Here is a 57671-nt window from a genome sequence, read left to right as displayed (position 1 = left end):
TGCGCTCGACCGCAATTGCGCACGCTGCCATCAGGTTGGTAAGCTGGATACCGGCAAGGCGAAGAACGGACCAAAGAAGGGCTTTGGTTTTGTACTCGACCTGGATCAGTTGTCGCGGACACTCAACAAAGTAGTCCCGGGCAAGCCGGATCAATCCGATCTGCTCAAACGTGCAAAAGCAGAATGCGGCGACGACGGCAAGATGCCGGATGATTGCCTCGACACGAAGACCGGCACGGATCTCACAAAGCAGGAAATACGTGCGATCGAGGAATGGATCAGGAGCCGGGCAGGAGCAACTATAGCAAAATGCGACGCTAACCATTTGATATCCAATGGACAGCTCGCTGAGCTGCTCCTCCGAGATCTCGAGGGCCTTCAAAGTACCCGCCGTCGTGATACTCGGTACCTCAGCCTGGTCAATTTTTACAACCTTTGTGCGAGCGACGCCGATCTTGAGGCAATTCGCCAAGCATCGGCTAAGTTATTGAACAGCCTAAGTCGTTCGCCTGACGTGGTCAGGCCGGACGTCATGGGTCCCGACAAAACCATTCTGAGATTCAATCTTGCAGACCTTGGATGGAGTTCTGTCGAGTGGGACACGATCGCTAGAAGCTATCCCTATCGCAATCGCCCGGACTCGCCGGCTGTGAAGGGTGTTGAGAGTGCAACCGGCACTGCACTCCCACTCGTACGTGCCGACTGGTTTGCGGAGAATGCCTCTAGGCCACCTCTGTACGATCGCCTATTGCAGCTTCCTGCAACGTTTAAGGAGCTTCAAAAGAAGTTCGCGCTCGACGTCGATCAGGACATTAGAAGTCTGAATGTCCTTAGAGCAGGGTTCCAGCGATCCGGCGTGAGCGTGAACAATCGCTTAATTGAGCGCCATCGGATTTCTTCAGGATATTTTTGGACCTCGTATGACTTCGCAACCACTCAGGGCCGTAAGAGCCTCTTCACATTCCCTCTAGGTCCTGGCGGGGATGCTGGCTTTCAGCATGATGGTGGCGAAACCATCTTCAGCCTGCCGAACGGATTTCAAGCCTATTACCTAAATAAGGCCGACGGGACTCAGCTCGCACAAGCTCCAACGACCATCGTTCGGGATCCGGACAGGAAAGACGGCACCGTCACCAACGGTATCTCTTGTATGGGCTGCCACGACAAGGGGATTAAGGAAAAGGCAGACGAAATCGGGCCATTCGTGTCATCTAGTCGTACGTTCAGCAAACAGGTCCGCGACACTGTTGCTGCGATCTATCCTCCCGAAGATCGTATGACGCAGCAGCTCAAGCGCGACATGGAGCGTTTTCTGAGTGCTGAGCGACTGGCAGGACTGAATCCTGATCTGAAGCTCGACTTCGTCGAATTGATTAACGGTTTGGCCAGACGTTACGAAAGCGACGTCGACGCGCGTCTCGCTGCCGCTGAGCTCGGCTTGAGCCAAACAAAATTCGATAACGCTATTGACCAAGCTAAAGACGATGTGCGCCTCGTCGCGCGTAGGTTGCAGCGCAGCGTTCTTCACCGCGATGAGTTCGAAAGCGTCTTCGCAAGCCTCGCAGCGGGTCTGGCCGATGAAGAAAGTATTTTGGATCCGGCGGCTTTTGTCCGGAAGGGGGATGCTATCTTTGAGAGCAATCCGGCCGCAGCATTCGCCGAGTACGACCGAGCAGTTCGAATAGACCCCACTAATGCCGAGGCGCTTACAGGAAGAGGGCGAGCTACGCTTCGAAAAAGCTCGACATCAAGCGACACCGATGCGGCATTTAGTGATTGCAATCGCGCCATCGAAATCGATCCTACCATTGCAATGGCTTACAATTGTCGAGGTGTTGCGTTAGGCGCAAAGAAGCAGCCTGACAGAGCTGTACCCGACTTCGAGAGGGCAATCGCGCTCGCTCCCCAAATCAGCCTTCCGCACAGAAACAAGGCCTACTATCTCCAGTCGCAGGGGAAAGATGACGTGGCGATCTTAGAGTATAATGAGGCAATCAGGCTCAATCCACGTGACGGCATCAGTTGGGCGCTTCGCGGACAACTTTATTTTCAGTTGACCAAATTCGAGTTGGCTCTTCCCGATCTGAGCGAAGCCATTAGATTGGACCCCTCCAACTGGCTATTGTTTAGCAAGCGTGGCATCATCCAATATCGAAATAAGGACTTTGATCGTGCTTTCTCCGATTTCTCAGAGGCGATCCGTCTGAACCCTAGCAACTACGCCAACTATTTTAATCGGGCTCTAGTCTACGAAGAAAAAAATCAGCCCTCGAATGCTATCCAAGAATATTCACAGGCTATCAAAGCCAACCCGCGCCTCGCGTCAGCCTTTGCAGGTCGGGGCGCAATGCAGCAGACATTGCGCAATCATGAGGCGGCGATTGCCGATTATAAGTCGGCGCTCGCAATTGATCCCTCAGAACAGCGCGCTCGGCAGGGGCTTCGGTCGTTAGAGTGGCAACCACCTCCGATTGAGCGTGTTCGATAATTACATGGTGGGTGCACTATCGCGACTCAGCCTGCGATTATCCACAAAATGCCTCTAAAACGCGCCCGGTCTTTTTTGAATAGATGACGGTCAGACGCGACAGTCTTACGTCCGCTGTCATGGTGCAATCTTCCCTGCAGGCGATACGAGCGTTTGGAAGGCTCATTTTCTGTATCTCAGCGACTGGTTGTCCAACATATAGACGAACGTCCCGTGTTGTGCATGAACCTAGGTCGCGTAGTGAGGACTGAGATGTCGCAGCCACAGGCGTGAGGACATACAGAGCTGCTAAGGCCCTAAGGATCTTCAACGTTGTATCTCCCGACTGCTCAGGTGATCCCATACCGCCCATCTATTTAGCCATGAACAGCAGGAAAAGCGCGTAGCCGAACAAGAAAAAGATTACACACCAAGCTAAGGGCTTGAGCCATTTCGGCTGCTTTGGCTGCGGGCGCTGGCCGGTCATGAATTCGTGCAAATAGTTTCGCCCGTCTTCGTTCACGATCGGGTCCCCTAGCGTTGGTGTAGCTGGCGGCGGTTCACTGCGTTCACCGGCACGATGCGGGCAGGTCAGCTGGCGATAGCCGGAAGGCTGACGGTTGGATCATCGCTTAAGGGCGGAATGGTTTCCAGTGTCATGTAACGGGCACGCTGGACAACCCATTCATCTTTTCTGTTCGAGCAGTATCGCGCCGATGAGGCGGACGATAGCGCCTTCGTGGGGGAGGATGCCGGCCACCTAGGGCAGCGCTTGATCTTGCCGTTGAGGGGCTCGATCGCTCGATCGGGCTGGTCGAGCGCAGCTTCGTCCGATGTTGTGGCGCTAAGGTGTGGGAGAGCATGTCGGTCTCCGCTTCGTCGAGTGGCCGGTGAGATTCGGCAGCTTGGGCGAAGCTGGTCGACAACCTTCCGCCACTGCGCTCGCGGGGCCTCGGCATCATCCTGCACGAACGCGGTAGCAATGAAGGCGGAGACGACGCATCGCCCCCTTTCACCGGGACCCGTTTTGCCGCTTCCGCTTGTCCAATATCGCGGCGCCTACAGTCACGTTCGGTTCGCAATTTGCTACCCAACTGGGTGGGGGAATGAAAACGGGCAAGGACGAACGGCTGCTGAGCTCCAATATCGGAAGCCTGCGTCCGCCAGTTTGAATGGCGGGTGAAGCGCAAGGCCGAGCGTGAAGAGGAGCTGCGGCACCGTCAGCTCGAACTCGAGAGGCAGGAGCGGGAGTGCAGCAGCTCAGAGCGCCAGCAAAGGCTCGAGCAGGCGCGCATTGACCGCCTCCTAGACGAGGCCGCGACGCTGCGGCGGGCCACCGAGATCCGCATGCGGTCAAACAAGCGAAAGGGCGGATTGGTGCGCCCACGGAGAAGGTCGAGCGCTGGGCGCAGTGGGCCCTTGCCGGAGCCGATCGCCAGGGAAAAGCTACGGTCAGGCGTCTCAAGAAACCGGCCGTTCCTGACTGGAGCGATGCGGGTTCGGAGGACGGATTTCATCGAAGCGAGAACGACAGTGACGAATAGTCGTGGGGTAAAATGTGGGGCTTCGTGCATCGCGATCGAAATAGTATTATATAATCAAGTGATTATGTGGTTTCGCGGCGGACACCCCTATAGCTGGATTGCCTGCCGATCGGGATCTCCTTTTCGCAGGTAGGTAGTGTCCGAATAGGTCATTTGGGATTTCAAAGTAGGCCACCGAATAATCCCGTAGTTGTACTGACTCCAACTACCATTGCGCGAACCTATCTCTGGACTCCATCAGAATGGAGGTAGGGAATATGTCCCGAGTTACCGAGGCTGAAGTTGCCGAAGCTGCCATCAAGGTTCTCACTGATCGACCGTCAGGTCGTGCGACTATCAAAGAGTTAGTTGAAGAAATTCCGAACTACCTGACGCTATCTGCCGAAGACCTCGCGCCGTCACCAACGCGGCCGGGTGAAGCGTTGTGGGAACAGCAGGTGCGCAACATCACCTCGCATAAAGCATCGCCCGGAAACGCAATCTTCGAAGGCCAGCTGGTTGCCATCCCGGGCGGCCTTGCGCTGCCTGGGCACGAGGTTGCCGCGTAGCTAAGCGAACCTAGCTTTGTAACCGGGCTTGAACCACTTCAATTCGGTTTGGCCTGGCGCATCTTTGTCCCAAACAAACCAAGCATAGGCGGTTGTCCCGCTCCCTTTCGGCTCGACACCGCTTGGGTAAAACGTGATGCGTTCGCTGAAAACCCAAACGCGGGCGGGTGGTATCTTTGCGAAGATCGTATTCGCCCTATTCGCACCTTCTAGGAATGCTAAACGCAAGAGCAGGGCAAACTTTCGATTTGAATGCTTGACGCCGCTCGCCACAAAACCCTCAGCGCAATTGTAAGGTGGGTTCGTTACGATGTTATCGGCAGACGATCGCGGTGTCAGGAAATCAATTCCAGCATCGCCAAAGCCGCGCTCATAAAGGTCCGAGCTGCGAACCGGTTGGCCAGTCTCGGCAAGAACGCGCGACATCGTTCCATCGCCGCAGGCGCTCTCCCAAATCTCTCCATTGAACTTTTCGTTGTCGATCAGCGCGAATGTTGCCCAACGAGGAGTTGGGAAAAAATCCGGTCCATTCAGGTCGGCAAACCGCTTCATGGTTGGCTTGAAGCCGCCGTTCAAGTTGTAGGTAGCGTCTGACATTGCGAATCTCCGTTACCTAAAAAAGTAACAGAATCAGCAACTTATGAAAGAACTATTAAGTGGGTGAGTCGAGAAGACTCACCCCTGCTTGCCTCCCTGAATTACCACCAACTTCCGGCGCCGATCTGGCGGGGTGTCGGTGGGTGGCGCAGGGGCAACGGCGAGCGCAGCGTCCGCAAGCTGCGCAATTGTCCACCTCAGCTCAGCGAACCCTAGCGCCTTCGCTGGCGTCGTGCGGAGGGCTTCATGGTGCGCAATGCACAGCGCGACGTGGTTAGGAGCCGAACAGGCCACTCTTTGGTGGTGCTTTTTGTGCTTTCCTTGGTCGCAAAGGTGCATCCGCGCGGCTCGCGAGTCGCTCCCGCAGGCTTGTCGGCTTGTAGAAGGAAAGCAGAGCCTGACCGCGGTCATCAGTGCTGGTTGTTGACCGCGGCAAGGTCCGCCGTTCGCATCCAGGTATAACCATCTGTACTCCGGCGGCTGTGCGCTCGACTTCAGACATTTTGCTCCCTTTCGACCTCGTTATCTGGAAGTAGAACCTGATCTCCAACGCCCGTTCCGCCGCCTACCGCTTGTTTACTATCATCGGCGTTGAGGGTGCTCGAAGCGGCCACGTTCAATCTTGCTACCTAAATTGCTACCCAACTAGATAGCACCAACGAAAACGGGCAGGGACGAACAGATATCTCCTCCCCAACATTCGCGCCGAATTAGCAAATGCCTGAGGTGGCAAGGTACTAGCTGGTATGAAAGTTCGAGAACTGCAAAACCGTTTACTCGGGTTCGAGTCCCGACGTGGCCTCCATCACAAGCTCCTGATATCTCAGTAATATTCGATCGCATCGCGGCTGCCATCGGCCCGCGCGGGCGATACGCGCTGTCCGTGCACACCGGGTTTGCCCGGGGCCCGGCGGAAACCCGCCATTCAGCCCGCTGGCATAGTCTTCGCATCTGCGAAGTGATGCATCCCAACGATCGAGCGCTGGAGAGCACGTGAGCGAAATCGTCCGATTTGTCCCGAAATCCGAGCTGGAGCGGGCCCGCCTCATTCGCGAGGCCCGCGCGATCTATGACAGCATCTTTCCGCCGGCCGCACCCGGCCAGGCGCCACAGGACGGCGGTGAGCGCGTCAAGACCTGATCGCGGGGCACGCCGAATCTCGCGGCGTGGGGCCCATAGCAAAACGCCCGCGGAACGCGGGCGCATCGGCTCACGGTGAGATTGGCTTCAGCAGGCCGCGTACCAGCCGTCCGGGAACGGCAGCAGGGGCCACGCGCCCTCGTTATCATTGGCGGCCTTGGGCTTCGCGGAGGCGTTGGGCTTCGCGTAATAGGTCCACGAGCGCGGCACGAAATCCTCCCCCGGCACGAACGCCAGATCTTCATGGACCATGGCGTCCTGGACGGCATCCAGCAGCAAGTTGAATTCGGCTTCGCTCATCACACCCTCCGGACCGCGGATGGCGCAATGTCGCAAAGCCGGTTTGTTTCCCGGTTGAGCCGATCGTTCGCATTTTAACGATCCGCCAATCGGGTCCCGATTGGTTAGCGAGTCATGAAAATCCCCTTGGGGATATTAGGTTCCTGCCGGGTGCCTGCAGTGTGAAGGAGGTCACATCTTCCGCTGTTTAATTCTCCTACCCCGTTGCTTACCGGCCAATACGAGCCGGGCGGGCAGGGCAGAACGGGAGACTGGTCATGAAGGCGAGGTTCTTGCGGTTTGCGGGTGTGAAAAGCCGGGCGCGTCGCGCCTCGACGGTCGGGCTGTTCCTGACGCTGTTTGCCTCCGCCGCCCATGCGCAGCAGGGCACGCCCGAGCAGCGCCGGGCCTGCACCGCCGACGTCTACCGGCTCTGTGCCGGCGAAATCCCCAACGTTCGCGCGATCACAGCCTGCCTGCGCCGTAACAGGCCAAGCTTGAGTGAGGCTTGCCGCACCGTGTTCGATCAGGCCGGCGGCTGACATACCGGCCCTGTGGGTTTGTGCGCAGCAAGTGGCTCACGCGGGCTCGCGAATCCGGCATAGTCGGCCTGTGGATATAGCTGTGGGTATGCTGCGGACAGGCTGTGGACGGCAGTGATGTGCTTCGGATGTCGGCCGCAGATCTGTCCTTCGATCGTCATATCTCTGTCAAACGACCACACCGAATGATTCCCTGATCGTGCAGATCGCGGCGTCACGCAAGATCATATGGTTCCCCGAATTCGGAATTGCGCGCTGCGGCGTCCGCATTCACGAATAGTTTTTGGGCAGCCGCCTGCCCAAATGGCGGGCTCCTTCCATCCAATTTTTTGTACGCCCGCGGACAAGCTTTCCGGTTCGCTCTCCTCCTAGGCTCGCTTCCGAGATCTGGAACATGGCCATTGCCATGACAATTCGAAGGAGCTGGAGATGGAGAGACCGGTATTGCCCCAGGCGCGGGGGAACGCGCGTGCATCGCTGTCTTGGCGCAAGGCCGCGCTCGGCGCCGCGGTCAGTTTCGGCACGCTGGCAGCCGCGCCCCTGAGCGCGCAGGCTGCGGCGCCTGCGGCCTGCGCCGCGCTCCAGGACAAATATCCGGACTGGAAGGGCAAGACCCTCGTCAACGCCATCAACCCGCACACGCCGGGCTATGAGACCATCGATCCGAAGGATCCGAGCAAATATATCGGCTTCGACATCGATCTCGGCGAAGCCATCGGCGAATGCCTCGGCTTCAAGCTAACCTACAAGCCGGTGACGTTCGCGGCGCTCCTGACCACGCTCGCCGCGGGACAAGCCGACATCGTGATTTCCGACATCTACGCCACCAAGGAGCGCGCCAAAGCCGCCGACTTCATCACCTATTCGAAAGTGTTCGACGGCGTGCTGGTGGCCAAAGGCAACCCCAAGGGCATCAACGGCATCAACATGTCGATGTGCGGCGCCGCTGCCGCCGAGAACACCGGCTATGTCGAGGTGCCCCTGATTCAGGCCCTGATGCCGGAGTGCAAGAAGGCCGGCAAGCCCGAGCCGACCGTCCAGCTCTACGACAACAACGCCAACTGCATCCAGGCGATCCTCGCCGGCCGCGCCGACACCTATGTCAACGACGTCAACACCGTCGACAGCGCGGTCAAGGCCTATCCGGACAAGCTGGAGAAGGCGACCGCGGTGACGATCCCGTATTCGGTCGGCATCGCCGTCCCGAAGGACAAGCCGAAATTCCGCGACGCCGTGCTCGCAGCCCTGATCGAGGTGCAGAAGGCCGGCACGCATATGGAGCTTCTGAAGAAGCATGGGCTCGACGTGAACAACTTCAAGGAGCCTGACATTCTGACGGCCGACTGATGTCGCTGTTCCTCCATTACCTGAGCATGCCGTATCTGCTCGAGGGCATCGAGCTCACCCTCGAGGTGACTGCCCTCGGGCTCGGCGGCGGATTGGTCCTTGGATTGATCCTCGCCGGCATGCAGCTCTCCCGCTTCTGGCTGCTGGCGGCGATCGCCAGGGCCTACACCGTGATCTTCCGCGGCACGCCGCTGATCCTGCAAATGGTGTTCGCCTACGACGCGCTGCCGCATATCGGTATCAAGCTGCCGGCGGTGCTGGCCGCCGGGCTTGCGCTGGCCTGCAACGAGGCGCCGTTCATCGCCGAGATGCTGCGCGCCGGTGTGCTCGGCGTCGATCGCGGGCAGGTAACGGCCGGCCAGGCGCTCGGCATGACGCCGCGGATCCTGATGTGGCGGGTGATCGCGCCGCAGGCGATCAGGACCATGATCCCGGCCTTCGGCAACGAGGCCGTGAGTGCGCTGAAGAATTCGTCGCTCGCCTCCGTGGTCGCGGTCCAGGAGCTGACCTTGCGCTCGACCCAGCTTGCGTCCTCGACCTTCGACTTCTTCTCGATCTTCTTCGCCTCGGGCTTGCTGTATCTGGTGCTGACCTTTGCCATCAGCATCATCCAGCTTTTCGTCGAATGGCTGCTCGATCTCGACCGCGCCAAAGGTCGCCAGCGCAAGCTCGCCGATTATCTGCCTTGGCGCCGCGTCGATCTCGCCACCAAGCTCGAACTTGCCGCAGCGCCCGTCGACGTCCAAGTGCCTGCACAGGCTGAGCTCACCCACACGCCGCCGCTGGCCTTGACCCGCGAGGAACGCACCCGGCGTGCGGCAACGATCTCGCGCAACAACATCGCGGTCGAGACCAAGGACCTCACCAAGAGCTACGGCGCGCAAAAGGTGCTTGGCGGCCTCGATTTTACGGTGCGCGTCGGCGAGGTCGTCGCACTGCTCGGGCCAAGCGGCTCCGGCAAGAGCACGCTGCTCCGCTGCATCAATCATCTCGAAAGCTGGGACGGGGGCACGGTGCGCGTGGGGGGACGCCGTCTCGGTTTCGACGACAACGGCAAGCTGCTGCCGCCCCGCGCGATCGCCAATGAGCGGGCAAGCGTGGGCGTCGGGATGGTGTTCCAGCAATTCAACCTGTTCGCCCATCTCTCGGCGAAGGAGAACATTGCCGGTCCCTTGCGCTGGGTGCACGGCATGACCCGCATCGATGCCGATCGCCGCGCCGCCGAGCTGCTCGATCGGGTCGGGCTGTCGCACCGCGCCGACGCGCTGCCGCGGCATCTCTCCGGTGGCCAGCAGCAGCGCGTCGCGATCGCCCGAGCGCTCGCACCGAACCCCAGCGTGCTGCTCCTGGACGAGCCGACCTCGGCACTCGATCCCGAGCTCGTCAGCGAGGTCCTGGAGGTGATCCGGCGGCTCGCCATCGATGATGGCCTCACCATGATCATCTCGACGCACCAGATCCGCTTCGCCGACGAGGTCGCCGACCGCGTCGCGTTCCTGAGCGGCGGCACGATCATCGAGGAGGGGCCCGCGCACGACGTGCTCTCCAACCCCCGCAATCCGCTGACCGCGCGTTTCCTCAGCGTGATGGAAGCCGACAAGACTCCGGAGGCGGTGCGATGAGAGCCGCACCCACGACGTTCAAGACCGCGTTTCCAGAAGAGGCCACCTCATGAAGCATCTCACGCTGCCGGTTTCGCCGAAGACCGTCCACTGGGGCTATTTCTCCAAGAAGGTCGCGCCGGCCCTGACGCTGCGCTCGGGCGATCGCGCCACCATCGAGACCCTGACCCACCACGCCAACGACGATTACGAGCGCATGATCCAGGGCGATCCCGGCGCCGAGAGCGTGTTCCAGTGGACGCGCGAGCACAAGGCAGTCGCGCGGCGCGGCTCCGGTCCTGTCGAGGGCCCCTTCATTCGCGGCGCAGGCGAGGGGATCGGCGTGCATCTCCTCACTGGTCCAGTGGCGATCGAAGGCGCCGAGCCCGGCGACATCCTCGAAGTGCGCATCCTCGATATCAGGCCGCGGCCGAGCTGCAGCGCCTGTCATGCCGGGCGCTGCTTCGGCTCCAACGTCGCCGCCAACTGGGGCTTTCACTATCACGATCTGATCGAGGAGCCGAAGCCGCGCGAGGTCGTCACCATCTTCGAGCTCGACACGTCAGGCGAGCCCTGCGCGAAGGCGGTCTACAACTACGTCTGGACGCCGCAGACCGATCCTGACGGCATCGTGCATCCGACCATCGATTATCCCGGCGTGCGCGTCGATCACGCCACCATCAAGAAGCGCGAGAACATCCTCGCAAACGTCAAGGTGCCGGCACGGCTGCATTTCGGCACTATGGGGCTCGCGCCGTCGGAGGCCGATTTCGTCAGCTCGATCCCGCCGAGCTATACCGGCGGCAACATCGACGACTGGCGCATCGGCAAGGGCGCGCGGATGTTCTATCCGGTCGCGGTCCCCGGCGCCTTTTTCTCGGTCGGCGATCCCCACGCCGCGCAAGGCGACAGCGAGCTTGGCGGCACCGCGATCGAAACCTCACTGACCGGCGATTTCGAGTTCGTCCTGCACAAGAAGGCCGATCTCGCCGGCACCAGCCTCGAGGGTCTCGACCATCCGATGCTGGAGACCGATCAGGCCTGGTCGTTCTACGGCTTCACCTATCCGAACTACCTCGCTGCGCTCGGCGCTGACGCACAAACCGAGATTGCCAATCACTCGAGTCTCGACCGTGCGATGCGCGACGCGTTCCGCAAGCTCAGGAGGTTCCTGATGACCGTGCACGGTTTGAGCGAGGACGAGGCGATCTCGCTGCTGTCGGTCGGCGCCGATTTCGGCGTCACCCAGGTGGTCGATGCCAATTGGGGCGTCCACGGCACGATCCGCAAGAACATCTTCCGGTGCGACTGATGGGCCGTAGCCCGGACGGAGCGAAGCGCAATCCGGGTTTGTCACAGCGAACTCAAAAGGCCCCGGATTACGCTTCGCCCCATCCAGCCCACACATCGTACTCGACGTTGACATCCCGCTCCAACACTTTGAAGAACAGATCGTTTCCAGGATGAGGACGTGACCAAAGACCGTCATTTGCAGCCCGTCGCGGCGACGGACGACCAATTGCGTCTGGCACAGAGGTTGCTTCGATCCACTGCAATCTGGGTCGATCCGATGAGCTTCCGTCCCTTCACGAGCGAGTCCTACGCGCAAGACGACCGCCCCGAAGCCTGGCGGGACGTGCTGGCAGCGGTCGGCCTGCAGCCGGCGGCAGGCCATTCCTTCCTGGATGGGCACGCAACGGCGTCACATCGCCACGCCGCAGGCGTTGCGCTGACGCGCATGGCGGCCGGCGCCCAGACCATCGGTCCGCGTTCGCAGGCCAACGAAGACCTGCCGATAGCGCTGATGCCGGTCGAAGACGGCATGGTGCTCAAGAGCGCCGGCGGCCATCGCATCGTTCCGGTGGGCCATCTCGTGCTGCTGCCGCGGAGCGGGGACTGGAGCATCGTGTTCCAGCGCGACATGCGCGCCATCGTGCTGTCGGTGACGTCGGAGGCGCTGCACGGCCGCCTCTCGGGCAGGCCGCGGCTGGGCCGACCCAGGGTCGTTCCGCCCAGCGGCTTTGCCGACGTCTTCGCGCGCTTGCTGGACGCGACCGCGCGCACGCTCGACACGCTGAGCGATGCCGAATGGAATACGGTCACGCAGTCGCTCGTCGATCTTCTGCTGACGCTCGCCCATCAATTGGCGGCTTCGACGTCGGACGCCGGATCGAGCGCGACGCAGTCGGCACTCCTGCACCGGATCTGCCAGACCATCGAACGCCGCCTCGACGATCCCGAACTGGTGCCGGCGCGCGTCGCGCAGGCCGAAGGAATCTCCGAGCGCTATCTGCAAAAGCTGTTCGAGACGGTCGGCGACAACTTTACTCACTACGTGCGCGAGCGGCGGCTGCAGCGCGCCTGGGCCGATCTGTCCAATCCGTCCGAGGCGCATCGTTCGATCTCGGAGATCTCCTATGCCTATGGTTTTGGTGATTCCGCGCATTTCAGCCGCGCCTTCCGCCATCGCTTCGGGCTGCCGCCGCGCGAGTTTCGCCAGCAGGAAGCGGAGCGGGCGACGACGCAGCACGGGACAATTGGTCAGCGCGGCTGGCCACAGGATGCGCTGGCGCAGCTTCGCGTCCACCAGGCGAGCGCCGAGGCGCGCGGCAATCTCGCCCGCACCGACATCGATGAGCCGAGAACGGCCGAACGCAAGCATCATCATCTTCCGATCGAAGCCAACCGTGTTCATTGGGGATATTTCAGTCGAGCGTTACAGCCGCAGATGGAGATCAATTCGGGCGATACCATCACGATCGAAACGCTGACACAGCACGCCTCCGACGATCCAGAGCTGATGATCGCGGGCGATGCGGCCGCCGAAAGCGTATTCGGCTGGACCAAGGCGAGGAAGAACGTTGATCGCCGTGGCGCAGGCCCGATGGATGCCAGCATATTCGGGCGCGGCGCCGGCGAAGGCTTTGGCGTGCACATCTGCACGGGGCCCGTGTCGGTGAAGGACGCGCAGCCCGGCGACGTGCTGGAAGTGCGGATCCTCGACATCGTACCGCGCGCAAGTCGTCATCGGGAACATTCAGGGCGCGTGTTCGGCTCCTCGGTTGCTGCCTGGTGGGGCTATCATTACGACGAATTTCTTTCGGGGCCGAAGCCGCGCGAGGTCGTAACGATCTACGAAATCTTCGACGACACCGACGCGCCGCATGCCCGCGCGCTGTATTCCTACCGTTGGGAGCCGCAGACCGACCCGTTTGGCGTGGTGCACGCCACTTATGACTATCCCGGCGTTCCGGTCTTGCCCGGCACGGTGAAGCGCCGCCACGCCGTGCTCGACGGCGTCCGCATTCCCTTGCGCCCGCATTTCGGCGTGATCGCGGTGGCGCCGCGCGAGGTCGATTTCATCGACTCCGTGCCGCCGTCCTATTTCGGCGGCAATCTCGACAATTGGCGCTTGGGGAAGGGGGCGACCGTCTATCTTCCGGTCTCCGTTCCCGGCGCATTGCTGTCGGTCGGCGATCCCCATGCCACGCAAGGTGACGGCGAATTGAGCGGCACCGCGATCGAATGCTCGATGACCGGAACGTTCGAGGTGATCCTGCACAAGAAGGCCGACCTTGCAGGTCAGCCCTTCGCCGATCTGTCTTATCCCCTGATCGAGACCGAGTCCGACTGGGTCCTGACCGGATTCAGCCATCCCAACTACCTTGCCGAGTTCGGCGCGCAGGGCCAGAGCGAGGTCTACGCAAAGTCCTCGCTCGACCTCGCCATGAAAGATGCGTTTCGCAAGATGCGACGCTTCCTGATGAACGTGAAGGGGCTGAGCGAGGACGAGGCGATCGCGCTGATGTCGGCCGCCGTCGATTTCGGCGTTACGCAGGTGGTCGACGGCAATTGGGGCGTGCACGCGATCATCAGCAAGCGCCTGTTTCAAACCTTCCCTTAAGAGACGCGCCGGTACAAGGAACCCCAGTGAAATTCCACATGATCAGCGGCGGACCGAAGCCGGTCGCGCCCTTCAGCCACGCGGTGGAGACCGACGCTTTTGTCTTCGTCACCGGCCAGATGCCGGACACGCCGCAAACACCGGGCGTATTGCCTTACGGCATCGTCGCGCAGACGAGGGCGGTGATGGAGAATTTGAAGGTGGTCCTGGCGGGCGTCGATCTCGGTCTCGAACACGTCGTGATGACACGCATCTATCTCACGCGTTTCAAGGAAGACTACACCGCGATGAACGAGACTTATCGCGGGTTCTTTCCGCCGGACCGCCTGCCGGCCCGCACCTGCGTCGGTGTCACCGGACTGGCTTACGACGCACTGATCGAGATCGATCTGGTGTGCGGGAGGCCGTAAGGCGACAGCCCGTAGCCGGGATGGAGCGAAGCGCAATCCGGGATTCGTTCCGCGGATCCAGGGCCCCGGATTACGCTTCGCTCCATCTGGACTACAATCCCTTGTGCTGCCCGACGGGCAAAACACCCAAACTGCGGGGCAATCCTTCCGCGCGAAAATATTCGCCTTTACAGAAATTCTGATTTATCGCATCTTGTCGCCACCTCATCCCGGTCAGAGGGCGTATCGCGATCGTCACGAAACGTGGGGTGAGCTACGGTGGACGCTAGTCACATCGGCGCGAAGGGCTTCGCAGGGCGGCAAAACCGTGAGCGAAAGCGTCGCGCACACGACCGGTGTTATTAGCGTACGGCAAAACCGTGTCGTCCTGACGCCCGGGGTCTGTGCGTCAAGTCTTGTGGTGATGTGGGCTGCCCGACCGGGCAGGCGCATCAGCCATCCGCAAGGCGACGGGGGCAATAGTGCATCGCTCCCCGGGGAGAGCTCGGCATAAGCCGTCAAACCACTGCGCAGGGAAGGCCGTGTGTTGGGCTTCACCTGTATGCCGCTGTGCAGCCTCTTGTAGCGCAACCTTCGCACAGTGGACCGTGGGTGCCAGCCGGCACCCGGTCTTCCCTGCGCCCTCTGACGAGGAGGGTGTACGAGACGAAGCAAAGCTCGGGCGAGATGCGTCGCGAGGGTGTGAAGCTGTGCCTGCAACGAAAATCACATTCCGCACTGTGCCGGCGCCGGAGACAACAAGACGCCGATCTATGAATGTCGGTTCATTGCTGCGGAGAATTCGAATCGGTAAGAAGTCGTTCGTTGCGCGTCTCGCGTCGTGCAACGAGGCGGAGGCGGATCGATCGTGTCTTGAACCTTTCGATTGCGCCTCCGACGAATCCTTCGAGGCAACGCCACTGGTTGCCGCGGCGCCTGCGCCGATCGACGTCAGGCACCGAAAGCCCGTTTCGATCGGGGGAATTTCATATGAAGTATTTTCTGTCTGCACTGATCGCGGTCGGTCTATCGATTGCCGCCGCGCCGTCGTTCGCGGCTGACGCCCGCAACGTCACTGTCGTCAACGAGACCGGCTATGCCATCAAATTCCTGGGCTTCAACGCCCCGGACGATGGCATGGACGAATGGGACAACGAGCTGGACAAGGTTTTGCAGAACCAGGCGAGCACCTATGTCGAGTTCGACGATGACGACGAAGGATGCGTCTGGAACGTCCGCGTCGACTGGCAGAACTATGACGAGACCGTGCTCTGGAAGAACGTCAACCTCTGCAAGTTCACCGCGCTTCGGCTGCGCTACGATTCCGGCACCAAGACCACTTCGTTCGTCGCCGAGTAACTTGACCTGAGGCCGGGCGGAGGAGGGGCCGCGTGCCCTTCCTCCCCGCAATGTGCCAGATAGCGAATTCGTCCTTTGCAAGCGCAAGCGGCTTTGTTATACGCAGCCGCGCGCGAACGACGGGTTCGCCCTTTTCCTCGGTAGCTCAGCGGTAGAGCATCCGACTGTTAATCGGATGGTCGCTGGTTCGAATCCAGCCCGGGGAGCCAAATTCCGCTTTATTGTCAACGGCTTGCGTCCAGACTCTGATCTGGCGTGCGACCTCGTTGCGGCAAATCCTCAACTAGATGTGTACCGTGGCGAGCCTGCATCCTCCGCGGCGACGCCAAAACGACTCAATTGAAATCGAGCTTCCAGAGGCCGGTCCTTTACGGAGCTGATTCCCATGCGAGACATCCAGGTCGACCGTTCCCCGCTGGCTCCCTCCATTCTGCCGGCGGATATCCCCGAACTCAGCGACGACGAATGCCTCGCCTGTCTGGCGCGCGCGGTCGAGACCCACGATTCGGCACGGCTTGATGAAGTCGCCGCATTGATCGGCCGCCTCGCGGTCACGATCGAGTAGGCCGGCTCACCCTCGACGTTGCGAGTTGCGGAAGGGCCCGGTTCGCGGGCCAAAGCCATGTTGCGTTTTCGCAGGGCCTGTTCCAAAGATGCCGCCAACTTTCGTCCGCGGCATCGTCCGCCTTGCAGGGTCCGCAAATGTCCGTTTTCTCGACGGCGCGCCTAAAAATGGTCGATGGCCAGGTGCGCACCAGTGACGTCACCGACCGTCGTGTTCTCGACGCCATGCTCACGGTTCCGCGCGAGGCCTTCGTGCCAGCCAGCCGGCAGGCATTGGCGTATCTCGACCTCGATCTCGACGTCAGCGAGGGCGGCGCCAAGCGGTTCCTGATCAAGCCGCAGCTGACCGGCAAGCTGCTCCAGGCCGCCGAGATCGGTGAGGAGGACAACGTGCTGGTCGTCGGCTGCGCCACGGGCTATCTCGCCGCGCTGACCGCCAAGCTTGCGCGTCAGGTCATCGCGACAGAATGCGATTCGGCCTTGGCCAAGAAGGCAAGCGACGCCATCGCCGCCCTCGGGCTCGCCAACGTGGCCTGCAAGGCCGCGGTCTGCACCGAGGGTGATCCCGCTGCTGGCCCCTATGATGTGATCGTCCTCAACGGCGCCACCGAGGTGACGCCGGCAGGGCTGCTCGGGCAGCTCAAGGAGGGTGGGCGCCTGGTGGGGGTCTCGGCCGAATCCAGGCCGCCGCGAGCCATGATCGTGACCCATACTCACGGCGAATTCGGCCATCGGGCGCTGTTCGATGCCGCGGCCCCGGTCCTTCCCGGGCTGGAACGGGCCGCCGCTTTCGTCTTCTGACGGCCCGATAGCGGCTTTAGCCCGGTAAAATCCCGTTCTGAATCAGAAGTGTGGCCGGGATGCTGCACGTGAAGAGTTTCCACCGAGAACACCCCTCAGGTAGTTCCGTCGCGCTTGACCGCGTCCTATGTTGCGGCGGGGCAGCGACTCCACTCGTAGACGGTAACCCAGCTCGCGGGCACGAGCCGGGCGTTAGAATGAACGGAATTTTTGGATGCATGGGGTGAAGCTCTTCACCGGAGCAGCGGTTTCGGTCCTGCTGCTGGCGCTCGCCGCGCCGACGCCTGCCTTGGCGGATACGATCGAGGCTGCGCTGGTGCGCGCCTATCAGAACAATCCGCAGCTCAACGCGCAGCGCGCCCAGGTGCGCTCGACTGACGAGAACGTGCCACAGGCTCTCTCGGGCTATCGCCCTAAGGTCGGGATCAACCTCAGCACCGGCTATCAGTATCAGGATATTCAGCAGACGCAGAAGGCTGTGCCGATCCATAGCGACCCGCCCCTTCAGCCCAATAGCGCCAGCCTGACCATCAACCAGACGCTCTACAACGGCAATCAGACCGCCAACAGGACGCGCGTGGCGGAGAGTCAGGTCTCGGGATCTCGCGAGGCGTTGCGTGTGCTCGAGCAGACGGTCCTGTTGCAGGCTGCCACCAGCTACATGGATTATCTTCGAGACTCCGCCACCCTGGAAGTTCAGCGCAGCAACGTGCGCGTGCTCGAACAGACGCTCAAGCAAACCCGCGATCGCTTCAATGTCGGCGAGGTGACGCGCACGGACGTGGCGCAATCCGAAGCGCAGCTCGCGGCCGGCAGGACCCAGGCCCTGACCGCCGAATCGAATCTCACGACGACGCGCGCGAATTTCCGCCGGATCATCGGCAACGAGCCGACGAACCTTGCGCCGGGCTCGCCGGTCGATCGTTTCCTGCCCGGGACGCTCGCCTCCGCCGTCGGTCTCAGCCTGGTGGAGAACCCCAATGTCACGGCCTCGATGTTCGGCATCGATGTCAATTATCTCCAGGTCAAGATCAACGAAGGCGCGCTGCTGCCGACCCTCACGGTTCAGGCTGGCATCACCCAGTCGTACCAGCAGACCCTGACGGTCTTCCGAACGACGACCGCTTCCGCCATCGCGACCGCCTCGGTGCCGATCTATCAGGGCGGCGCTGAATATGCGCTCATCCGGCAATCGAAAGAGAACCTGGCGCAGCAGCGTCTGAATCTCGAAACCACACGCGATCAGACCCGCGCCAACGTCGTGCAGGCCTGGGGCCAGTTGGAAGCTGGCAAGGCGCAGGTGCAGTCCGCACAGGCGCAGGTCACGGCCTCCGAGATCGCGCTGAACGGCGTGCGCGAGGAAGCCAAGGCCGGCCAGCGCACCACGCTGGACGTGCTCAACGCGCAGCAGGCGCTGGTCAACGCGCGCGTGGCGCTCGTCACTGCCCAGCATGACCGCGTGGTGGCGTCCTATTCAGTGCTCAACGCGGTCGGCCGTCTCGCGCCGCAGGTCCTCGGCCTCAACACCACGGTCTATGATCCCAGCGTTCATTACCAGCAGGTTCGCGACAGCTGGGCCGGCGTACGCACGCCAGACGGACGCTAGAGTCCCGTAGTCATCCGGTCGGCATCGTAAATAGCCGAGGCCGACCGGTGCTTTGCTTGCAATCATCAAAATCCCTGACATAGCCTTGCCAAGAAGATGCAGGTCGATTCGCTCTGCATCCGATGCCGTGTGCGTAAAGCATGAATGCCGAGGGCAGGGGCGCACCGCTGCACGTTGAGCCGTCATCTGGGGACAAGTCGGGCTGCCGTGACGAAAATGGCGGGCCGTCCATCCGGAACCGGCCAATCCTGTCGTGCTTGGTGTAAAACAACGCATGCGAGGGCGTTGATGATGTGGAGTCGGAGATGACGCAGCCTGCAAAGGTCACAGAACCCTCGATGGAGGAGATTCTGGCCTCGATCCGGCGCATCATTGCCGACGATGAGGCCAAGCCGCCGCCGGCGGATGCCGCCAAGCCCGAGAAAGCTGCCGCCCCCGCCTCGCCGGCAAAGCCGCAGGCGATCAACGATATTCCGCCATCCAAGGTCGCGCCGCCCAAACCGGCCGCCGAAAAGCCCGCACCGCCTCCGGCCGCAAAGCCGGCGCCGCCGCCGGCCCCCGCACCCGAGGCGGATGCATCCAACAATCAGGACGATATCGACGCACTGCTGGCGGGCCTCGACACGGCCACGGCTGCGCCGGAAATCCGCGCTCCCGAGCCGGAGCCCGAACCTGAGCCCGACGTTCTGGAATTGACCGACGATATGGCGCTGGCGATGGAGCCGACGCCACCTCCGCCGCCGCCGAGCTTTCGCAAGGTCGAGCCGCGCGACGATCTCGAATTCGCCGAATCGCCGCCCCCGCGTCCGACGCCGGCATCCTATGCGCCCGTGGACTTCGATGCGCCGCCACCGCCGCCCCAACAGCCGATCCTGGCGCAATCGACGGTCTCCGCGGTCGAATCCGCCTTCAATTCCCTGGCCCACACGGTGCTCAGCAGCAATGCGCGAACGCTGGAGGATCTGGTCAAGGAGATGCTGCGTCCGATGCTGAAATCCTGGCTGGACGACAATTTGCCAGGCCTCGTCGAACGCATCGTGAAGGCCGAAATCGAGCGGGTATCGCGCGGAGGCAGGTAGATCGGGCCGCAGGGCCCTCATAAAGCCCTGCTTGAGCGTCATATTCGGCCTCCCGACCCGACCGGAAGGCCCTGATGCCGCCTGGCTTTCCGGTGACTTGTCCGTTGACTTGGACCCCGTGCGCGGCTTTCTAACAGCGCCATGATCGAGAAAAATTACCAGCCCGCCGATATCGAAGCCCGCATGTCCGTCGTGTGGGAGGACAGCCTTGCCTTCAAGGCCGGCCGCCCCGACCGCCGCGACGCGGTGCCCTTTACCATCGTGATCCCGCCGCCGAACGTGACGGGCTCGCTGCACATGGGCCACGCCCTCAACAACACGCTCCAGGACATCCTGTGCCGGTTCGAGCGCATGCGCGGCCGCGACGTGCTGTGGCAGCCCGGCACCGACCATGCCGGCATCGCCACCCAGATGGTGGTGGAGCGGCAGCTGATGGAGCGCCAGCAGCCCAGCCGTCGCGAGATGGGCCGCGAGAAGTTTCTGGAGCGGGTTTGGCAGTGGAAGGCCGAGAGCGGCGACACCATCATCAACCAGCTCAAGCGGCTCGGCGCCTCCTGCGACTGGTCGCGCGAACGCTTCACCATGGACGAGGGCCTGTCCAAGGCCGTGGTCAAGGTGTTCGTCGAGCTGCACCGCGATGGCCTGATCTACAAGGACAAGCGGCTGGTGAACTGGGACACCAAGCTGCTCACCGCGATTTCCGATCTCGAAGTGCAGCAGACCGAGGTCAAGGGCCACCTCTGGTACCTGCGCTATCCGATCGAGGGCAAGACTTTCAGCCCCGAGGATCCCTCGAGCTTCATCGTCGTTGCCACCACGCGTCCGGAGACCATGCTCGGCGATACCGGGGTCGCCGTGCATCCCGACGACGAGCGTTATCAGAAGCTGGTCGGCAAGAACGTGATCCTGCCGCTGGTCGGCCGCAAAATCCGGATCGTCGCCGACGATTATTCCGACCCGGAGAAGGGCTCGGGCGCGGTCAAGGTGACACCGGCGCACGACTTCAACGACTTCGAGGTCGGCAATCGCCACGGCCTCGCCCGGATCAGCGTCATCGACAAGGAAGGTTGCGTCGATCTCCTCGACAACGGAGATTATTTGCGCGACCTGCCGGAAGGTGCCTCGCAATTCGCCGAGGAGTTCAACAAGCTCGATCGCTTTGCAGCCCGCAAGCGCATCGTCGAGCGGCTGGACTCGTTCGGATTCGTCGAGCGGATCGAGCCCCATACCCACATGGTGCCGCATGGCGACCGCTCCGGCACCGTGATCGAGCCCTATCTGACCGACCAGTGGTATGTCGACGCCAAGACGCTGGCGAAGCCCGCGATGGCCGCAGTGCGTTCGGGCGAAACCACCTTCGTGCCGAAGAACTGGGAAAAAACCTATTTCGAATGGATGGAGAACATCCAGCCCTGGTGCATCTCGCGCCAGCTTTGGTGGGGCCACCAGATCCCGGCCTGGTACGGTCCTGATGGCAAGGTGTTCGTCGCCGAGACCGAGGAGGAGGCCGTCAGCCACGCGCTCGGCTATTACGTCGAGCAGGAAGTCATCACGGTCGAGCAGGGCCGCGAGATGGCGCTCGACCGCAACAAGCGTGACGGCTTCATCACGCGCGACGAGGATGTGCTCGACACCTGGTTCTCGTCCGCGCTGTGGCCGTTCTCGACTCTCGGCTGGCCCGCAGACACACCGGAAGTGCAGCGTTACTACCCAACCAACGCGCTGGTGACCGGCTTCGACATCATCTTCTTCTGGGTCGCCCGCATGATGATGATGGGCCTGCACTTCATGAAGGAGGTGCCGTTCTCGACGATCTACATCCACGCCCTCGTCCGCGACGAGAAGGGCGCCAAGATGTCGAAGTCGAAGGGCAACGTGATCGATCCGCTCAGCCTGATCGACCAATATGGTGCGGACGCGCTCCGCTTTACGTTGGCCGCAATGGCCGCCCAGGGGCGCGACATCAAGCTCGCCACCAGCCGGGTCGAGGGCTATCGCAATTTCGCGACCAAGCTCTGGAATGCGTCGCGCTTTGCGGAGATGAACCACTGCGCCGTGCCCGAGGGTTTCGAGCCGGCGAAGGTCAAGGAGACGCTGAACCGCTGGATCGCGCATGAGAGTGCGCACACCACGCGCGAGGTGACCGAGGCGATCGAGGCCTATCGCTTCAATGACGCCGCCGGCAGCATCTACCGCTTCGTTTGGAACGTCTATTGCGACTGGTATCTCGAGCTCGCAAAACCCGTGCTGCTCGGCCCCGACAGCCCTGCCAAGGCCGAGACCCGCGCCATGGTGGCATGGGCGCGCGACGAGATCCTGAAACTGCTGCACCCCTTCATGCCCTTTATCACCGAGGAGCTTTGGGAGGTGACGGCCAAGCGCGACGGTCTGCTCGCGCTGGCACCGTGGCCGCTGAAGCCGGCCGGGCCGACGCCGGAGCAGCTTGCGATGCTCGCGGCGACGACGGGGCCGACCGACGCGCTCGTCTCGCCGGTTTGGGTGCTGCCGATCTTCGACCATGCCGACTTCACCGATCCCGCGGCGGAGGCCGAGATCGGCTGGGTCATCGACCTCGTCACGCAGATCCGTTCGGTGCGCGCCGAGATGAATATCCCGCCGGCGACGCTGACGGCGCTGGTGCTCGCAGGCGCCTCGGCCGAGACGAAGGAGCGCGCGCCACGCTGGAGCGACGTCATCAAGCGCATGGCGCGGTTGTCGGATATCTCCTTCGCCGACCGTGCGCCCGACGGCGCGGTCCAGCTCCTGGTGCGAGGTGAGGTCGCCGCGCTGCCGCTGAAGGGCGTGATCGACGTCGCCGCCGAGCGCACGCGCCTCGACAAGGAGATCGGGAAGGCCGACGCCGACATCAAGCGTGCCGAGTCCAAGCTGGCCAACGAGAAATTCGTCGCCAACGCGGCCGAGGAGGTCGTCGAGGAGGAGCGCGAGAAGCGTGGGGCCGCGCTGGCCCGCAAGGCCAAGCTGCTCGAGGCGCTGGAGCGGCTCAAACAAGCGTCGTAAGCTTATTTCGGGAACGGCTTGCTCAAAAACTTCGAGCCCCTGATGCCATAGCGCCAGGGCAGCTCGACGGCCTTGGTGATGCCGATCCGGATGCCGGCGACCACCTCGACGTCCTCCGTCCGCGCATGCAGCGCGATCGGAGGACGATCCAGCGGCAAGGCGTTATGCGCGATGGTGATGCCGAGCGCTTCGGTCAGCTTGCCCGGGCCCGAGCACAACGCGTGCAAATCCTGGAGATGGCGCCGCCGACGCATCGCGGCGATGCCATGGGTCGGCTCCAGCGCGCGGATCAGCACTGCGCTGGCCGAGCCTTCTTTCTCGCAGACGAAGTTCACGCACCAGTGGATGCCGTAGGAGCGGTAGACATAGGCAAAGCCGGGCGGGCCGAACATCACCTGGTTCCGCGGCGTCGGGCCATTGTAGGAGTGCGCCGCCGGCTCGGTATGATGATAGGCCTCGACCTCGACGATGATCCCACCGACGCCGTCGACCAGCATGGTCGCACCGATCAGGTCGGGCGCGACCTCGTGGACGCTGCGTGCGAAAAAGGCACGCTTCAGCGCTTTGCCGAGCCGGGGTGTGGAAGGTTTCGAGACTGGAGCCATTCGAGGTGAGAATCGCCAGAGAACAGAGCAGGATATTGCCCATATCTGCCATGTTCCCTGAAGCGGGGCGAGCCGGGTTGCGATGCCCGGCCAGACCGACTAGGTAGGACCAGAACAGACCGGACACCCTATGGTCGTTATTGTCGATACCATCTCGAACCCGCTGCGCCCACGTCACCCCGAAAAGGTGAATCGGCCCGATTCCGCGTCGCCGCCGAAGCCGGACTGGATCCGCGTACGCGCGCCCAACACCCGCGGCTATGCCGACACCCGCAACATCGTGCGCGCCAACGGCCTGCATACGGTGTGCGAGGAGGCGGGCTGCCCGAACATCGGCGAGTGCTGGGACAAGAAGCACGCGACCTTCATGATCATGGGCGACACCTGCACCCGCGCCTGTGCCTTCTGCAACGTCAAGACCGGCATGCCGAACGCGCTCGATGCGGCCGAGCCGCAGAACGTCGGCGAGGCCGTGGCCAAGCTTGGGCTTGCCCATGTCGTCATCACGTCGGTTGACCGCGACGACCTCACCGACGGCGGCGCCGAGCATTTCGCCCAGACCATCCGCGCGATCCGCGCTGCGTGCCCCTCGACCACGATCGAGATCCTGACGCCCGATTTCCTGCGCAAGGAGGGGGCGCTGGAGGTCGTCGTCGCGGCGAAGCCCGACGTGTTCAACCACAATCTCGAGACCGTGCCGTCGTGCTATCTCACGGTGCGGCCGGGCGCGCGCTATTTCCATTCGATCCGGCTGCTGCAGCGGGTCAAGGAGCTCGATCCCACCATCTTCACCAAGTCCGGCATCATGGTCGGCCTCGGCGAGGAGCGCCACGAGGTGCAGCAGGTGATGGACGATCTGCGTTCGGCCGATGTCGATTTCCTGACCATCGGGCAATATCTCCAGCCGACCCGCAAGCATCACGCCGTGATGCGCTACGTGCCGCCGGATGAGTTTTCGTCCTACGAGAAGGTCGCCTACACCAAGGGCTTCTTGATGGTGTCGGCAAGCCCGCTCACCCGTTCGTCGCATCACGCCGGCGAGGATTTTGCGAAACTGAAGGCCGCGCGGGCAGCAAGCGCCCGCTGAATTGCCATGCCCAATTTTTCAAGCAAGCGCCGTGTCGATCACAGCGCGTCCGAGATGTTTGATCTGGTCGCCGACGTCGAGCGCTACCCGGAATTCGTGCCGCTGTGCAGCGCGCTGAAGGTCCGGCAGCGCATGGCGAAACCCGACGGCACCGAGGTGCTGGTCGCGGACATGACGGTGTCGTTCAAGCTGGTCAGGGAATCCTTCACCAGCCGCGTGACGCTCGACCGCGCCAATTTGAAGATCCTGGTCGAATATCTGCAGGGTCCCTTCAGCAATCTGGAAAACCGCTGGACGTTCGAGCCCAAAGGCGAGAGCGTTTGCGATGTCGGTTTCTTCCTCGCCTACGAGTTCAAGAGCCGCATGCTGGCGCTCCTGATGGGCTCGATGTTCGACGCCGCGTTCGCGCGATTTTCCATCGCGTTCGAGAAGCGGGCGGATGCGATCTACGGACGGCGGAAGCTGGCCTCGTCGTAGTGGACGGGCACGCTCTCTCCTCCGTCATTGCGATGAGCCCTTGCGACGAAGCAATCCAGAATCCCTCCGCGGAGAGACTCTGGATTGCTTCGCTGCGCTCGCAACGACAATGGGAAGGCAGGCGTGCCAAGATTTCAATCCACCGCCTTCACGATATCCGGCGGCTGCGAGGCATAGTACGCCGCGGCCTGCTCGATTTCCTGCGGGGTCATCGCACGCGCGATGTTGCGCATCTGCTGGCTGATGTCGTTGCGGCGCTCGCCTGAGGCGAAGGCCTGCAGCTGCGCCTTCATGTAGGCCTCGGACTGGCCTTCGAGCCACGGACTGCCGGTCTTGTTGTCGAGGCTGCCGTGGCAGGCGCCGCAGGGCGCGATGCCGCGCATTGGTGCGCCGTAGATTACGATGTTTGGCTTGGGCAATTGCGGCGTCGGGTGATAGGCCGGCAGCCGCGGCAGGTAAGCGTAATAGTTCGAGAGATCTGCGATCTCCTGCTCGGTCAGATTGACGGCGAACGGTGACATCACGGCATTGGTGCGCGCGCCGGTGCGGAAATCATGCAGCTCCTTGTAGATCACGGCCGCGTACTGGCCGGCGAGATTGGGCGAATCCGCGCGGCTGACACCGGTCGGGCCGTGACAGATCGCGCAGCGCTGCGCCAGCGTGGCGCCGCGGCCGATCGCCTCCTGGCTCGGGCGTGACAGCGTGTTCGACGTCAGCACGACCCCCGATAGGCGCTTGCTCTGCTCTGGCGCAGTCACGCTCGCTGCGCGTTGCGGCACACCGGCAGCGCTGCAGATCGCGTCCCAGACGTTGGCGAATTGGACCCAGGGCTGCGCGAAGGGCAGCACGACGAAGCCTGCAATCGCCGTGACGATCAGGATCGCGGCGGTGATGACCACACTCGCCTTGAAATGACGATTGGTGAGGGTGAAGAGGTCGCGCGTGCTCATCACTGCGCTCCCACATAAACGGCCGGCACAGAGGTGCCCTCGGTCAGCGCCAGATTCAGGATCGGATAGCCGTAATTGGTGAGGGTGAGCGCGATCATCAGCGCCACCCACAGCGCGTGGGTGTTGAGCGCGACCGGGACCGTTGTGGGCTGGTGCACGGCCAGCGCGAAGCGATAAGGGCCGGCGTCGACCCGCGGCGCGCGCATGCCGCGAGCCAGGATAACGATGAATATGATTCCCGACGCCAGCAGGATGAAGCCGCCGATGGCCGAGAGGGTAACCGAGAGGGCCTGCGGCGCGATCGCGGGATCGCCGAAGTCGAAATAGGCCATGCGGCGCGGCATGCCGAGAATGCCGACCCAGTGCCAGGGAAAGGTCGTGACGATCATGCCGATGAACCACAGCCAGAGCTGGGTGCGGATCAGGCGGACATCGATCAGCTCGCGACCGGTCAGGTGCGGCCACAGATCGTAGGCGATCGCAAAATACATGATCACGATGGCGCCGCCGAAGATCAGGTGGAAATGGCCGGTGATCCACTGCGTGTTATGGATCGACGCATCGAGCTGATAGCTCATGTTGATGAGACCGCCGGCGCCGCCGAAGCCGAGCATGACGAAGGAAAAGGCGAGGGCCAGCATCATCGGATTGTCCCAGGGCAGGGCCCTAATCCAGCCGAACATGCCGCGGCCGCCGCGCAGGCGCGCCGCGATCTCGACCGAGGCGCAGATCGTGAACACCGTCAGCAGCGTGGGCAGCGCGACCAGCGCCGTGAAAGCCGAATGGATGAACTTGAAGCCGGCGCCGACCTGCGGATCGGCAAAGGTGTGGTGCATGCCGATCGGCATCGCGACCACCAGGAACAGGATGAAGGAGATCCGTGCCATGCTGTCGGAATAGACGCGGCCGCCGATCGCGCGCGGCACGATGGTGTAATAGGCAATGTAGGTCGGCATCAGCCAGAAATAGACGATGGCGTGCAGCGTCCAGGAGAAGAACACGCGCGCAAGGCCGGCGTCGATGGTGGCCTTCAGCCCGGCCGCGACTGGAATGATCTGCAGCAGCAGCTCGAGCGCGGCGCCGACCGCAGTCCAGGCCCACAGATACGAACCCGCGACATTGGCGAACATCGCCAGCGGCACCGGCGCACCGGGATGGGCCTTCCGCCACATGCGCAGATTGAGCGACATCAACGCAACCCAGATCCAGGAGCCGACCACGACCAGCACGACGCCGAGATAGTAGAAGACGTTGCCGATTAGCGGCGGATAGAACGTGTAGAGCACCGAGGCGCGGCCCAGCGCGATCGGGATCACCGCCATGATGCTGCCGCCGACGATCAGCCAGAACCCGGCCCAGGCCCAGCGCACACCGACCAGCCGCTGCTCCAGCGCGGACTCGCTGATGGCGTAGCCGAAGCCCATCGCGACCAGGGTCGGGAAGACGTAGCCCATCACCGTACCGTGCGCGGTCAGCGAACGGTAATAGAGCTCGGGATTGGACAGCCATGTGCCGATCGGGCTGCGGATGAACATCTGCCAGGCGCCGAGCGTGAGCGCGATGCCGAACACGGCGAAGGCCAGCCAGAAATGGGCGAGGATGAGCTTTCTATTGACCAACACAGCTCAGCCTCCCGCCACCCTTCGCGCGATCCGCGAATTCGGTCTTGTCGATCACCTTGACCTTGCCCCACATGCCCTCGTGGCCGAACGAGCAAAACTCCTGGCAGGGCATCAGATAGTCGCCGCTCTTCGTAAAGCGCATGAGCTGCTCGGAGATGTAGCCCGGCACCAGCATGGTGTTGACATTGGTGCCCTGGATCAGGATGCCGTGGACGACGTCGGCGCTGGTGGCGCGCAGCGTGATCGGCGTGTCGACGGGCACCACGATGCAGGCCGGCGTGAACGAATATTGCTGGCCGATCGCGCGCACGGTCACGTTGCCATTGGCCTCGAGCACGCTGCCGAGATTGCTTTCGACGAATTCACCGCTCAGATGCAGGCGCGAGGGATCGGTGGTTTCGACGCGCGGTTGCGGCATGGTCGCGCGATGGATGCCGGCGAACGCCGCCAGCAGCGCCATCATCACGACGATGATCACGGCGATGGTGGCCCAGCGCCGCTCGACGCGGGCTGCGACCTCGGCGCTGGCGCTACCGTTGCTGTGGGCTCCCTCGACGCTCATTGCAGGGAGCCGCGCGGCAGGAACACGAACAGATAGAAGGCGAACCACATCGCGACCACGCAGGCCGTGGCGATGCCGGCGACCACGATCGCGCCGGACGGGCCCTGCGCCACGACTTCCTCGATGGCCTGGTCGGCGGCGGCTGGGCTGGTCGGCGGATCGGAGTTGAACATGGGGCCCTCAGTTCAGCGGTGCCGAGCGCAGCTCGTTGGCCTCGCGCGCCGAGACCGGCGTGCCGCGATTGCCCCAGGCGGTGCGGATGTAGGAGACGACGGCGGCGACCTCGTTGTCGGAGAGGAGGCCGGCGAAGGGCGGCATGCCATAGGGCATCGGATTGCCCTTGGTGCCGGGCGGATAGCCGCCATTGAGCACCATGCGGATCGGGTTGACCGCCGACTGCATCTCGATCGACTGGTTGTTGGCAAGCGGCGGCCAGTGCGGCGGCTTGCCCTCGCCCTGGGTGCCATGACAGCTCGCGCAGTTCTTGTCGTAGACGGTCTTGCCGAGGCTGATCAGAAGGCTGCTCTCGCTGGTCGGCAGCACCGAGCTCGCGGCCGGCGGAGGCGAGGGCTCCGCGATGCTCTTGAGGTAGACCGCCATCGCCCTGGTGTCTTCGTCGTTGAGATATTGCAGGCTGTTGTGCACGACCTCGGCCATTGGGCCGTAGACCACGCCGCGCATGGAGACGCCGGTCTGGAGCAAATCCGTGATGTCCTTGATGCTCCAGTCGCCGAGCCCGGCCTCACGGTTTGACGTCAGCGAGGGCGCGTACCAGTTCTGCATCGGGATCAGGCCGCCCTTGAACGCGTCGGATTGCGAGGTGCCGCCGAGCGCGTTGATCGGCGAATGGCACATGCCGCAATGGCCGAGGCCCTCGACCAGATAGGCGCCGCGATTCCACTCCGCTGATTTCTTCAGATCGGGCTTGAACTCGCCCTCGCTGAAGAACAGCGTGCGCCAGCCTAGGATGAGCTGGCGGTTGTCGTATGGGAAACGCAATTCGTGCGGCTTGTTCTTCTGGTTCACCGGCGCAATCGAGCGCAGATAGGCGAAGATCGCGTCGCTGTCGGCGCGCGTGACCTTGGTGTAGGACGCAAACGGCATCGCCGGGTAAATCAGCCCGCCATCGGGAAAGCGGCCGCTGTGCATGGTCTTGTAGAAGTCGTCGGCGCTCCACTTGCCGATGCCGGTCTCCGGATCGGGCGTGATGTTGGAGGTGTACAGCGTGCCGAATGGGGTCGGCATGGCACGGCCGCCGGCAAACAAGCGGCCTTCCGCTGCGGTGTGGCAGGCGGTGCAGTCGCCGGCACGGGCCAGATATTCGCCGCGCGCGATGATGTCGCCGGTCTTGTCTTTGTCCTGCGCGGCTGCTGCCGTGGTGAACGCCGCGAGGGCGAGCAACTCGATGGACAGGAGCTTGATCGAAAATTTGAAGCCCATCATCCGCCTCGTCAGTTGGGCTGGCTACCGCAGCCGAATGGCAGCGCGTAGGTGCCTTTCGGCACGGGGGCTGGGTTGGCGGGAGCGGGCCGCGTCGCAAGCCAGGCTGCGACGGCGGTGACGTCCGCCTCGGTCAGGTGGCCAGCGACGAGCTGCATGCAATCAGGCGATTTCGCGGTGCGGGTGCCATAACGCCAGCCGCCGAGCTGGGCGCTGATATAATTGGCGCGCAGGCCCAGCAGGCCTGGGATGCCCGGCTGCATGCCCGTCAATGCAGGGCCATGGCAGCTGACGCATGCCGGAATGTTGCGGCCGGCATCGCCGCTGGTGGCGAGCAGCTCACCGTGCGCGAGGACGTCCTTGCTCACTTCGCTCGGCGCCGGTTGCGGCAGCGGCGGGTGCTCGCTGGCAAAATATTCCGCCATCGCCTCCAGATAGGGATCGGGCAGAAACTCCAGCAGATAGTTCATCGGCGGGTATTTGCGCCGGCCGCTGCGGAAAGCGAGCAGCTGGTTGTAGAGATAGCCGGCCGGCTTGCCTGCGAGCCGCGGGAAATAGACGTCGCTGGTGCCTTCGCCCTTGTTGCCGTGACACGGCGTGCAGGCCTCGACGCGCGCCGCCATTGTATCCGGCGGCTGGTTGGCGGTTTGCGCGGTCGCACCGTCGGTTGCGGCCAAGACGGCCATAGTGGCCAAGGCGGCAATGGCGACTGCCGGAACAGTGTAGCGAGCGAACACTCTCGTCGCCCTCCAGGGCTGGGCCGGGTTGATTCCCGGTCACAACGTAGAGCGGCATTATTGCGGCAATATAGTCGGGCGCAAGACGCAAAGGGGCCAATGACGTTTGCTCGCGGTTGCACATTTGCCATCCCGATCGGTTTCGACAAAATTGCGTGCATTTTGACAAGCAAACACAGGTTTGCAGTCTCGCGGCTTGGCACGCCCGAGCTTTGCTTCGTCTCGTACACCCTCCTCGTCAGAGGGCGCAGGGAAGGCCGGGTGCCGGCTGGCACCCACGGTCCACTGTGCGAAGGTTGCGCTACAAGAGGCTGCACAGCGGCATACAGGTGAAGCCCAACACACGGCCTTCCCTGCGCAGTGGTTTGACGGCTTATGCCGAGCTCTCCCCGGGGAGCGATGCACTATTGCCCCCGTCGCCTTGCGGATGGCTGATGCGCCTGCCCGGTCGGGCAGCCCACATCACCACAAGACTTGACGCACAGACCCCGGGCGTCAGGACGACACGGTTCTGCCGTACGCTGTCAGCATCGGTCGTGTGCGCGACGTCTTCGCTCACGGTTTCCCGCCCTGCGACACCCTTCGCGCCGATGTGACCAGCGTCCACCGCAGCCCATCCCACGTTCGTGACGATCGCGATACGCCCCTCTGACCGGGATGAGGTGGCGGGATGAATACGCCAAAGCCGAATTTCGGTAAAGCGGAATATTTTCGCGAATTTTCGCGAGGTCAGATTGACCTGCGACTTGTGTGTTTTGCCCGACGGGCAACGCAAGGGATTGTAGCCCGGATGGAGCGAAGCGTAATCCGGGCCTTGTATCCGCGGAACGAATCCCGGATTGCGCTTCGCTCCATCCAGGCTGCGGGAGTCAGCCTCGCGGCGAGCGCGGAGTCCTGCGCTTCACTGTGTGCCCGCGCGGCGAGCGTGTCACGCGGGGGCGCAGGCGGGTGACCGCGGCTTCACGGCGTGGCTTGGCCTGGACTGGGCCGCGGGCGAGATCCATCAGCATGCGCAGCGCCTCGACCACCGAGCGCTGGCGCACGGCGGTACGGCCGATGGCGCCAAAACGATGCTCGCGGTGAACGATGCGCCCGTCGCGCGCGGCGGCGGCGAAGTGGACGAGGCCCACCGGCTTGCCCGGCGTGGCGCCGCCGGGGCCGGCAATGCCGGTGATGGCGACCGCGAGATCGACGCCGGCGCGCTCCAGCGCGCCGACCGCCATAGCTGTTGCGGTCTCCTTGCTGACGGCGCCGAAATTGGTGAGCGTGCTCGCCTCGACCCCGAGCATCGCGCGCTTGGCGTCATTGGAATAGGTGACGAAGCCGCGATCGATGACGTCGGACGAACCGGGGATGTCGGTCAGCGCGCCCGCGACGAGGCCGCCGGTGCAGGACTCCGCGGTCGCGATCGTCAGCTTGCGCATCCGGCACAGATCGAGCAGCGAGCGGGAGAGGGCGCGTGCGTCGCTGCCGGCCATGGCCTAGACACTCCAGGGCAGGCGGATGGTGGCGCTCGCGGTGGCCGCGATGCCTTCCTCGCGGCCGGTGAAGCCGAGCCGCTCGCTGGTGGTCGCCTTGACTGCGACGCGGGAAATGTCGACGCCCGATATCTCGGCGATGCGCGCGCGCATGGTGTCGCGCAAGGGACCGATCTTCGGTCGCTCGCAGATCATGGTGACCTCGAGATTGGCGATGCGGCCGCTGCGCTGGGTGACGCGCTCGATTGCGTATTTCAAGAACTGGTCGGAGGAGGCGCCCTTCCACTTCGCGTCGCTGGGCGGAAAGTGCGATCCGATGTCGCCGTCGGCAAGCGCGCCGAGGATGGCGTCGACCAGCGCATGCAGGCCGACATCGCCGTCGGAATGGGCCAGGAAGCCCTTGGTGTGCGGCACGCGCACGCCGCAGATCATCAGATGGTCGCCCTCGCCGAAGGCGTGCACGTCATAGCCCGTGCCGGTCCTGATGTCGCCGAGCAGGCTGGCCAGCCGCGCTTCCTCGCGCACGAAATCCTCGGGAGTGGTGAGCTTCATATTGGCAACATCGCCTTCAAAGGTTGCAACCGTCAATCCCGCCCATTCGGCAATCGCGGCATCGTCTGTGAAATCGCTGCGCCCGTCCTTGGCCGCGCGACGATGCGCTTCGAGGATGACGTCGAAGCGAAAGGATTGCGGCGTCTGTGCGATTCGCAACCGCGACCGGTCCGGGGTGTCCTCGACATTGCCGTTCTCGCCGGTGACCTTGATGGTGTCGGTGACGGGAACGGCGGGGATCGCGGCGCCGGTGCGGCTGGCCGCATCGATCGCGCGGGTGATCACGCCTTCCGAAACGAACGGGCGCGCGGCGTCGTGGATCAGCACGATGTCGGGCTTGTGCCTGGCGAGCGCTTCGAGACCGGCGAGCACCGAGGCCTGCCGGGTCGCGCCGCCATTGACCGGCGCCTCGTGGCTGAGCCCCGCGACCGCTGCCGTGAACATGGCGCCGTCGTCGGGGTTCACGACCGGCTGAACTGCGAACACGTCCGCATGACGGCTGAAGGCCTCCATGGCGCGATAGATCACGGGCACCCCGCCGATCTCGCGATATTGCTTGGGGCCACCGGCGCCTGCGCGCAGGCCGCGTCCGGCCGCGACGAGGACGACTGCGGTGCGCTGTGATTTCGCCATAGGACTCAAATACTCATTTGATGGTGACGAGAGTCGGGGAGTGGGGTGATTGCCGCATGCCTCTAGCACGGCAGGCCCGCAAAAAAAGGGGGTTTCCCCGGATTGTAGGAAACAGCATTTTGCTGCACTGCACTTGAAAGATTGGCAGAACTGTCTAAAGTGTAGGCATGACGCTTGACTGCACAAGAATTGTGCGCAAGATAGATCATGGCAGGCGCGATGAGGCGCTGCCAACGCAACGAGACCCCTGTGACCGGCTCGGCAGTATCAGGCTCTAAGCCATTGAAGATAGGCGATATTGATGTCGCCACCCCGGTCTTCCTGGCGCCGATGTCGGGGGTGACTGACTCGCCCGTCCGCCGGCTGGCCGCGGAGTTGGGGGCCGGTCTGGTGGTGTCCGAAATGACGGCCAGCGACGAACTCGCTAATGGCCATCATATGTCCCGGTTGCGCTGCGAAGCCACCGGGATCGGTCCGCACGTGGTCCAGCTCGCCGGTTGCGATACGCATTGGATGGCGGAGGGCGCCCGGATTGCCGAAGCCGACGGCGCCGACATCATCGACATCAACATGGGCTGTCCGGCCCGTCACGTTACCGGCGGCCAGTCCGGTTCCGCCTTGATGCGCGATCTCGACCACGCCGTCAGCCTGATCGAAGCGACGATCGCGGCGGTGAAGGTGCCGGTGACGCTGAAGATGCGGCTCGGCTGGGACGACCGCACCCGCAACGCGCCGGAACTGGCGCGGCGTGCGCAGGCATCAGGCATCAAGCTCGTCACCGTGCACGGTCGCACCCGGTGCCAGTTCTACAAGGGCGAGGCCGATTGGGATGCGATCCGCGCTGTGCGCGACGCGATCTCTGTTCCGCTCGTCGTCAATGGCGACATCACGACCTACGAGAAGGCGCTCGCGGCGTTAGAGGCCTCCGGCGCCGATGCCGTGATGATCGGTCGCGGCGCGCAGGGGCAGCCCTGGCTGCCCGGTGAGATCGGCCGGCGCCTGAAGGGCGGGGCGGCGGAAGCCGCGCCGTCGCTCGAGACACAGCTGCATTATGTCCGCACGCTCTATGAGGGCGTCTGCGCGCTCTACGGCCTGCGCATCGGTCTGCGGCACGCGCGAAAACATCTGGGCTGGGCGCTCGACGTCGCGGCCGATGTGAGCCGTGTGCCGGCCGAGAAGCTGAAATCCTGGCGTCAGAAAATCCTCACCTCGGAGGATCCGCGCCTTGTCCACCGGTCACTGCAAGATGCCTTCGACGACTTCGCATGGAGCGCCGCTGCATGAGCTCAGCCGCTGAACATCGTCGGCCGTTTCCGTCCGACAGCGATGCCATCCTGGACGCACTGCCCAATCCCATGCTCATGATCGGGCCGGACGGCAAGATCGTCGCCGCCAACATCGCAACCGAAGCCTTCTTCGATATCTCGACGCAGTTTTTGAAGCGGCAGTCGCTGAAAGAGCTGGTGCCGTTCGGCAGCCCGTTGCTGGCGCTGATCGACCAGGTGCGTTCGTCGAACGCGCCGGTCAACGAGTACAAGGTCGATCTGGGCACGCCGCGCATGGGCGGAGACCGCCAGGTCGATCTGCACGTTGCCCCCGTCACGGAACGGCCCGGCCACATCGTGGTGATGCTCCAGGAGCGCTCCATCGCCGACAAGATGGACCGCCAGCTCACCCATCGCAGCGCCGCGCGCTCGGTGATCGCGCTCGCCGCGATGCTGGCGCACGAGATCAAGAACCCGCTCTCCGGCATCCGCGGCGCGGCGCAGCTCCTGGAGCAGCAGGCCTCCTCGGAAGACCGCATGCTGACGCGGCTGATCTGCGACGAGGCCGACCGCATCGTGACGCTGGTCGACCGCATGGAGGTGTTCGGCGACGAGCGCCCCGTGGTGCGCGGCCCCGTCAACATCCATTCGGTGCTCGATCACGTCAAACGGCTGGCGCAGTCCGGCTTTGCCCGCAACATCCGCTTCGTCGAGGATTACGATCCCTCGCTGCCGCCGGTGCTGGCCAACCAGGACCAGCTCATCCAGGTGTTCCTCAACCTCGTGAAGAACGCCGCCGAAGCGCTGATCGACGTTCCCGACGGCGAAATCCAGCTCACCACGGCGTTTCGTCCCGGCGTGCGCCTGTCAGTCCCCGGTCAAAAATCCCGTGTATCCCTGCCGCTCGAATTCTGCGTGAAGGACAACGGACCAGGCGTGCCTGAGGATCTTCTGCCAAACCTGTTCGATCCCTTCGTCACCACCAAGCAGACCGGCTCGGGTCTGGGCCTCGCTTTGGTCGCAAAGATCATCGGGGATCACGGTGGCATCATCGAATGCGAATCTCAGCCGCGGAAGACCACCTTCCGCGTGCTGATGCCGATGTATTCCACATCGGTGAAACATGCCGATCAAAGCAGTCGCGACGGCTCTGCCGGGAAGTCGTCGTCTGCGTCACAGGGGGCAAAATGAGGATTAACGATGCCCGCAGGTAGCATTCTCGTTGCTGATGACGACACCGCCATCCGCACCGTTCTCAATCAGGCACTATCGCGCGCCGGCTACGAAGTGCGGCTGACCGGCAATGCCGCGACGCTGTGGCGATGGGTCAGCCAGGGGGAGGGCGATCTCGTCATCACCGACGTGGTGATGCCCGACGAGAACGCGTTCGACCTGTTGCCGCGGATCAAGAAGATGCGGCCGAATTTGCCGGTCATCGTCATGAGCGCGCAAAACACCTTCATGACGGCGATCCGCGCCTCCGAGCGCGGCGCCTATGAATATCTGCCGAAGCCCTTCGACCTGAAGGAGCTGATCGCCATCGTCGGCCGCGCGCTGGCCGAGCCCAAGGAGCGGGTCGCGACGCCGAACGACGACGCCGAGATGGAGGCGATCCCTCTGGTCGGCCGCTCGCCGGCGATGCAGGAAATCTATCGCGTGCTGGCGCGCCTGATGCAGACCGACCTCACCGTGATGATCACGGGCGAGTCCGGTACCGGCAAGGAGCTGGTGGCGCGCGCGTTGCACGATTACGGCAAGCGCCGCAACGGCCCGTTCGTCGCAGTCAACATGGCGGCGATCCCGCGTGACCTGATCGAATCGGAGCTGTTCGGCCACGAGCGCGGCGCCTTCACCGGGGCCAACACCCGCGCCTCCGGCCGGTTCGAGCAGGCCGAGGGCGGCACGCTGTTCCTGGACGAGATCGGCGACATGCCGATGGAGGCGCAGACCCGCCTGCTGCGCGTGCTTCAGCAGGGCGAATACACCACGGTCGGCGGCCGCACCCCGATCAAGACCGACGTGCGCATCGTCGCAGCTTCCAACAAGGATCTGCGCGTCCTGATCCAGCAGGGCCTGTTCCGCGAGGACCTGTTCTTCCGGCTCAACGTCGTGCCGCTGCGGCTGCCGCCCTTGCGCGAGCGCATCGAGGATCTGCCGGATCTCATCCGTCATTTCTTCGCGCTGGCCGAGAAGGACGGACTGCCGCCGAAAAAGCTCGACACGCTGGCGCTGGAGCGGATGAAGCAGCACCGCTGGCCGGGCAACGTGCGCGAGCTGGAGAACCTCGCCCGTCGCCTCGCAGCGCTCTATCCGCAGGACGTGATCACGGGCTCCGTCATCGACGGCGAGCTGGCGCCACCCACGGTCAGCCCGGGTGCCGCAGTCCAGCATGGCGTCGACAATCTCGGCGGCGCGGTGGAAGCGTATCTCTCCTCGCACTTCCAGGGCTTCCCGAACGGCGTGCCGCCGCCGGGCCTCTATCACCGCATCCTGAAAGAGATCGAGGTGCCGCTGCTGACGGCCGCGCTCGCCGCCACCCGCGGCAACCAGATCCGCGCGGCCGATCTGCTCGGCCTCAACCGCAACACGCTGCGGAAGAAAATCCGGGATCTGGATATCCAGGTGTATCGGAGCGGAGGCTAGCCTTCCCGCAACGAACGGTGGCTCAGCTCCCCCTACCAAAGCGGAGCTGAGCCTGTCCGGATCGCGCTGGCCGTTGTGGCTGACGCGGTGAGCAGAAGTCCCGATCCGACTGAAATGTTCCGCAGGAACATTCAAATGGTCATTCAGCCGCGGGACGCGGCCTCACACCTATCTGACAAATCGGCCTGCGACCTGTACCGCGCTGGCGACGTTCGCATTGGGCTCGTGCACCCCGAGACCATTGACCAGCAGATCCGCCGCCACGATCAGCAGCAGCACGGCCGACACCATCATTGCGAGAAAGAATCTGGGCATGCTGGTCAAGCCCTCTGGGCCGGAATCCGTTCCCGCCCTCCGGCATGTCGCTGTGGATGCGCGGGTCGGTCGCGGCGGGGGCGCCGCGGAATTGTCGCAATTCGGCAACAATGTGGTACGAATACATCAGTATCCGCCCGCCGCGGACCCCGTTTTCAGCACCCATTGCCGGAATGACCAGCGCAGACACCTCGGCCGCATCCTTTGACACGGCCCCAGCGGAAGAGCCCCGCCGTTGGTCGGCGCGACGCTGGCTGGCGCCGTTCGCCGTGGCCCTGGCCCTGCTGTCGGCCTGCCTGACGTTCCTGGTCCTGACCGGCCTCACGTCGATCGAGCCGACCCCTGCGGTTGTCCGCTCGTTCTATCTGATCAATGCGGGCACGATCCTGCTGCTGGTCGGCATCATCATCCGCGAGCTCTGGCAGCTGATCCTGGCGCGACGGCGGGGCAGGGCGGCGGCGCGCCTCCATGTCCAGATCGTGAGCCTGTTCTCGATCGTGGCAGTGCTGCCGGCGGTGCTGGTCGCCGTCGTCGCCAACGTCACCATCGAGCGCGGCCTCGACCGGCTGTTCTCCGGCCCGACCAAGGAGGTGATCCAGAATTCGCTGACGATCGCGCGCGCCTACATGCAGGACCACGCGCAGCTGATCCGGGGCGATATTCTCGGCATGGCCAACGACATCGCCCACGCGCGGCCGCTCTACGACCAGGATCGCCGCTCTTTTCGCGAATTGCTGACCTCCAGCGCCGCCTCGCGCAACCTGCCGGGCGCGATGATCATCGACAAGAACACCAACATTCTCGAATCCGCCGACACCGGCATGCGGCTGGCCTATTCGCCGCCGGCGCCGGACTTCCTCAGCAACGTCAACGAATCCGAGCCCGAGATCGCGGTGCTGCCCGATGCGAGCTTCGTCGCCGCGGTGGTCCGCTTGCGCGCCTTCAGCGACACTTTCCTCTACGTCGCGCGGCCGCTCGACCCGAATGTCGTCAACCAGCTCAAGCAGACCGAGGTCAGCGTCGCCGAATACGCCCAGATCGAGTCGCGCCGGCTCGGCATCCAGGTCGCATTCGCGCTGATGTTCGCGGTGATCGCGCTGACCATCCTGATGGCCTCGGTGCTGATCGGCCTCAACTTCGCCAACTCGCTGGTCTCGCCGATCCGACGGCTGATGAACGCGGCCCAGACGGTCTCGACGGGCGATCTCCACGTGAAAGTGCCGGTGCACCAGTCGGAAGGCGACCTCGCCCAGCTCGGCGAGACCTTCAACAAGATGACGGAGGAGTTGCGCAGCCAGCGCGACGAGCTCGTCAACGCCAGCGACCTCATCGACAGCCGCCGCCGCTTCATCGAGGCGGTGCTGTCATCCGCGAGCGCCGGCATTATCGGCGTGGATAATTCAGGCAGCGTCGGCATTCTCAACCGTTCCGCCGAAAAGCTGATCGGGCATTCCGAAGCCGAGACGCTCGGCCATCCGCTCTCCGAAGTGCTGCCCGAGCTCGAAGAGATGATGAAGACGGCGCGGGAAGGGACCCAGCGCCTGGTGCAGGGGCAGATCACGATCACGCGGGACGGGCAGGAACGCAATCTGTCGGTCCGCGTCAGCGCCGAGAAGACCAGCCAACCGCACGACAGCTACATCATCACCCTCGACGACATCACCGAGCTGGTCTCGGCGCAGCGCACCTCCGCCTGGGGCGATGTCGCGCGCCGCATCGCGCATGAGATCAAGAACCCGCTGACCCCGATCCAGCTCTCCGCCGAGCGCATTCGCCGCAAATTCGGCAAGGACATCACCGAGGGCAAGGACAAGCAGATCTTCGAACAGTGCACCGACACCATCGTGCGTCAGGTCGACGATATCCGCCGCATGGTCGACGAGTTCTCGCGCTTTGCGCGGATGCCGAAGCCGGTGATGGAGGGTGAGGACGTCGCCGACGCAGTGCGACAGGCGGTGTTCCTGATGAAGGTCGCCCACCCCGAGATCGATATCGAGGCCGAATTCAAGGAAGACCCGCTGCGCGCCCAGTTCGACCGGCGGCTGATCTCGCAGGCCGTCACCAACATCGTCAAGAACGCCACCGAGGCGATCGAGCAAGTGCCCCTGGAGGAGCTCGGCAAAGGCCGGATCGACGTCGTGGTCTCGCGCGAGGGCGAGGACGTGCTGATCGACGTCGTCGACAACGGCATCGGCCTGCCCAAGGTGGCGCGCTCGCGCCTGCTCGAGCCTTATGTGACGACACGCGCCAAGGGCACCGGCCTTGGGCTCGCGATCGTCGGGCGCGTGCTGGAAGACCATGGCGGGCGCATCGAACTGAAGGATGCCTCGGACTTCCGCGAGGGCCAGCGTGGCGCCTGGATGCGGATGCGTTTTGCGATCTCCGGCGCCCCCGCGAAAACCGAGGGGGCCGAACCGTCGGCCTCGGCGACGACCAAGCCGGACATCGGCGAAACGGCCACGCAATCCGTCAAGGATCCGGAAACAAAAGAGGCGGCCGCCGAAACCAAAGAGGCGGCTGAAAAGACCAATGATTCAACGAAGATCAAAGCCTCAACAGGCAGCTGAGAAAACAGGCGCGACCCATGGCAAGTGAAATTCTGATTGTCGATGATGAGGCCGATATTCGGGATCTCGTTGCGGGCATCCTCGAAGACGAGGGCTTCGTGACCCGGACCGCGCGCGACAGCGATACGGCGCTTGCCGAGATCGCCAACCGCAGGCCGCATCTGGTGTTCCTCGACATTTGGCTGCAGGGCTCCAAGCTCGACGGCTTGCAACTGCTGGAGCAGGTCAAGAAGGACAATCCCGATCTGCCGGTCGTGATGATCTCCGGCCACGGCAACATCGAGACCGCGGTCGCCGCGATCAAGCGTGGCGCCTACGACTTCATCGAGAAGCCGTTCAAGACCGACCGGCTGATCCTGGTCGCGAACCGTGCACTGGAGAACTCGCGGCTCAAACGCGAGGTCAAGGAGCTGAAGCAGCTCGCGCCGAGCGCAAGCTCGCTGGTCGGCCGCTCGCCCAGCATGAACCAGCTGCGCCAGACCATCGAGCGTGCGGCCAAGGCCAACAGCCGCATCCTGATCGTCGGCCCCGCAGGCGCCGGCAAGGAACTGACCGCCCGCACGTTGCACACGGCCTCGGGCCGCGCCGACGGTCCCTTCGTCGTCATCAACGCCGCTGCGATCACGCCCGAGCGGATGGAGCACGAGCTGTTCGGCATCGAGCAGTCCAACGGCGAGCACGCGCGCAAGCCCGGCGCGCTCGAAGAGGCCCATGGCGGCACGCTGTTCATCGACGAGATCGCGGACATGCCGCGCGAGACCCAGAACAAGATCTTGCGCGTGCTGGTCGAGCAGTCGTTCCAGCGCGTCGGCGGCAACGGCAAGGTGCAGGTCGACGTCCGCATCATCTCATCCACCGCGCGCAATCTGGAAGAGGAGATCGCGGCCGGCCATTTCCGCGAGGACCTCTATCACCGTCTCTCGGTGGTGCCGATCCGCGTGCCCGCGCTGTCGGAGCGGCGCGAGGACATTCCGGAATTGATCGACTATTTCATGGAGCAGATCTCGGCGGGCAGCGGCCTGCCCAAGCGGCAGATCGGTCAGGACGCGATGGCGGTGCTGCAATCCCATGTCTGGCCGGGCAATGTGCGCCAGCTCCGCAACAACGTTGAGAGAGTCATGATTCTGGCCGCGGGCGGGCCGGAGGTCATCATCACTGCCGACATGCTGCCGCAGGACGTCGGCTCCATGGTGCCGGCGATGCCGACCAGCAACAATGGCGAGCACATCATGGGCCTGCCGCTGCGCGAAGCGCGCGAAGTGTTCGAGCGCGACTATTTGATTGCACAGATCAGCCGTTTTTCAGGAAATATTTCTCGCACGGCCGAGTTTGTTGGCATGGAACGCTCGGCACTGCACCGGAAGTTGAAGGCGCTCGGCGTCGGCTAACGCTGCGACGTCGTTGGAATAGGCGAGGAAAATCATCGATTTCCGTAGTTTTTCGGGGCAGTACGGCGTGGCCTGCCGCGTGAAGCGGCTTGCCTAATAAGCCTACCTGTCCTCTAATTGAACCGCTGTCCCTCCGAGGGGGATCTCATGAGGGACGGCAACCGGACGAGGACCCCGAATTTCAAAAGAGGGCCGAAACCGGCGCAATAAAAAGAAACTCAAAGCGAGAAAAAAACAATGGCGGCAGACCGCGCACAAAACCTGCAGGACACCTTCCTTAATCACGTTCGCAAAACCAAAACGCCACTGACGATCTTTCTGGTCAACGGAGTGAAGCTCCAGGGCATCGTGACCTGGTTCGACAATTTCTGTTTGCTGCTTCGGCGCGACGGTCACTCGCAGCTCGTCTACAAGCATGCGATTTCGACCATCATGCCGGGCGCTCCGATCCAGCTGTTCGAAGGCGGCGAGGACCAGCCGGCTTGAGAGTGATCTGATTGGAACCCCGGAATTTCGACGGGGATGCCGACCGTCCGCGGTCGGCAGGGGGTAAGCAGACGGGGCGGGTGCTTGTCATCGGTCCCTATTTGCGGGTGCGCGCAGGCAGTGCCGACGCGCAATCGGAAGCTCATGTCTTGCGCGACGCGGAGGCCCGGCTCGACGAAGCTGCCGGCCTCGCGCGCGCGATCGATCTCGTCGTCGCCGACGCCATCATCGCGCCGATCAGCCAGATCCGCCCCGCGACCTATATCGGCAAGGGCAAGGTCGAGGAAATCGCCGGGCTCGCCAAGAGCCTCGATGTCGAGCTCGTGGTGATGGATTGCGCGCTTGCGCCGATCCAGCAGCGCAATCTCGAGAAGGAGTTGCAGGCAAAGGTGCTCGACCGCACCGGCCTCATTTTAGAAATCTTCGGACGTCGCGCCAAGACCAAGGAAGGCTCGCTCCAGGTCGAGCTCGCGCATCTCAACTACCAACGTTCGCGCCTGGTGCGCTCATGGACCCATCTCGAACGCCAGCGCGGCGGCTTTGGATTTATGGGCGGTCCCGGCGAGACGCAGATCGAAGCCGACCGCCGCCTGATCCAGGAGCGCATCTCCAAGCTCGAGGGCGAACTGAAGAAGGTGCAGGCGACGCGTCGACTGCATCGCGCAGGCCGCCAGCGCGTGCCGTACCGCGTCGTTGCGCTGGTCGGCTACACCAACGCCGGCAAGTCGACGCTGTTCAACCGCCTGACCCGCGCCGACGTGCAGGCCGCCGACATGCTGTTCGCCACGCTGGATCCGACCCTGCGCGCGCTCACCCTGCCGCACGGCGGCAAGGCGATGCTGTCGGACACTGTCGGTTTCATCTCCAATCTACCGACGCAGCTCGTCGCCGCCTTCCGCGCCACGCTGGAGGAGGTGCTGGAAGCCGACGTCATCCTGCATGTGCGCGACATCTCGCACGACGACGCCGAGGCACAGCAGAGCGACGTCGACGCCGTGCTGCGCCAGCTCGGCATCAATCCCGATGATTCAGGCCGCATCATCGAGGTCTGGAACAAGATCGACCGTTATGGTCCCGAACAGCGCGAAGAACTTTTGAACATCGCCGCGCGCCGCCCCGAAGATCATCCGGCAATGCTGGTCTCGGCCGTGTCGGGCGAGGGGGTCGCCGCGCTGCTCGCCGCGATCGAGGAGCGCTTGGCCGCCAAGCGCATCACGCTCGACCTCTCCATCGATGCCTCCGACGGCGCCGGCATCAGCTGGCTGCATCGGAATTCCGAAGTGCTGGCGAAAGAGCTGAACGACGGCCGCTTCGATATGACGGTTCGGGTGGACGAGACCAAGCGGGATATCGTGGTGAACCGGTTTGACGCAGTGCCGCGACTGTCCGCGTAGACGCCGTCGCCCGCCAGTGAGTTGAGCTAACTACTGCCTCAAGCAACGCTGTCGTCCCGGACAAGCGTAAGCGCAGATCCGGGGACCCATAACCACAAGCGGCTGGAATTGGCACGCTGGTAGCTCCAGCGTGGTTCAACAATGTGCATTCGGGGTAATGGGTGCTGGCTTTCGCCAGGACGACGCTTGAGCTAGGAGCGCGCTTGGTTGCTTCTCTCCGTCGATGGAGCCCTTTGCTCGTCTCCCTTCGCCGCGTTCCACAGCGCGTCCATCTCGGCGAGCGACGCCTGCTCCAGCGTGCGGCCCTGCGCCTCCAGCGCCCGCTCGATGAACGCAAACCGCCGCTCGAACTTCGCATTCGTCGCGCGCAGCGCCGCTTCCGGATCGGCATCGACATGGCGGGCAAGGTTGACCAGCGCGAACATCAGGTCGCCGGTCTCTTCCGCCAGGCCCTCGCTGTCGTTGCGGTCGAGTGCGGCCTCGATCTCGTCGGCTTCCTCACGGATTTTTGCCAGCACCGCGCGCGGATCGTTCCAGTCGAAGCCGACAGTGGAGGCCTTGCGCTGGAGCTCCATGGCACGCGTCAGCGCGGGCTGGCCGGCCTTCACGCCCGACAGCAGCGATTTACGCGTTGGCGCTTCTTCCGGCGGCCGGCGCGCGGCGCGCTCGGCTTTCTCCTCCGCCTTGATGCGGTCCCAGACTTCCTTGACGTGGGAGGAGGCGAGATTGCCGTCCTTGTCGGCGAAGACGTGAGGATGGCGCCGGATCATTTTTCGCGTGATGGCCTCGACGACATCTCCAAACGCGAACGCGTTCTGCTCCGACGCCATCTGGGCGTGGAAGACGACCTGCAACAGCAGATCGCCGAGCTCCTCGCAGAGATCGTCGAGGTCGCCGCGGCTGATGGCCTCGACCACCTCATAGGCTTCCTCGATCGTATAGGGCGCGATGGTCGCAAAATTCTGCTCGAGGTCCCAGGGGCAGCCGGTCACCGGCGTGCGCAGCGCCGCCATGATCTCGATCAGGCGGGAAATGTCGCGGGAAGGGGTCATTGCGGGGCGGTCTCCTGGCTCCCAAGCCTTATGCCAAAAGCGAGCGCCCGTTCCCAGCGTAGCGCAGCGGAACAGGGTGATTTCCACCGGTTGGCGGGCCGGATTGGCGAGTAGCGTGCGCAATGCTAAAGCGCGGGCCATGAGCGACGTATTTTCATCCGAAGCCGCATTGGTGCTGTTCTCCGGCGGCCAGGATTCCACCACCTGCCTTGCCTGGGCGCTGAACCGGTTTGCGCGCGTGGAGACGTTGGGATTCGATTACGGCCAGCGCCACGCCATCGAGCTGGCCTGCCGCGACCGGCTGTTCGAGGGCATCAAGGATCTGCGCGCGGATTGGGCTTCCAGGCTTGGCGAGAGCCACACGCTGTCGATCCCAACGCTCGCGGCCGTATCCGAGACGGCGCTGACGCGCGACGTCGCGATCGCGATGGGCGCCGACGGCCTGCCGAACACGTTCGTGCCCGGCCGCAACCTGGTGTTTTTGACGTTCGCCGCGGCGCTGGCCTACCGGCGCGGCATCAGTCATATCGTCGGCGGCATGTGCGAGACCGACTATTCCGGTTATCCCGATTGCCGCGACGACACCATCCGTGCGATGCAGGCCGCCTTGTCGCTCGGCATGGCCCGCAGGTTCGAGCTGCATACGCCGCTGATGTGGATCGACAAGGCTGGGACGTGGAAGCTCGCCCATGACCTCGGCGGCGACGGGCTGGTCGACCTCATCCGCGAGCAGTCGCACACCTGCTATCTCGGCGAACGCGGCGCTCAGCATGATTGGGGCTATGGCTGCGGCGAGTGCCCGGCCTGCAGCCTGCGGGCGAAGGGGTGGCGGGAGTATGTGGCGGGGCGGTGACACCACAGACTCGGTGTCATCACCCGCGAAAGCGGGTGATCCAGTATTCCAGAAACCGTGCTTGAGCCAAGAAGCCGCGGCGTACTGGATTCCCCGCCTTCGCGGGGAATGACAGCGTAGGGCTTGGCACGACCGTGCCTCTTACCGAGCTACCGAAAATCCTCCGCCTTCAGCTCGATCGGTTTGCCGTGCGGGGTGCGATCTGCCGCGTGGTCCCAGGCGTCGCGGTAGCGATGCAGCGTCTCCGCAGACGCAACGCCCTTGCGCGCGACGAGGCCCTCCAGTGTGGCGAGCCAATGGAGATAGTAGGTCTCGCCCGTATCGGGATCGCCTGCCGCCTGCGCGCGCTTGATCTCGGAGGCCAGGGCTGCCGCCCATTCGGGCCAGCTGAACACGCCGCGCTCGTGCAGCGTGAGCGCCATCGCGAAGGCGTGCGCTTCCCAGGGCGCGCGGAACACGGGGCCGTCATCATCACGGGGAATGCTCGGGATCGCTGCCGTCGCGGCAGCAGCAGCCGTGCTGCTCATCACGCCGGGTCCAGATACGGCTCGAAGGCATCGATCGAGACTTTCGAGGTCGGATCGCCGTCCGCGCCCCAGAGATCGCGGCCCTCGAACACGACCGTGTAGAGCCATTGCGGATTCTCGCCGAGCTCCATCGCCGCCGAGTCCGGAAATACGTGGCAGCCATGGTTCAGCTCGACGATGCCGACATGGCCGCGCACGTAGCGTGGCAGGCGGGTGTGGGTGGCCGGATGAATGTTCTTCGCGCGGACCTTGTCACCGATCTTGAATTTCGCCGGTGCCGGGGCAGGACGGGCGAACTTGCCGCGCACCATGATGCGCTCGACCTGGCCGAGATCGAACTTGCCGTGCTTGAGCGCCTTGGCCGGCTGCATCGCGTGGCCGGCGGCGACTTCCTCCCGGGTGAGATAGCCTTTCTCGATCAGCATCTCCTCGAGCCCGAGAAACCATTTCTTGTAATAGGAGCTCGAGAGATAGACGTGCGGCGGGATCGTCTCGCGATAGAAGCGCGAGGTGTCGATGTTGAAGGCGCCGGCCGCGCCCATCGCGCGCACCATGGCGAGAACACGCGACTCCCATTCCTCGTGGAACACCGGCTCGTTCGGCTCGGGCTCGACCTTGCCGAAGCCGTCCATGCCGCCCATGTCGTGCACGCCGTTCATGATGGCGCCCCGGGCGCCTTGGGAAAGCCGGTGCCGATCATGGAATCGCGCGTGACCAGCTCGGTGAGCTGCTCCTCGCTCCAGCCTTCGGTCCCCGCGGGGCGCATCGGCAGCACAAGAAAGCGCGTTTCGGCGGTCGAATCCCATACCCGGATTTCAACGTCCTTGGCGACTTGCACGCCGAAATCGGCGAGCACGCCGCGCGGGTCCTTCACCGCGCGGGAGCGATAGGGCGCGGCCTTGTACCAGACCGGCGGCAGCCCCAGCATTTCCCAGGGGTAGCAGGAGCACAGCGTGCACACGACCATGTTGTGACGCTGCGGCGTGTTCTCGACCACGACGAGGTGGTCGCCGACGCGGCTGACATGGCCGAGCGTGCCGATCGCCTTCGAGCCGTCCTCCAGCAGTGCCGTCTTGAATGCCGGATCGCTCCAGGCCTTGGCGACGACGCGCGCGCCGTTATGGGGGCCGATCCGGGTCTCATAGGCCTGAATGATGGCGTCGAGCGCGGCCGGCTCGACATAGCCTTTTTCGGTCAGGATCGTCTCGAGCGCGCGCACGCGCAGCTCGGTCTCCGACAGCTCGGAATGGTCGTGATCGTGCTGATGATGATGGTCGCTCATGGGGCGAAGATAGTCCCAGAATCCGGGCGTTGTCGAGGCGAAGACTCTGCTAACATCGCACGATGGGCTGGGCTGCAAGAACCGGAATAGCCGCCGCAATCGCCGCTCTTGGCGCATTCGCGGCGCAGGATGCGCGCGCCGCGAATGGCGCCTATGCGGTCGATGCCGCCGACATTTCCGAGGTCGGCTCCTGCAAGGTGGAGAGCTGGCTGTCGACGGCTTCCAACACGGATTTTTCGGCGGTCGCCAATCCCTCCTGTGTGGTCGACCCCTTCAGGCCCATCGAGCTGAGCCTGCAGAGCATCCGGGCCCGCAGCGACGGCGACTGGAGAACGACAATTGCTCCGAAAGCCAAGACGAATTTCATCCCGACCGGGATCGGCCGGTGGGGATTGTCGGCCTATGGCGGCGGATCGTTCGACGCGGCGACCGGTGATGCCCTGTCCGCCTTTGCCGTCATCCCCGCGACCTTCCGCCTGTCCGAGACCATGCGCATCAACGTCAACGGCGGCTGGCTCTGGGATCGCACGGTGGATCGCCATTACCTGACCTACGGCATCGGCTTCGATTGGAAATTCACCGACACCCTGCAATGGACGATCGAGGCATACGGGCAGGCCGGCGCCTCCGAGATCGCGAGCGCCGTGCAGCCGCGTTTCCAGACCGGCGTCCGCTACCGGCCGAACGAGATCTTCTCCGTCGATGTGATCTACGGCCGCAACATCACCGGCGAAAATGCCAACTGGATCACCATCGGGACTACGGTCCGGTTTCCGGTCCATGGAAGCGAACCCGAACATCGGCGTACCGGGCATCTGTGAGCGCCAGGAAGACCAAGACCAGGGGAGTTTGCGTTGCCTGACTATGTGAAGATCGAGAAGGGCCTCGGACCGGAGGGGCGGATTGCGGTGGTGCGGTTCGACCGCGGCGACGGCATCAACGCGCTGTCGCCCGAGGCGCTGCGCCAGCTCACCGCGGCCGCGCGCAGTTTTGAGGATGATTCCGCAACCTCTGTCGTGGTGCTGACAGGCAGCGCGGCTGCGTTCAGCGCCGGCTTCGACCTCAAGGATGCCGAAGGGCGCGCGCGCAAGGACATGGACCTCGGCACGCTGCGGCGGCATCTCAAGCTCGGACCGCGCCTGACCCACGCCTGGCAGGAGATGGAGCAGATCACGATCGGCGCCATCGAGGGCTTTTGCGTCGGCGGCGGCGTGGCGCTGGCCGTCGCGCTCGACTTCCGCGTCATGGGACGCGATGCCCATCTGCGGGTGCCCGAGATCGGGCTCGGCATGAACATGAGCTGGCAAAGCATTCCGCGCATGCTGCATTTGATCGGCCCGGCTCGGACCAAGCAGGCGGTGATCCTGGCCGATCAGCGCATCAGCGCGGATGAAGCCTATGAGTGGGGCCTGGTCGAGCAGGTGGTCGATCCCGGCCATGCGTTCGATGCCGCGATGGAGCTTGCGCGCAAGGTGGCAGCGCAGCCGCCGCTCTCCGTTGCCATGACGAAACTCACGGTCAACCGGCTGGCGCATGCGCTGGATAATCTCGCCAGCCACATGGACGTCGACCAATTCGCCCTGGCAAGCCTTAGCGAGGACCACAAGGAGGGCGTCGAGGCGTTCCTGACGCGACGCAAACCGAAGTTCAGAGGGCGGTAGAAGCAGGCTCGGGCCATTGATTGCGCCGCGGACTATCCGTATACGCGGCGCTGGGACAAAATAGGCCCGATCAACGGGCCGGCAGACGACAATGACGATCGAGGGGGAGGGCCCATGGCCGGTAGCTCGCAGGCGCCTGAGGCGAAAGGGTTTCGCTGGAAGCTGATCGCGCCGCTCGCGGTGTGGCTGGTGATCTATCTGTGGCCGGTGCCGGCGGGGCTCAACGTCAATCAGTGGCACTATTTTGCCGTCTTCGCGGCCGTCATCACCGGGCTCATCCTGGAATCGATGCCGGTCGGCGCGGTCGGCCTGATCGGGCTGACGGTTGCCGGCGTCGGCGGCTATATCGATCCCGATCCGACCAAGTCGCTGCGCTGGATGCTGGCGGGCTTTGCCGAGAGCACGGTCTGGCTGATCGTCGGCGCCTTCGTGTTCTCGATCGGCTATCGCAAGAGCCAGCTGGGCCGCCGCATTGCGCTCGTGCTGGTGCAAAAGCTCGGCACCAACACGCTCGGCCTCGGCTATGCGGTGGCGATGTCGGACTTCTTGCTGGCGCCGGCGACACCGTCCAACACCGCGCGCAGCGGCGGCATCGTCTATCCCATCATCAGCAACATCCCGCGCATCTACGGCTCCGAGCCGGGACCGACCGCCGGCAAGATCGGCACCTATGTGATGTGGACCGCGTTCGCGTCGACCGCCGTCACCAGCTCATTGTTTTTCACCGCGCTCGCGCCCAATGCGGCGGCGCTGGCCATCGCCAAGAAGACCGTCGGAATCGACGTCAGCTGGGCGCAGTGGTTCTTGGGCTTTGCGCCGCTCGGCCTTCTCCTGATGGTGCTGGTCCCGCTGCTCAGCTACGCGGTCTGCCGCCCCGAGGTGAAGAGCAGCCCGGAGATTTCCGAATGGGCATCGAAGGAGCTCGCGGAGATGGGCCCGATGTCGCGCAATGAGTGGATCATGCTGGCGCTGATCCTGCTTGCGATGTTTCTGTGGATCGCGGGCTCGAGCCCGGACATCCGCGTGCCGCTTCTGGGCTCGAATTTCGTCAACGCCACCACCGTCGTGTTCATCGTGATCTCGCTGATGCTGGTGACGGGCGTGATCGAGTTTGCCGACATCGTCGCCGAGAAGGGCGCCTGGGAGGTGTTCTTCTATTTCACCTCGCTGCTGACGCTGGCCTCGGGTCTTAACGAGATCGGCTTCATCAAATGGTTCGCCACCGAATATGCAAAGCCGCTCGCCGGGCTGTCGCCGTCGACCGCGATGCTCCTGCTGGTCGCGCTGTTCTTCTGGATCCACTATTTCTTCTCGAGCATCACCTCGCATGCCGCCGCCGTGCTGCCCGTGGTGCTCGCGGTCGGATCCGGCATCCCCAACCTGCCGGTCACGACGCTCGCCATGCTCTGCATGTATTCGCTCGGCCTGATGGGCGTGATCTCGCCTTACGCCACGGGGCCGGCGCCGATGTATTTCGGCAGCGGCTATATCGGCAAGGGTCAGTTCTGGGGTTTTGGGCTGATCTTCGGGGGGCTCTATTTCGCGGGGCTTCTGCTGATCGTGTGGCCCTGGTTGCGGGTCACCTGAGCCGGGCGGGAGGCCAACACCGCGGCAGATGAATTTTCTTCAGCGGGGAGACATTTGGAAAACTTCGTCCAACTCACCGCAGATATCTGACATTGCCAGAGAGACCTGAAAGGGCGATGGTGCCCGCTGCGGTGCAGCGCGCTCCAGCCGAGTCCTCCTCGCAGTTTCACTCTCCGTCGCTTGATGCGACCGGTTCCCGGATGCCCCCAGGGGGCAAGCGGAACTATTGTGCATGAAGGCCGCCTCCATGAACGTCCACCCGTCGCTCGCGATCGGACAGCCGATCGAAAAGCTTGACGCGATCTCACCTCCCGCGATTTCACTTGCCGCGACTGCGCCTGACGCGATGGTCCGCTTCGAAGGCATCTCGAAAACCTATCCGGCCTATCGCGGCAAGCCCGGCGTCAATGCCCTGCAAGACATCGACTTCGCGATCCCGCGCGGTTCGATCACCGGCATCATCGGTCGCTCCGGTGCCGGCAAATCGAGCCTGGTCCGGCTCATCAACGGCCTCGAGAGGCCGACCACGGGCCGTGTCGTCGTCGATAACAGAGACATCTCGGCGCTCGCAGGGCGCGACTTGCGGCTGGCGCAGCGCTCGATCGGCATGATCTTCCAGCACTTCAACCTGCTGTCCTCGCGCACCGCAGCCGCCAACATCGCGCTGCCGCTGGAGATCGCCGGCTGGGCCAAGGCCGATATCCGCGCGCGCGTGGCCGAGCTGCTTGCGCTGGTCGGCATCGCCGACAAGCACGACCGGTACCCGTCCGAACTCTCCGGCGGCCAGAAGCAGCGCGTCGGCATTGCTCGTGCGCTCGCGACGCGCCCAAGCGTGCTGCTGTCGGATGAGGCGACCTCGGCGCTCGATCCGCAGACCACGCGGGCGATCCTCGACCTGCTCGCGAACATCAACCGCGAGCTGGGCGTGACCATCGTGCTGATCACCCATGAGATGTCCGTGGTGCGCCAGCTCGCGGGGGATGTCGTGGTGCTCGATGCCGGCCACGTCGTCGAGAGCGGCCACGTCGCCGACATTTTCACCCACCCCAAGCATCCGATCACGCAGTCCTTCCTGGCCGAAGTGATCGGCGACAGCCTGCCGGTGTCGCTGGCGAGCCGGATCGTTTCGGAGCCGCCTGCGGGTGGACAGGCGGTGATCCGCGTCCATGTGCGCGGGGCAGGGGCCGGCGACACGCTGGTGGCGCGGCTGGCGCGCGAACTCGGCCTCGACGTGTCGCTGCTGTCGGCCCGCATCGACGAGATCGGCGGCCAGCACGTCGGCTCGCTGACGCTTGGTATCCCTCTCGGCATGCATGGCGGCGAAGACGCGACGACGCGCACGCTGGCCTGGCTCTCACAATATCAATTTCCCGCGGAGCGTCTCGGCTATGTCGCCTGAACTCATCAACCTGATCGTCCAGGCGACCGGCGAGAGCCTGTACATGGTCGGGCTCGCGGCGCTGATCGGCACCGCCTTCGGCCTGCCGCTCGGCGTCTTTCTCGCGACCAGCCGGAAGGGCGAGCTGTTCGCGGCGCCCGTCGTCAATCGTGTACTCGGCATCGTCGTCAACGCGACGCGGTCCACGCCTTTCATCATCCTCGTCGTCGCCATCATCCCGTTCACGCGGCTCGTGGCCGGCACCTCGATCGGCTCGACGGCGGCGATCGTGCCGTTGACGATCGCATCGGCTCCTTTCATCGCACGCCTGGTCGAGGCCGCGATCCGCGAGGTCGATGGCGGCCTGATCGAGACGGCGTCCTCGTTCGGAGCCTCGCCGATGCAGATCGTGCTCAAGGTGCTGATCCCCGAAGCGCTGCCGGGTCTTCTGCTGGCGCTGACGCTCGCGGTTGTCAGCCTGCTCGGCTATTCCGCCATGGTCGGTGCCGTCGGAGGCGGGGGCCTGGGCGATCTCGGCATCCGCTACGGCTATCAACGCTTCATGCCGGAGATGATGCTGGCCGTCGTCGTCGTGCTGATCGCCCTGGTGCAGCTCGTGCAGAGCGCCGGCGATTATCTCGCGCGCCGGGTCAATCGCCGGCTGCGACATCGCTGACGCGGTTTTAGACATTTCGAACAAGCAGGTTCTTGTCGGTCTGGAAACATTCCAAACTTCCAAACACGACTGAGCGCATTCGTCGCACGCCTTGCGCACGCGTCTGGAGAAATTCTAACGCAGTTCCTATCGCACTCCGAAATCGCCTGCGTTAGGGCGAGGCATCAAAAACGGTACCGGCGAAGCCGGCGGTGCGTGGGGCCTCGACAAACGTGACCGACTTCCAACTTGCTTCGCGTGCCGACACGCGTCGTCGACAGATGCAGGTGCTTTTCCTCGGAGCGGCTAGCACATTTGCTCTCTCCACTCCCTTCGGTGCCGTGGAGGCGCAGACACAGATCCCCGCCGTCACCGTCGAAGCCCCGGCTCAACATTGCCGAACAGACCGCTCAGGTGAAATCGCGTGGCCTCGAACTCGAAGGCTCGATGTCGCTCGCCGATGGCTGGAACCTGCGCGCGGCCTGTGCCTATGTCGATGCTGTGGTCACGCAGGATCCGGTGAATGTCGGCAAGGCGCCGGTCACGGTGCCGCTCAACCGCGCCTCGCTGTGGAACGATTACACGCTTCAGACCGGGCCGCTCGCCGGCCTGCAGTTCGGTGGCGGTCTCCGCTATGTCGGCGCGACCTGGGGCGATGACGCCAACACGTTCAAGGTGGGATCGTCGACCGTGCTGGACGCGCTGCTCGCCTACACCAGGGACAATTGGCGCCTGTCGCTGAACGTCACCAACCTCGCCGACACCCGCTATGTCGCCGCCTGCTACAGCCTGTCGGGCTGCTTCTACGCGGAGGGACGCAAGGCCATCGGCAAGCTGACGTATCGGTGGTGAGTTGGAATGACGACGATGAGGGTCCACGAGAGGTCGTCATGGCCGGGCTTGTCCCGGCCATCTACGATCTTTCACGCGGCACTAAGAACGTGGATGCCCGGGACAAGCCCGGGCATGACGTTGCGGAAGCTTCGGCACTCACACACTTTGCTCGTGTACTTGGCGAGATCTGAACGATGAGAGCGATATTCGGCAAGCTGCATCGCTGGGCGGGACTGCTGACGGCGGGATTCCTGTTCTTCTCCGGCATCACCGGGGCGATCATCTCCTGGGACCACGAGATCGACGAGGTCCTGAACAGCCATCTGTTCGACGTCAGCAGCAAGGGCCCGGCCATTCCCTCGATCGATCTCGCCAAGATGATCGAGCAGCGCGATCCCCGCGCGCGCGTGGTCTACCTCTTCATGACGCCGGAGGCGGGCCACTCGCTGTGGTTCTTCGTCATGCCCAGGATCGATCCCGCGACCGGCAAGCGCTACGCGCTCGACTACAATCAGATCTTCCTCGATCCCAACACCGGCGCCGAGCTCGGCCGCCGTTATTGGGGCGCGGTGTGGCCGGTGACGCGCGAAAACTTCGTCTCGTTCCTCTACAAGCTGCACTACACCATGCACATCCCGGAATTCTGGGGCAGCGACCGCTGGGGCATGCGCCTGCTCGGAATCATCGCGATCATCTGGACCGTCGATTGCTTCGTCGGCTTCTACCTGACGCTGCCCTCGCGCCGGCGTGCCAAGGCGGCGCGGGCGCCCCAAGTCACGCGCCAGCTCGAACGCGGCTTCTGGGCGCGCTGGGCGCCGGCGTGGACCATCAAGACCTCGGGCAGCGCCTACCGGATCAATTTCGACATCCATCGCGCTTTCAGCCTGTGGACCTGGGCTGTGCTATTCATCATCGCCTTCACGGCGTTCTCGCTGAATCTCTATTTCGAGGTGTTCTCGCCGCTGATGAAGGTGGTGTCGAACTACACGCCGACACCCTATGAGCAACGGCCGTATCGCGATCTCGACGACCCCATCGAGCCCAAGGTCAGCTTCGCCGACATCGCCGCGCGCGCGGCGGCCGACGGCAAGGGGCGAGGGTGGCCTGTCCCGGTCGGCTCGGTCAATTACGGCCCGGCCCATGGTGTCTATGCCGCCGCGTTCTTCCATCCCGGCGATGATCACGGCGCCGGCGGGGTCGGCCCGGCGCAGCTCTATTACGACAGCGAGGACGGCCGTCCGATCGGCGAACGGTTGCCCTGGGTCGGCACCGCCGCCGATATCTTCGTGCAGGCGCAATTCCCATTGCATTCGGGCCGCATCGTGGGACTGTTCGGCCGCATCCTGATCTCGATCATGGGGCTGGTGGTGGCGGCACTCTCGGTCACCGGAATCGTGATCTGGTGGCGCAAGCGCCGGGCCCGTGTCCGCGTGCGGGAGACGGCGGCGATGCGGCTGAACCGGCAGCAACTGACGCCGGCGAAGCAGGGCGCGGCCCCTCGCGGATGAACCTTCCCGGCCGGCACCGGCACAAAGACTGGAGATCAGACCCAGCCCTGTCGGAAATCACATGAGATCGCTCGCCTTGCTCTGCCTGCTCGCCTTGGCTACGCCCGCTTATGCGGCGACGCTCGAGCAGCACTATCTCGACCTGCGCGATCGCTACATCGCAAAGTTCGCGAAGGCTCCGGAAAACGACGAGACCAGCAAGCAGCACGATGCGGCGCTCAAGGAGCTGACGACTGTGTTGCGCGGTCTGGTGGGCCCCGTCGCGATCAAGGGACTGTCCTCAGACGGCAACTCGAACGCGGACACGCTGTTCAAGGGCGACTCCGGCTTCGGCCATCTCGACGGCCTCGGCTTCGCGTCCGAAGGCGACAAGATGCAGGCCATCGTGACCACCACCGCGTTGCTCAAGCACTGGCTCCGCGAGCACCGCGAGGACGGCATGCCGCAGGAGATCGGCGCGGCATTCAAGTCGGACCGCTTCTACTATCAAGCGATCCAGGACTCCGCCTTCGCCAAATACGCCGAGCTGCCGATCACGAAGCCCGCGGGAGCGAGCGCGGCGGTTGCTGTACTGGGCGTGCGCGGCAACGGTGACCTGAAGGGGCCTCCGCATGAAATCGACGTCGTCGCGATCCAGGGCGAGAAGGTCTTCTTTCTCGCCGCAAGCGATGCGGTGAAGACGGGTGAGATCCCGGCTTGCGAGAAGGTCTGGAAGCAGATGATGGCCAAACCCATCGATAAGAAGGACCCCCGCGGCGACATCACGCGCGAAGACAACGCGATGGACGCCTACACCAAGTGCTTCGCCAAGGAAGCGCCAAGCCAGAGTTGGTTCGCGGCAGCCGTCAAGAAGGCGCAGAGCCAGCTGGAGCTGCTGCCGCTGCGCTAGAGCGATTATCCAGTTGCCTTCGGGGCCGCAGCGTGGCGCGGGGCGCCATCGCTCGAGAATGCGCAATCGGAAATTGCAGCTCGTCCTGCAGATGCAACCGAGGCCCGAGCAGTGCGAAATCGCCCCAAGCCGCATCGACGAGATCGTCGGCAACATCATCCTCGGATTTGGCGAGGTCCGTGGAACTCGTCCGCGACGAGGGGGTTGCATTGCGGTTGAAACCAAGCGGGTAGCACAGTTGAATCGCCGGCAATTCCTGGAAGCCTCGGCATTGACGCCATTGGCGACATTGCTACCTGGCGCAGTCTCTGCGGGATCAGCGGCGGAGTTGCCGTTTGGTCCCTCTTATGTCCGCGACCTTGCCCGCAATTTGGCGAGTAAGCCCTTTGCGCCGCCAGAGGAAAAGGTCCCGGACGCGCTTAGTGATCTCACCTACGATCAGTACCGGTCAATTCGCTTTCTGCCGGAGCGCGCAATTTGGCGCAACGAGAAGCTGCCCTTCGAGGTCCAGTTTTTCCACCGCGGCTTTTTCTATAAGAACAGGGTCGACATCTACGAGGTCTCCGGCGGACGAGCCGTACCGATCAGGTACCGGCGCGACGATTTTGCGTTCGGCGACAATATCGGCCAGGTACCGGACGCCGATCTCGGATTTGCCGGCTTTCGCATTCACGCCCCGATCAATCGCCCCGACTATTACGACGAGGTTTGCGCGTTTCTCGGCGCCAGCTACTTCCGTGCGGTCGCCAAAGGCGAGACCTATGGCCTGTCCGCGCGCGGTCTGTCGATCGATACCGGTGAGAGCAAGGGGGAGGAATTTCCGTTCTTCAAGGCCTTCTGGCTGGAGAAGCCCGCGCCGGGGGCCACATCTGTCGTGGTCCATGCGCTGCTTGACAGCAAGAGCGCTACGGCAAGCTATCGCTTCACGATCAGGCCGGGCGCTTCGACGGTCTTCGACGTGGAGATGTCGCTCTATCCGCGGATCGAGCTGCAACATGCCGGCTTGGCGCCCATGACGAGCATGTTCTTTTTCGGTCCGAACGACCGACACGATGTCGACGATTTCCGCCCTGCCGTGCACGACTCCGATGGGCTCGCAATGTTCAATGGAAAGGGCGAGCAACTCTGGCGTCCTCTCAACAATCCACACGATCTGCAGGCCAGCACATTCAATGATCTCAATCCTCGCGGCTTCGGCCTGATGCAGCGGGAACGAAACTTCTTTGCCTACGAGGACATTGAATCGCGCTTTGAGCGTCGCCCGAGCCTCTGGGTCGAACCGATCGGAGATTGGGGAGAGGGCAGTGTGGTCCTCTTTGAGATCCCGACCAAGGAGGAAGTTCACGACAACATCGCCGCCTTCTGGCGCTCGAAAACAGCTCTCCAGGCCAAGAGCGAAAACAACTACACCTATCGTCTGCACTGGGGTCCGGACGCGCCGAAGCCCAATTCACTGGCCCGGTTCACCCGCACAGGCGTTGGCGCGCGGGGCGACGACAGCAAATTGTTCGTGCTCGAGCTCCTAGGTGACAAGCTGAAGGAGGTCGATCCTGACAAGGTGAGGGGCGCCGTCAGCGCCGACAAATCCGAGATCAAGAACGTCGTCACACAGCCGAACCCGGAAACCGGCGGCTGGCGCCTGAGTTTTCAATGCGCCGTGAAGGATGCGCCTATCGAGTTGAGGGCGGTCTTGATGCAGGGCGATCAACCCATCTCCGAAGTCTGGGTTTACCGATGGGCGCCCTGACGTCATCGCCTGCGCTTTCGCCTGAGCTCGGCATTCGGTATCTTCCCGACGAAACGCCTCTCCCGATGCCGCCCTGTCGATTGGACGGGACAAATCGTGCCTATCCGGCGCGACTGCGGACCACCCCTGCCGTTGCAGCGCGGCGCCTGTTCATTCTTGGCGGAACGGTCGCGATTACCGCTGCGGGCGCTGTTGAGATGTACGACGTTCTCAAGGTTGGTGGCGTCACGGTCCTCGAAGGCATGGTGTTCGGGCTGTTTCTTGTGCTGCTCGCCTGGATCGCGTTTTCGTTCGTGTCTTCAGTCGCCGGTTTTCTTGTGCTCCTGCGGGGCCGACCGGATGTGCTGCCAATTAACAGCCACGGTCCGCTGCCCGGGATCACCGGCCGAACGGCGATGCTTTTGCCGACCTATAACGAGGATCAGCACCATCTCATGGCGCGACTCCGCGCCATGTACGAGTCGGTCGGCGAAACGGGACAGGCCGCGTTGTTCGATTGGTTTCTGCTCAGTGACACGACAGATCCGGACATCTGGATTGCCGAGGAGCTTGCGTTTCTGGAACTGCAGAGCAACTGCGGTTCGGGCCATCTCTACTATCGTCACCGATCCGACAACACCGCCCGAAAGTCCGGCAACATCGCCGAATGGGTGAGGCGGTTCGGTGGCGCCTACGACTACATGATCATTCTCGACGCGGACAGTCTGATGAG

At 63.6% G+C, this 57671-nt stretch carries 52 protein-coding genes, 2 tRNA genes and 2 pseudogenes (2 of these 56 running past the window's edge); 38 read left to right on the top strand and 18 right to left on the bottom strand.

Features of this window, described 5'->3' with window-relative positions:
• Positions 1-2488, top strand: the 3' portion of a protein-coding gene (locus tag AC0L21_RS11545; RefSeq protein ID WP_473261353.1) for a tetratricopeptide repeat protein. It extends 137 nt beyond the left edge of the window; 2488 of the gene's 2625 nt are visible here — the last part of the coding sequence; the start codon falls outside the window, past its left edge; it ends in the stop codon at positions 2486-2488.
• A gap of 352 nt (positions 2489-2840) precedes the next feature.
• Here the strand turns inward: AC0L21_RS11545 and AC0L21_RS11540 are convergent, their stop codons facing one another.
• Positions 2841-2990, bottom strand: coding sequence for a hypothetical protein (locus tag AC0L21_RS11540; protein WP_473261349.1), 150 nt, complete (start codon positions 2988-2990; stop codon positions 2841-2843).
• A 68-nt stretch (positions 2991-3058) separates the two neighbouring features.
• A pseudogene (locus AC0L21_RS11535) lies at positions 3059-3484 on the bottom strand (transposase); the annotation flags it as partial.
• A gap of 784 nt (positions 3485-4268) precedes the next feature.
• Between AC0L21_RS11535 and AC0L21_RS11530 the strand changes: the two are divergent.
• A complete protein-coding gene (locus tag AC0L21_RS11530; protein WP_473261347.1) occupies positions 4269-4559 on the top strand; it encodes a hypothetical protein in 291 nt (96 codons plus the stop codon).
• Here the strand turns inward: AC0L21_RS11530 and AC0L21_RS11525 are convergent, their stop codons facing one another.
• Positions 4560-5156, bottom strand: a complete 597-nt coding sequence (locus tag AC0L21_RS11525; protein WP_473261345.1) for a hypothetical protein — start codon at positions 5154-5156, stop codon at positions 4560-4562.
• Positions 5157-5890: 734 nt separating this feature from the next.
• On the opposite strand from AC0L21_RS11525, the gene AC0L21_RS11520 reads away from it, so the two are divergent.
• Both AC0L21_RS11520 and AC0L21_RS11515 read left to right on the top strand, forming a co-directional pair.
• A tRNA-Phe gene (locus tag AC0L21_RS11520) sits at positions 5891-5961 on the top strand.
• 188 nt (positions 5962-6149) lie between these two features.
• Entirely contained in the window at positions 6150-6296 is a 147-nt protein-coding gene (locus AC0L21_RS11515; protein WP_473261343.1) for a hypothetical protein, read from the top strand.
• 87 nt (positions 6297-6383) lie between these two features.
• Here the strand turns inward: AC0L21_RS11515 and AC0L21_RS11510 are convergent, their stop codons facing one another.
• Positions 6384-6596 (bottom strand): hypothetical protein, encoded by a 213-nt coding sequence (locus tag AC0L21_RS11510; protein ID WP_473261341.1) that lies wholly within the window; start codon positions 6594-6596, stop codon positions 6384-6386.
• A gap of 257 nt (positions 6597-6853) precedes the next feature.
• Here AC0L21_RS11510 and AC0L21_RS11505 point away from each other — a divergent pair, with 257 nt between their 5' ends.
• The 13 genes from AC0L21_RS11505 to AC0L21_RS11445 all read left to right on the top strand — a co-directional run bounded on the left by AC0L21_RS11505 (position 6854) and on the right by AC0L21_RS11445 (position 22785).
• Complete coding sequence (locus AC0L21_RS11505; protein WP_473261339.1) at positions 6854-7117, top strand: hypothetical protein; 264 nt, start codon at positions 6854-6856, stop codon at positions 7115-7117.
• Positions 7118-7546: 429 nt separating this feature from the next.
• Positions 7547-8464, top strand: coding sequence for an ABC transporter substrate-binding protein (locus tag AC0L21_RS11500; protein ID WP_473261336.1), 918 nt, complete (start codon positions 7547-7549; stop codon positions 8462-8464).
• A complete protein-coding gene (locus tag AC0L21_RS11495) occupies positions 8464-10086 on the top strand; it encodes an amino acid ABC transporter permease/ATP-binding protein (protein WP_473261334.1) in 1623 nt (540 codons plus the stop codon). Before AC0L21_RS11500 ends, AC0L21_RS11495 begins: the two co-directional genes overlap by 1 nt.
• A 49-nt stretch (positions 10087-10135) precedes the next feature.
• Positions 10136-11377: an acetamidase/formamidase family protein gene (locus AC0L21_RS11490; RefSeq protein WP_473261331.1), complete on the top strand. Its 1242-nt coding sequence runs from the start codon at positions 10136-10138 to the stop codon at positions 11375-11377.
• Positions 11378-11635: 258 nt separating this feature from the next.
• Positions 11636-13969, top strand: coding sequence for an acetamidase/formamidase family protein (locus AC0L21_RS11485; protein ID WP_473261648.1), 2334 nt, complete (start codon positions 11636-11638; stop codon positions 13967-13969).
• A 26-nt stretch (positions 13970-13995) separates the two neighbouring features.
• Entirely contained in the window at positions 13996-14379 is a 384-nt protein-coding gene (locus tag AC0L21_RS11480; protein ID WP_473261329.1) for a RidA family protein, read from the top strand.
• Positions 14380-15348: 969 nt separating this feature from the next.
• Complete coding sequence (locus tag AC0L21_RS11475) at positions 15349-15717, top strand: hypothetical protein (RefSeq protein WP_473261327.1); 369 nt, start codon at positions 15349-15351, stop codon at positions 15715-15717.
• Between the two features lie 134 nt (positions 15718-15851).
• Positions 15852-15926: transfer RNA gene (locus AC0L21_RS11470), tRNA-Asn, on the top strand.
• Between the two features lie 176 nt (positions 15927-16102).
• Complete coding sequence (locus AC0L21_RS11465; RefSeq protein WP_007591158.1) at positions 16103-16282, top strand: hypothetical protein; 180 nt, start codon at positions 16103-16105, stop codon at positions 16280-16282.
• A 137-nt stretch (positions 16283-16419) separates the two neighbouring features.
• Positions 16420-17082, top strand: coding sequence for a protein-L-isoaspartate O-methyltransferase family protein (locus AC0L21_RS11460; protein WP_473261325.1), 663 nt, complete (start codon positions 16420-16422; stop codon positions 17080-17082).
• Positions 17083-17296: 214 nt separating this feature from the next.
• Positions 17297-18688 carry a TolC family outer membrane protein gene (locus AC0L21_RS11455; protein ID WP_247296776.1) on the top strand — a complete coding sequence of 464 codons (1392 nt, stop codon included), beginning with the start codon at positions 17297-17299 and terminating at the stop codon, positions 18686-18688.
• Between the two features lie 305 nt (positions 18689-18993).
• Complete coding sequence (locus AC0L21_RS11450; RefSeq protein ID WP_473261323.1) at positions 18994-19767, top strand: PopZ family protein; 774 nt, start codon at positions 18994-18996, stop codon at positions 19765-19767.
• A gap of 141 nt (positions 19768-19908) precedes the next feature.
• Positions 19909-22785, top strand: a complete 2877-nt coding sequence (locus tag AC0L21_RS11445; protein WP_473261321.1) for a valine--tRNA ligase — start codon at positions 19909-19911, stop codon at positions 22783-22785.
• A 2-nt stretch (positions 22786-22787) separates the two neighbouring features.
• Here AC0L21_RS11445 and AC0L21_RS11440 read toward each other — a convergent pair whose 3' ends face one another.
• Positions 22788-23390: a DNA-3-methyladenine glycosylase gene (locus tag AC0L21_RS11440; protein WP_473261318.1), complete on the bottom strand. Its 603-nt coding sequence runs from the start codon at positions 23388-23390 to the stop codon at positions 22788-22790.
• A gap of 130 nt (positions 23391-23520) precedes the next feature.
• Here AC0L21_RS11440 and lipA point away from each other — a divergent pair, with 130 nt between their 5' ends.
• The gene (gene lipA, locus AC0L21_RS11435) at positions 23521-24477 is read left to right on the top strand and encodes a lipoyl synthase (RefSeq protein WP_007591147.1); all 957 of its coding nucleotides are present in this window, start codon (positions 23521-23523) and stop codon (positions 24475-24477) included.
• 6 nt (positions 24478-24483) lie between these two features.
• Positions 24484-24954 carry a type II toxin-antitoxin system RatA family toxin gene (locus AC0L21_RS11430; RefSeq protein WP_007591145.1) on the top strand — a complete coding sequence of 157 codons (471 nt, stop codon included), beginning with the start codon at positions 24484-24486 and terminating at the stop codon, positions 24952-24954.
• Between the two features lie 134 nt (positions 24955-25088).
• Here AC0L21_RS11430 and AC0L21_RS11425 read toward each other — a convergent pair whose 3' ends face one another.
• From AC0L21_RS11425 to AC0L21_RS11390, 8 genes are all read right to left on the bottom strand, one after another.
• A complete protein-coding gene (locus AC0L21_RS11425) occupies positions 25089-25904 on the bottom strand; it encodes a c-type cytochrome (RefSeq protein WP_473261316.1) in 816 nt (271 codons plus the stop codon).
• Positions 25904-27526 (bottom strand): b(o/a)3-type cytochrome-c oxidase subunit 1, encoded by a 1623-nt coding sequence (locus tag AC0L21_RS11420; protein WP_473261314.1) that lies wholly within the window; start codon positions 27524-27526, stop codon positions 25904-25906. Before AC0L21_RS11420 ends, AC0L21_RS11425 begins: the two co-directional genes overlap by 1 nt.
• Positions 27513-28088 (bottom strand): cytochrome C oxidase subunit II, encoded by a 576-nt coding sequence (locus AC0L21_RS11415; protein ID WP_473261312.1) that lies wholly within the window; start codon positions 28086-28088, stop codon positions 27513-27515. The genes AC0L21_RS11420 and AC0L21_RS11415 overlap by 14 nt, the downstream gene beginning before the upstream one ends.
• Positions 28085-28261: a hypothetical protein gene (locus AC0L21_RS11410; RefSeq protein WP_275172584.1), complete on the bottom strand. Its 177-nt coding sequence runs from the start codon at positions 28259-28261 to the stop codon at positions 28085-28087. The genes AC0L21_RS11415 and AC0L21_RS11410 overlap by 4 nt, the downstream gene beginning before the upstream one ends.
• 7 nt (positions 28262-28268) lie before the next feature.
• Complete coding sequence (locus AC0L21_RS11405) at positions 28269-29528, bottom strand: c-type cytochrome (protein WP_473261309.1); 1260 nt, start codon at positions 29526-29528, stop codon at positions 28269-28271.
• Between the two features lie 11 nt (positions 29529-29539).
• Complete coding sequence (locus tag AC0L21_RS11400) at positions 29540-30214, bottom strand: c-type cytochrome (protein ID WP_473261646.1); 675 nt, start codon at positions 30212-30214, stop codon at positions 29540-29542.
• Between the two features lie 920 nt (positions 30215-31134).
• Positions 31135-31743, bottom strand: coding sequence for a CinA family protein (locus AC0L21_RS11395; protein ID WP_473261307.1), 609 nt, complete (start codon positions 31741-31743; stop codon positions 31135-31137).
• Positions 31744-31746: 3 nt separating this feature from the next.
• A complete protein-coding gene (locus tag AC0L21_RS11390; RefSeq protein WP_473261305.1) occupies positions 31747-32928 on the bottom strand; it encodes a bifunctional 2-C-methyl-D-erythritol 4-phosphate cytidylyltransferase/2-C-methyl-D-erythritol 2,4-cyclodiphosphate synthase in 1182 nt (393 codons plus the stop codon).
• A 282-nt stretch (positions 32929-33210) separates the two neighbouring features.
• Here AC0L21_RS11390 and dusB point away from each other — a divergent pair, with 282 nt between their 5' ends.
• Genes dusB through ntrC form a run of 3 tightly spaced genes read left to right on the top strand, consistent with a single transcriptional unit; the run spans position 33211 to position 36836 of the window.
• Complete coding sequence (gene dusB / locus AC0L21_RS11385; protein WP_473261303.1) at positions 33211-34212, top strand: tRNA dihydrouridine synthase DusB; 1002 nt, start codon at positions 33211-33213, stop codon at positions 34210-34212.
• Entirely contained in the window at positions 34209-35384 is a 1176-nt protein-coding gene (locus tag AC0L21_RS11380; RefSeq protein WP_473261301.1) for a two-component system sensor histidine kinase NtrB, read from the top strand. Before dusB ends, AC0L21_RS11380 begins: the two co-directional genes overlap by 4 nt.
• A 9-nt stretch (positions 35385-35393) precedes the next feature.
• Positions 35394-36836 (top strand): nitrogen regulation protein NR(I), encoded by a 1443-nt coding sequence (ntrC, locus tag AC0L21_RS11375; protein ID WP_007591133.1) that lies wholly within the window; start codon positions 35394-35396, stop codon positions 36834-36836.
• 168 nt (positions 36837-37004) lie between these two features.
• On the opposite strand, the gene AC0L21_RS11370 is transcribed toward ntrC, so the two are convergent.
• Positions 37005-37151 carry a hypothetical protein gene (locus AC0L21_RS11370; RefSeq protein ID WP_473261299.1) on the bottom strand — a complete coding sequence of 49 codons (147 nt, stop codon included), beginning with the start codon at positions 37149-37151 and terminating at the stop codon, positions 37005-37007.
• A 173-nt stretch (positions 37152-37324) separates the two neighbouring features.
• Between AC0L21_RS11370 and AC0L21_RS11365 the strand changes: the two genes are divergently transcribed.
• The 4 genes from AC0L21_RS11365 (at position 37325) to hflX (ending at position 42986) form a co-directional block, all read left to right on the top strand.
• Positions 37325-39718 carry a sensor histidine kinase gene (locus AC0L21_RS11365; protein ID WP_473261297.1) on the top strand — a complete coding sequence of 798 codons (2394 nt, stop codon included), beginning with the start codon at positions 37325-37327 and terminating at the stop codon, positions 39716-39718.
• A 17-nt stretch (positions 39719-39735) separates the two neighbouring features.
• Complete coding sequence (ntrX, locus tag AC0L21_RS11360; RefSeq protein ID WP_007591127.1) at positions 39736-41106, top strand: nitrogen assimilation response regulator NtrX; 1371 nt, start codon at positions 39736-39738, stop codon at positions 41104-41106.
• Between the two features lie 237 nt (positions 41107-41343).
• Positions 41344-41592 (top strand): RNA chaperone Hfq, encoded by a 249-nt coding sequence (hfq, locus tag AC0L21_RS11355; RefSeq protein ID WP_007591126.1) that lies wholly within the window; start codon positions 41344-41346, stop codon positions 41590-41592.
• A gap of 11 nt (positions 41593-41603) precedes the next feature.
• Positions 41604-42986 carry a GTPase HflX gene (gene hflX, locus AC0L21_RS11350; protein WP_473261295.1) on the top strand — a complete coding sequence of 461 codons (1383 nt, stop codon included), beginning with the start codon at positions 41604-41606 and terminating at the stop codon, positions 42984-42986.
• 191 nt (positions 42987-43177) lie between these two features.
• Here the strand turns inward: hflX and mazG are convergent, their stop codons facing one another.
• Positions 43178-44038 (bottom strand): nucleoside triphosphate pyrophosphohydrolase, encoded by an 861-nt coding sequence (mazG, locus tag AC0L21_RS11345; protein ID WP_473261293.1) that lies wholly within the window; start codon positions 44036-44038, stop codon positions 43178-43180.
• A gap of 139 nt (positions 44039-44177) precedes the next feature.
• Between mazG and queC the strand changes: the two genes are divergently transcribed.
• The gene (queC, locus tag AC0L21_RS11340; protein WP_473261291.1) at positions 44178-44891 is read left to right on the top strand and encodes a 7-cyano-7-deazaguanine synthase QueC; all 714 of its coding nucleotides are present in this window, start codon (positions 44178-44180) and stop codon (positions 44889-44891) included.
• A gap of 149 nt (positions 44892-45040) precedes the next feature.
• Here the strand turns inward: queC and AC0L21_RS11335 are convergent, their stop codons facing one another.
• From AC0L21_RS11335 to nthA, 3 genes are read right to left on the bottom strand one after another with little or no spacing between them, the layout of a single operon-like run.
• Positions 45041-45418 carry a nitrile hydratase accessory protein gene (locus tag AC0L21_RS11335; RefSeq protein WP_473261289.1) on the bottom strand — a complete coding sequence of 126 codons (378 nt, stop codon included), beginning with the start codon at positions 45416-45418 and terminating at the stop codon, positions 45041-45043.
• Positions 45418-46077 (bottom strand): nitrile hydratase subunit beta, encoded by a 660-nt coding sequence (gene nthB, locus AC0L21_RS11330; RefSeq protein ID WP_473261287.1) that lies wholly within the window; start codon positions 46075-46077, stop codon positions 45418-45420. The genes AC0L21_RS11335 and nthB overlap by 1 nt, the downstream gene beginning before the upstream one ends.
• On the bottom strand, positions 46074-46700 hold the full coding sequence (gene nthA / locus AC0L21_RS11325) for a nitrile hydratase subunit alpha (RefSeq protein ID WP_473261285.1): 627 nt from the start codon (positions 46698-46700) through the stop codon (positions 46074-46076). Before nthA ends, nthB begins: the two co-directional genes overlap by 4 nt.
• Before the next feature lie 62 nt (positions 46701-46762).
• Between nthA and AC0L21_RS11320 the strand changes: the two genes are divergently transcribed.
• The 11 genes and pseudogenes from AC0L21_RS11320 to mdoH all read left to right on the top strand — a co-directional run.
• A complete protein-coding gene (locus tag AC0L21_RS11320) occupies positions 46763-47521 on the top strand; it encodes a hypothetical protein (RefSeq protein WP_473261283.1) in 759 nt (252 codons plus the stop codon).
• Positions 47522-47554: 33 nt separating this feature from the next.
• A complete protein-coding gene (locus AC0L21_RS11315; protein WP_473261281.1) occupies positions 47555-48361 on the top strand; it encodes an enoyl-CoA hydratase/isomerase family protein in 807 nt (268 codons plus the stop codon).
• A 114-nt stretch (positions 48362-48475) separates the two neighbouring features.
• A complete protein-coding gene (locus AC0L21_RS11310; protein ID WP_473261279.1) occupies positions 48476-49948 on the top strand; it encodes a DASS family sodium-coupled anion symporter in 1473 nt (490 codons plus the stop codon).
• 232 nt (positions 49949-50180) lie between these two features.
• A complete protein-coding gene (locus AC0L21_RS11305) occupies positions 50181-51347 on the top strand; it encodes a methionine ABC transporter ATP-binding protein (protein ID WP_473261277.1) in 1167 nt (388 codons plus the stop codon).
• Entirely contained in the window at positions 51337-52002 is a 666-nt protein-coding gene (locus AC0L21_RS11300; protein WP_106943594.1) for a methionine ABC transporter permease, read from the top strand. Before AC0L21_RS11305 ends, AC0L21_RS11300 begins: the two co-directional genes overlap by 11 nt.
• 360 nt (positions 52003-52362) lie before the next feature.
• Positions 52363-52833: pseudogene (locus AC0L21_RS11295) on the top strand (TonB-dependent siderophore receptor); the annotation flags it as partial.
• A gap of 38 nt (positions 52834-52871) precedes the next feature.
• Positions 52872-53006: a hypothetical protein gene (locus AC0L21_RS11290; protein WP_473261275.1), complete on the top strand. Its 135-nt coding sequence runs from the start codon at positions 52872-52874 to the stop codon at positions 53004-53006.
• 3 nt (positions 53007-53009) lie between these two features.
• Entirely contained in the window at positions 53010-54323 is a 1314-nt protein-coding gene (gene fsrB / locus AC0L21_RS11285) for a siderophore utilization protein FsrB (RefSeq protein ID WP_473261273.1), read from the top strand.
• Between the two features lie 61 nt (positions 54324-54384).
• Complete coding sequence (locus tag AC0L21_RS11280) at positions 54385-55212, top strand: hypothetical protein (RefSeq protein WP_473261271.1); 828 nt, start codon at positions 54385-54387, stop codon at positions 55210-55212.
• Between the two features lie 238 nt (positions 55213-55450).
• Positions 55451-56959 (top strand): glucan biosynthesis protein G, encoded by a 1509-nt coding sequence (locus tag AC0L21_RS11275; protein ID WP_473261644.1) that lies wholly within the window; start codon positions 55451-55453, stop codon positions 56957-56959.
• Positions 56947-57671: the start of a glucans biosynthesis glucosyltransferase MdoH gene (gene mdoH / locus AC0L21_RS11270; RefSeq protein ID WP_473261269.1), read on the top strand. The gene runs 1420 nt beyond the window's last position; 725 of the gene's 2145 nt are visible here — the first part of the coding sequence; it begins with the start codon at positions 56947-56949; its stop codon lies off the right edge, out of view. Before AC0L21_RS11275 ends, mdoH begins: the two co-directional genes overlap by 13 nt.

The sequence above is a fragment of the Bradyrhizobium sp. WSM4873 genome (assembly GCF_055811355.1).
Note: the sequence above shows the minus strand (reverse complement) of the source record. Positions and strands in the feature narration are given on the sequence as shown.

Excerpts from the sequence above, each read along its gene's own strand:
- AC0L21_RS11500 (WP_473261336.1), top strand. The coding sequence starts at position 7,547 with ATGGAGAGACCGGTATTGCCCCAGGCGCGGGGGAACGCGCGTGCATCG.
- mazG (WP_473261293.1), bottom strand. The coding sequence starts at position 44,038 with ATGACCCCTTCCCGCGACATTTCCCGCCTGATCGAGATCATGGCGGCG.
- AC0L21_RS11530 (WP_473261347.1), top strand. The coding sequence starts at position 4,269 with ATGTCCCGAGTTACCGAGGCTGAAGTTGCCGAAGCTGCCATCAAGGTT.
- nthA (WP_473261285.1), bottom strand. The coding sequence starts at position 46,700 with ATGAGCGACCATCATCATCAGCACGATCACGACCATTCCGAGCTGTCG.
- AC0L21_RS11455 (WP_247296776.1), top strand. The coding sequence starts at position 17,297 with ATGCATGGGGTGAAGCTCTTCACCGGAGCAGCGGTTTCGGTCCTGCTG.
- fsrB (WP_473261273.1), top strand. The coding sequence starts at position 53,010 with ATGAGAGCGATATTCGGCAAGCTGCATCGCTGGGCGGGACTGCTGACG.
- AC0L21_RS11335 (WP_473261289.1), bottom strand. The coding sequence starts at position 45,418 with ATGAGCAGCACGGCTGCTGCTGCCGCGACGGCAGCGATCCCGAGCATT.
- AC0L21_RS11290 (WP_473261275.1), top strand. The coding sequence starts at position 52,872 with ATGGCCGGGCTTGTCCCGGCCATCTACGATCTTTCACGCGGCACTAAG.
- AC0L21_RS11450 (WP_473261323.1), top strand. The coding sequence starts at position 18,994 with ATGACGCAGCCTGCAAAGGTCACAGAACCCTCGATGGAGGAGATTCTG.
- AC0L21_RS11485 (WP_473261648.1), top strand. The coding sequence starts at position 11,636 with ATGAGCTTCCGTCCCTTCACGAGCGAGTCCTACGCGCAAGACGACCGC.
- AC0L21_RS11415 (WP_473261312.1), bottom strand. The coding sequence starts at position 28,088 with ATGAGCGTCGAGGGAGCCCACAGCAACGGTAGCGCCAGCGCCGAGGTC.
- AC0L21_RS11460 (WP_473261325.1), top strand. The coding sequence starts at position 16,420 with ATGTCCGTTTTCTCGACGGCGCGCCTAAAAATGGTCGATGGCCAGGTG.
- AC0L21_RS11490 (WP_473261331.1), top strand. The coding sequence starts at position 10,136 with ATGAAGCATCTCACGCTGCCGGTTTCGCCGAAGACCGTCCACTGGGGC.
- lipA (WP_007591147.1), top strand. The coding sequence starts at position 23,521 with ATGGTCGTTATTGTCGATACCATCTCGAACCCGCTGCGCCCACGTCAC.
- AC0L21_RS11495 (WP_473261334.1), top strand. The coding sequence starts at position 8,464 with ATGTCGCTGTTCCTCCATTACCTGAGCATGCCGTATCTGCTCGAGGGC.
- AC0L21_RS11365 (WP_473261297.1), top strand. The coding sequence starts at position 37,325 with ATGACCAGCGCAGACACCTCGGCCGCATCCTTTGACACGGCCCCAGCG.
- ntrC (WP_007591133.1), top strand. The coding sequence starts at position 35,394 with ATGCCCGCAGGTAGCATTCTCGTTGCTGATGACGACACCGCCATCCGC.
- AC0L21_RS11300 (WP_106943594.1), top strand. The coding sequence starts at position 51,337 with ATGTCGCCTGAACTCATCAACCTGATCGTCCAGGCGACCGGCGAGAGC.
- AC0L21_RS11445 (WP_473261321.1), top strand. The coding sequence starts at position 19,909 with ATGATCGAGAAAAATTACCAGCCCGCCGATATCGAAGCCCGCATGTCC.
- AC0L21_RS11525 (WP_473261345.1), bottom strand. The coding sequence starts at position 5,156 with ATGTCAGACGCTACCTACAACTTGAACGGCGGCTTCAAGCCAACCATG.
- AC0L21_RS11310 (WP_473261279.1), top strand. The coding sequence starts at position 48,476 with ATGGCCGGTAGCTCGCAGGCGCCTGAGGCGAAAGGGTTTCGCTGGAAG.
- AC0L21_RS11320 (WP_473261283.1), top strand. The coding sequence starts at position 46,763 with ATGGGCTGGGCTGCAAGAACCGGAATAGCCGCCGCAATCGCCGCTCTT.
- AC0L21_RS11505 (WP_473261339.1), top strand. The coding sequence starts at position 6,854 with ATGAAGGCGAGGTTCTTGCGGTTTGCGGGTGTGAAAAGCCGGGCGCGT.
- AC0L21_RS11390 (WP_473261305.1), bottom strand. The coding sequence starts at position 32,928 with ATGGCGAAATCACAGCGCACCGCAGTCGTCCTCGTCGCGGCCGGACGC.
- AC0L21_RS11370 (WP_473261299.1), bottom strand. The coding sequence starts at position 37,151 with ATGCCCAGATTCTTTCTCGCAATGATGGTGTCGGCCGTGCTGCTGCTG.
- AC0L21_RS11475 (WP_473261327.1), top strand. The coding sequence starts at position 15,349 with ATGAAGTATTTTCTGTCTGCACTGATCGCGGTCGGTCTATCGATTGCC.
- AC0L21_RS11400 (WP_473261646.1), bottom strand. The coding sequence starts at position 30,214 with ATGGCCGTCTTGGCCGCAACCGACGGTGCGACCGCGCAAACCGCCAAC.
- nthB (WP_473261287.1), bottom strand. The coding sequence starts at position 46,077 with ATGAACGGCGTGCACGACATGGGCGGCATGGACGGCTTCGGCAAGGTC.
- AC0L21_RS11280 (WP_473261271.1), top strand. The coding sequence starts at position 54,385 with ATGAGATCGCTCGCCTTGCTCTGCCTGCTCGCCTTGGCTACGCCCGCT.
- ntrX (WP_007591127.1), top strand. The coding sequence starts at position 39,736 with ATGGCAAGTGAAATTCTGATTGTCGATGATGAGGCCGATATTCGGGAT.
- AC0L21_RS11510 (WP_473261341.1), bottom strand. The coding sequence starts at position 6,596 with ATGAGCGAAGCCGAATTCAACTTGCTGCTGGATGCCGTCCAGGACGCC.
- AC0L21_RS11440 (WP_473261318.1), bottom strand. The coding sequence starts at position 23,390 with ATGGCTCCAGTCTCGAAACCTTCCACACCCCGGCTCGGCAAAGCGCTG.
- AC0L21_RS11410 (WP_275172584.1), bottom strand. The coding sequence starts at position 28,261 with ATGTTCAACTCCGATCCGCCGACCAGCCCAGCCGCCGCCGACCAGGCC.
- queC (WP_473261291.1), top strand. The coding sequence starts at position 44,178 with ATGAGCGACGTATTTTCATCCGAAGCCGCATTGGTGCTGTTCTCCGGC.
- AC0L21_RS11305 (WP_473261277.1), top strand. The coding sequence starts at position 50,181 with ATGAAGGCCGCCTCCATGAACGTCCACCCGTCGCTCGCGATCGGACAG.
- AC0L21_RS11425 (WP_473261316.1), bottom strand. The coding sequence starts at position 25,904 with ATGAGCACGCGCGACCTCTTCACCCTCACCAATCGTCATTTCAAGGCG.
- hfq (WP_007591126.1), top strand. The coding sequence starts at position 41,344 with ATGGCGGCAGACCGCGCACAAAACCTGCAGGACACCTTCCTTAATCAC.
- AC0L21_RS11405 (WP_473261309.1), bottom strand. The coding sequence starts at position 29,528 with ATGGGCTTCAAATTTTCGATCAAGCTCCTGTCCATCGAGTTGCTCGCC.
- AC0L21_RS11380 (WP_473261301.1), top strand. The coding sequence starts at position 34,209 with ATGAGCTCAGCCGCTGAACATCGTCGGCCGTTTCCGTCCGACAGCGAT.
- AC0L21_RS11465 (WP_007591158.1), top strand. The coding sequence starts at position 16,103 with ATGCGAGACATCCAGGTCGACCGTTCCCCGCTGGCTCCCTCCATTCTG.
- AC0L21_RS11395 (WP_473261307.1), bottom strand. The coding sequence starts at position 31,743 with ATGGCCGGCAGCGACGCACGCGCCCTCTCCCGCTCGCTGCTCGATCTG.
- AC0L21_RS11430 (WP_007591145.1), top strand. The coding sequence starts at position 24,484 with ATGCCCAATTTTTCAAGCAAGCGCCGTGTCGATCACAGCGCGTCCGAG.